This is a genomic window from Spirulina subsalsa FACHB-351 (genome assembly GCF_026130165.1).
Classification (GTDB): Bacteria; Cyanobacteriota; Cyanobacteriia; order Cyanobacteriales; family Spirulinaceae; genus Spirulina_A; species Spirulina_A subsalsa_A.
In genome coordinates this window covers 57,672-109,389 of record NZ_JAIHOM010000001.1, presented here as the reverse complement: position 1 = coordinate 109,389, position 51,718 = coordinate 57,672, and the positions used below count along the sequence as shown (strand labels likewise).

The window sequence follows — 51,718 nt, the reverse complement described above, 5'->3', positions numbered from 1 at the left end:
ATATCCAATTTTCAAGGTGCTAATATCGAATAGCCTTGGTTTTCGCTTTTCGATATTTCCAATATTACCAGAAAAATACAAAGCCGTCCTTAAAGGACGGGGTTTCAGACCCAGGAGGTTTTGATGACAAATTGGTTAAACCCTGCCCCAAACCTCGTGAGTATAAGGCTAGTGGGGTTTCTTGTTGGCGATATCAATTATCAATAAAAAAAGATGAAACCTTAAACGGTAAGTAAAGATGAAGTTAATTGAACAATTACTCAATCGGGTCTGTGATGGGTATGATTTAACCCCAGAGGAAGGGGTGCTGTTATTACAGCAAACGGATCCCGTCGTGGTGGAGAAGATTCGGGAAACGAGCGATCGCCTCCGTCAAGAACAAGTGGGGGAAACCGTGACCTATGTAGTGAATCGCAACATTAACTATACGAATATCTGCGAACAACATTGTAATTTTTGTGCCTTCCGTCGGGATGAGGGGGAGGAGGGGGCTTATTGGTTGGGGTGGGAGCAAATCCGGGCTAAAGCGGAGGAAGCGGTGAGAGGGGGAGCGAGTGAGATTTGTATGCAGGGGGGGTTAAATCCGGCCGCGAAACTCAATGGTTCTAGTTTGGCTTATTATCTGCGCTTAGTGGAAACGATTAAACAAGATTTTCCCCAGCTTCATATTCATGCTTTTTCTCCCCAAGAGGTGCAGTTTATCGCTCGGGAGGATGGTTTATCCCTACGAGAGGTGATTGTAGCCCTGCGGGGGGGTGGAGTGGGATCTTTACCCGGCACGGCCGCGGAGGTGTTGGATGATCGGGTGCGTCGGGTGATTTGTCCCGAAAAAATTGATACGGCCACCTGGTTGGACGTGGTGGAAACGGCACTAGAAGAGGGTTTACCCACCACTAGTACGTTAATGTGTGGTCATATTGAAACCCCCATGGAGCAGATTCACCACTTGGAATTACTGCGACAGTTACAAGAAAAGGCGATCGCCCATCATTACCCGGCCCGCATTACGGAGTTTATCCTGCTGCCCTTTGTGGGACAATTTGCCCCGGTTCCCCTCCGTCGCAGAGTGGGACGAGATCAACCTGTGTTAGAGGAGGTATTACGCTTAACGGCCGTTGCTCGCATCTATCTGGGACGCTGGATTGTCAATCATCAACCCAGTTGGGTGAAGCTGGGTTTAAAGGGGGCCACAGAGGCCTTGAAATGGGGCTGTAACGACTTGGGAGGGACCTTAATGGAAGAACATATCACCAGTATGGCCGGGGCGCAGGGTGGCACGTCTTTGACGGTAGAGGAGTTACGGAATGCGATCGCCTCCCTCCACCGTCCGGCCTTAGAACGTACCACCCTTTATCAATCTCGACCCCTCTTAACAGCGCATTATCTGGGACAGAGCAATCACGATGGAATCAACGGAATTGACCAAGTTAGCCCCCGATTGTGAGGGATTATTCACCAAAATACTAAAGACCAACATCCCATATTCGGGATGCTCAATATAACCCGATAAAGCCCGCACTCCGGTTAACGTTCCTGTTTTGGCGTAGACTCGACCTTGAGCGCGGGTATTATGAAAACGACGACTCAGGGTGCCACTTTTTCCGGCCACAGGTAAGGAGCGAATAAACACATCCCGTTTATCGTTAAAATACATCGCCCGCAAAGTTTCCACTAGGGATTGTGCTGTGGCTAAATTATTGCGCGATAGACCCGACCCATCCACTTGACGAAATCCCCCATTCACCCCCAACTGGGTTAGACTTTGCCGTGCCGCTTGCACTCCCCCAAGGGTACTTAATAGCACATCCGCATAGCTGTTATTACTCCTTAAGTTAGTGGTATTAATCCAACTGACTAGGGATTGAGAACGAATAGAACTTTGTAAGTTAAGTCGTTGTAAGGCGGCCGCTGTGGTGAACAGTTTAATATTGGAGGCAGGAATTAACTGGGTATTCGCGTTATAAGTGTAGAGGGTGCGACCATCCAAAGTTTGCACTAAAACCCCCCAACGCCCACCACGACGTTGAATAATATCCGTAATGCTGGGTTCTACAAACTCCTCACAAATGCCCGGTGTATGGCGTTCCGGGGGGGGAACATAGATGGGAATACTATCTGCTTGTGCCACCGTTGGAGGGACTTCCGGGGTGATTTCTGGGTTGACTTGTAAGGTCAATTCTGGGGTAAAATCAGAGGGGTCTGCTAAGGCAGGAGTAGTGAGGAACAAACTTTCCGAGGCGATGGCCGCCGTTGTCACGACCAAGGCTGATTTAAACCAAGTAGCTATTTTTTTCATAGGAAAATAATCACGGCAATTGAATTAGGGTGAGGCAGATGGAGCAAACACTCGGCCCCTTTTCAGATAAAACTGGATTGAGACTATCATTTCTCAGCCAATTTAACAATCAATCAGCCAATTTAACAATCAAAGTGAGAGGACATTGTTAGTGTGAACCATCCTGACCTACTGGCAGGGCGAGGCCGGGCTGTCTTGTGCTACTCTTAGACTACAGATCAAACTAAACTGGTCTAGGAATAGGTAATAGGTAATAGGTAATAGGTAATGGGTAATAGGTAATGGGTAATAGGTAATGGGTAATGGGTAATGGGTAATGGGTAATAGATGATTTTTAATTGTTAATTGTTCCCTGTTCCCTAGCGCTACGAGTAGAGTTATTCAGCAAGCCTTATATAGAATTAGGGTAAAATTGGTCAAAATTTTATGAAAATTACCGTTGCCCAGATTAAGTTAATTCATACGATTATTTTTTGGATTCTGAGCCTATGTGTACTTTACTCCTTATTTAGTGCAGTTTCGGGGAAAATTACCTCGTGGACTTGGGTTGCTGTCGGCTTGGTATTGATTGAAAGTGTTGTTTTAATGGTGTCAGGGTGGACTTGTCCTCTGACTCTATTAGTGGAGCGCCTTGGTCACGAAAAAGGCTCCGTGGCAGATATCTTTCTACCCCTGTGGTTTGCTAACCGCATTTTCCCGATTTGTGGGACAATATTTAGTTGTTCTCTTGTTATCCTTTTGATCCGGGTTCTTTTTCTTACGGAGTGACCCCGATTAAAACGGGTCGAATTAGGGTTTGATGAAAAACCAAACGCTAGACTCAATAAGGTAATAGGTAATAGGAAATAATTCCCCAACTCCTGACTAGATTGCTTCGTACCTCCCAATGACATTACCCCCGACCCGATTCCCGACTCCCTGAGTGATTCAGCAAACCATAATTATCTTAAGAGCTTCCGAATTAACGCCTACACAATGCACGATTATCTCTCTTTAACTGTTGCCGAAAAAGCGACCCGTTTAGACCGTTGGTTAGCGGCCGAACTTCCAGAATTAACTCGTTCTCGCTTACAGAAATTAATAGAAGGGGGACAAGTTCAAGTTAATGGTCAACTGTGCCGTAAAAAGCAAATGGTGGTACAAATTGGGGATCAAATTACTCTCGAAATTCCCCCCACAGAATCCCTCGCACTTGAACCGGAAAACCTCCCCCTTGATATTCTCTACGAAGATGAAAGTCTGATTATTATTAATAAAGCCGCGGGGATGGTGGTTCATCCGGCACCGGGCCACAGTGGGGGAACGTTGGTTAATGCGTTACTCTACCACTGTCAGGATTTAGCGGGGATTGGGGGGGTGGAACGGCCGGGAATTGTCCATCGTTTGGATAAGGATACCACGGGGGCGATAGTGGTGGCGAAGACGGATCAGGCTCACCAACACCTGCAAAAGCAGATTCAGACCAAAACAGCCCAACGGGAGTATTTAGGGGTGGTCTATGGCGCGCCAAGGGCTTCTGAGGGGACGATTGATGCGCCGATAGGTCGCCATCCTGTGGATCGGAAAAAACAGGGGATTGTGCCGGAGTCCCAGGGGGGGCGAGAGGCTGTAACTCATTGGCGGGTGAGGGAACGGTTGGGCAATTTCACGCTGTTGGAGTTTAAGCTAGAAACGGGACGCACTCATCAAATTCGGGTTCATAGTAGCTCGATGGGTCATCCGATTGTAGGGGATGTTGTCTATGGGGTGGGGCGCTCGGTGGGGGTGAACTTGACGGGGCAAGCGCTCCATGCCTATCGTTTAAGTTTAGAGCATCCTGTGTCTGGGGAAATGATTGAGGCGATCGCACCCCCTCCCCCAGAGTTTCTCACTTTGTTAGAAGTCCTCCGCAAACGTTAATTCATTTTTGGGGTTTGAAATGTATGGATACTACAGTGTTTCATCAGTTTTTTGACCATTGTGTAGGCAATTGGCAAACGGAACGGACTTATCATTATTTGACGAAACAGGAAGTAGAGCGATCGCACACAGATTTCCAAATTGCCCCCCTTTCCCCGGCACTCAAGCTCAAAGTCCTTACCGATAACCTCTACCCCACGATGCCCGATGTAGACCCCTTGCCGGGCTTTTCCTTGGGCTTTCAGACGGTTTCTGAACATGGGGACAAGGTATCTCAAACCCTCAATTTGCTCTTTGTGCCGCAGGAGCAACGGGGAGAGATATTAACGGGGGATTATTTACGCGATCGCGCCTATGAAGAGTCTCGGCCGATTATTTCTCAGTTTAGCTTTAATAACAGCACCCGAGAACTGTTAATGACCACCCAATACACTCGCGTTGTGTCGGTGGACTCCATCACCCTGATTAATCCTACCCTCCGCATTCGCCGCATTTACAACTACCAACGACCGGAAGCGGGACAACCGTTAGATACCCTGTTATTAGTAGGCTTTGGGGTGGAACAAAAGGAGCAATCGTGAAACAATAGGGAAAACCTCTCACACCCAAGGAGCAAGTCATTTAGACATGGACGGTTTAACATTTTTTGAGAAAAGCGCAGGCACTTGGCGATCGCAACGCACCACCCATCATCTCCCCTTCCGACGGGCTGAAACTGGAGGATCGGAAATTACCGTTACAATGTTACCCGCCGATGATCCCCGCATCATTGAAATTTGCCAGATGCACGATGCCGATCCCAGTTTAACCGTCGGCGGCGCCCTCGTGAGTTGGGAAGGTTCAATGGCTTGGGACAAAGAAGGGGAGGAACACAAAGGAAAAAGCGTCTTTGCTCTGATTCCTGATGGTGAAAACCCCAAAAAAGGGAAACTGTTACGAGAACGGGGTTATGCTGAAATTGTCCCCGTGGCTGGGGAGTACGAAGTGGACGAAGAAGAAGCTCTCAATCTCGTCACCGAATACGAAACCATGAGCGTCATTGAGCGTTTTTGGTTTCCCAGTCCTGACATTCGTCTGCGCATGAGTACCGTTAAACGCTTTGGCGGTTTTAATACAGCTACCTTTTGCGCGGAAGTGCGGGTAAATCCCACCCTTGAGGAAGAATCCGCCCCCGTGTCATCTTCCCCCGCTCTTTATGCCGTCAGTGGTTGGTAATCTTTAATAACTAGGGCTTGCTGAATAACTCTACTCGTGGGGCTAGGGAATAGGGAATTGATAATTGATAATTGATAATTGCTCCCCTGCAAAGAGAGAAGTGAGAATAGAGAAGTGAGAATAGAGAATTATTACGGACTCCTGACTCTCCCTCTGTCCTCTCTCCTCTCTCCTCTCCCCTGCTCTCCAAGTTATTCAGCAACCCCTACCTATTCCTTATAAAAAAGCCAATTCGTAGGTTGGGTGGAACGAAGTGCAACCCAACATTTCCCTATAAAAAAGCCAATTCGTAGGTTGGGTGAGATGAGGGGAGAGCCTCCAGTTTCGGAGTTTCAATACCTCATAGGCATTATACGTTATTTCAAGGTGTAGCGCTGTTAGCTTGCTGCGATCGCCTGCTGTCCACGTTTCAATACCTCATAGGCATTATACGTTATTTCAAGCGAGGGTACTTGGTTTTTAACGACACCAAACCAACAAGAGTTTCAATACCTCATAGGCATTATACGTTATTTCAAGTTTCAAGAATGTGACACCCAACTTCCAGAATAAGTTTTTTACGTTTCAATACCTCATAGGCATTATACGTTATTTCAAGGGCGCGTGGGGAGCATTCCAGATGATTCAGGTGGTTTCAATACCTCATAGGCATTATACGTTATTTCAAGGTGTGTTCAGAAGAGTTAATGGCGTTATACGGGAGTGTTTCAATACCTCATAGGCATTATACGTTATTTCAAGTCTAACTATCGAAGGGAGGGTGATTCCAGCCCTATATGTTTCAATACCTCATAGGCATTATACGTTATTTCAAGTTCAGTCAGCAGTCTCAATGTGTTACTCAAAGTAATATCATTGGTTTCAATACCTCATAGGCATTATACGTTATTTCAAGGACAGATTCAATATCGTCTAGGCTGGGGAGTTCCTGTTTCAATACCTCATAGGCATTATACGTTATTTCAAGGATAAGGGTTTAGTGATTTGCATCCCGAGCGACGTTTCAATACCTCATAGGCATTATACGTTATTTCAAGCTCCACCCAAGCCGGGGATGTGTGGGCGATCGCCTCGGGTTCTGTTTCAATACCTCATAGGCATTATACGTTATTTCAAGTCGGGGACTTATCCCACTACAACCGGGGGGAGCCACTGGCACGTTTCAATACCTCATAGGCATTATACGTTATTTCAAGCAATCAGCACAATTAATATGCTCAAATTATAATGGGTTTCAATACCTCATAGGCATTATACGTTATTTCAAGCCGAAAATCCGATTTTGCGGTGGGTGACTGGATACTGGTTTCAATACCTCATAGGCATTATACGTTATTTCAAGCGGGGGCAAGGGGGATGATTCTCCACGGATTATTCATGTTTCAATACCTCATAGGCATTATACGTTATTTCAAGAGAAGTCACCCACGGGCATACTGCAAGCACTGGAGTTTCAATACCTCATAGGCATTATACGTTATTTCAAGTCGGCATATTCTTTGTATGCTGTATCCCCTCCTGTTTCAATACCTCATAGGCATTATACGTTATTTCAAGCCAAGGCAGTCAGCGCGAGGCGATCGCCATTGGCTGTTTCAATACCTCATAGGCATTATACGTTATTTCAAGGGGTACACTATCCGGCAAGGGAGGGGGGGGGACTCTGAGTTTCAATACCTCATAGGCATTATACGTTATTTCAAGAAGCAGCTAATCGCTGTGATGCCCAAAAATACGATATTCCGGTTTCAATACCTCATAGGCATTATACGTTATTTCAAGGTAATGCTGTACCTATTGCATCAATCCAACGATGCTTGAGTTTCAATACCTCATAGGCATTATACGTTATTTCAAGAAAAAGCCGCTCTCTCTGCGTTTCAGCGTTAAAACTATCGTTTCAATACCTCATAGGCATTATACGTTATTTCAAGACTCTCAAAATTAAAGATACTCGAAGGCAAGCCGTTTCAATACCTCATAGGCATTATACGTTATTTCAAGACTAGGGCGATTAGTGCAATTTTGATTATCGTCGAGTTTCAATACCTCATAGGCATTATACGTTATTTCAAGCCTCTCCTGTTCCATCTCCTGATAGCAGTCCTGTGCTTAGTTTCAATACCTCATAGGCATTATACGTTATTTCAAGTTTGATTGAAAAAGAAATAAATGAAAGACTGTCAGTTTCAATACCTCATAGGCATTATACGTTATTTCAAGCCCTGATAGCAGTCCAACATTTAAACCATCCCCATTCTTTGTTTCAATACCTCATAGGCATTATACGTTATTTCAAGGATTGAGGTTGTTGGGTCGGGTGAGTGATTTATTCGTTTCAATACCTCATAGGCATTATACGTTATTTCAAGAATTTTTCGCGTAACTAACCTGTCCACAGATGAGTAGTTTCAATACCTCATAGGCATTATACGTTATTTCAAGTTTTCGATGGTTTGCATTAAACATTTTTGGATTTTTAGTTTCAATACCTCATAGGCATTATACGTTATTTCAAGATAGCGATCGCGATTACTGGGTTCAACGCCGAGGTTTCAATACCTCATAGGCATTATACGTTATTTCAAGAGCGGCATCCTGAAAGCATTACTCTGCCCGGTTTTCCTGCCCCACTTGCGCGACACCCACCCCAAAACTATAACACAGCCCTCGGGAAAAGACAAGAAACGGCTGAAACCCTTGCTTTGTAAGGTGCGCGACACCTTCCACACAGCGACACAGAGCAAACCTAAAGCCAGCTTGAGTTTCAGCCATTTAGAAAGATCCCCGAAAAAAAACACCTACCCCGTCGCGCAAAAATGGGGCTAAAGTTGCGAGATCACCAACTGACTCAACTGTTGGGCTGCCCCCCCTTCACCTCGCACTTGGGCTAACTCCCCCTTCATCGCTTCCAAACGCTCAGGATGCTCCAAATAGTCAATCATCAATTTCCCGATTTGTTCCGGGGTGAGGGCTCCGACTAATTCCGGCACGATTTCCCGTTTTGCCCAGAGATTGGGCCAAGCATAAAGGCGTTTGGTTTTTAGGGTATATTGCATCATCACCCAGTTAATCAACAGGGCGAATCCTTTGCCGAAGAGGGGTAAGTTGGCCAGTAAACCGGGTAAACCATCCCAAGCGCGCATCGCGTCCAGTTGTTGGGTAGACATCCCGACAATCATCGGCACTCCTAGGGCGGCCAGTTGGGCGGTGTTGGCTCCAATGGTGGTGAAACAAATACGGCATTGGGTGAGGATGTCGTAGGCGGGGAAGTCTGGCCAGAGGAGGATTTTCACGCCTTGGGGAGTGAGGAGATAGGGGCGCTCTTCGCCGTCTGGATGGATGAGGGTTGCTCCTACATTGCCCATGCGGGAGAGGATGGGGTTATAGTCGGGGTTGGCAAATTGAGCGAGGGTGTCAATGTCTAAGGTGGGGGCAACGGGGATGACAAAGCGGGTTTGGGGGCGCTGTTGGTGGATATATTCGACTAAGGCACAGCAGAAGGGAACCCCTTGGGCGAGTTTCATGGCTTTGGAACCGGGTAGGAGTCCAATCCATTCTTCCTCGGGGTTTTGTGGGGGAGTAAATTGACCCACATCGGTCATGAGGTCGCCGACGATGGTTAGTTTGGTGCGATATTTGGGGGGTGCTTTGGCGATCGCTTTTTCATTCATCACACCCACGCGCTGCACATGGTTCAACCAACGCGCCTCCCACTCAACATAGGTGATAATGGGATAGCCTAAGCGTTTACCCAATAACACCGCAAAGGCCTGATCTCCCCCCAAAAATAAGACCAAGCCCCGTTTGTGCCAGTCCCAGTTTTCGGCGGTTTTCCCCCAGAGGAGAAAGTTCCAAAAGTGGGGCGCATCTTGTACGCGGTCAATTTGGGGGTAGGAACGGGCGATCGCACCTTCTTTTCCCGTAGCATGGGTACAAGGGGAGAGAACTAGAGAAATCCGCACTCGGGAGCGCTCTTCCCCCAGTTGTTGCGCTAAACATTCCACCACCGGACGCACCCAAGTCGTGACTTCGCCGGGGCCGTTGGATAAAATCAGAAGGTCTACGGGCTGATTCATGCCATCCTTGTGCTGTTCAATCTTTTAAAAAAGCGAGGGTGATTGTCTCCCCATTGCGACGACGACTAAGGGCTAATAGACCTTCCATCACTTCACCATCCCCAATGGTATAGACTTGAAACTCTTGGGCTTCAGGACTATTAAAACCAGCCGCCAGAACCTTGGGTTCGTAAAAATTACCCTCTGAATCATAGTCGTATTGCAGCACATTGGCTATGCGATCCTCATAATCCAGACCCGCAACCCAGGTCGCCGCGTCTAACTCTACTCGAATATTCGGTTCACAGTCGGGGGTGCGTTCATAAATCAGTTTCCATTGGGGCCGCCAAATCATGAAATCTCGGGTACTACCCCCCACAAAATATTCATACTGAGCGAGTGCCACAGCTTCTAACTCAGCATCCGACGGAATCTGTTCATAAAAAATGACAGTTCCCCAAGCCCCTTGGTGGGGTGGACTGTAAAAGTTCATTAAGTCTTGGGCATAGGGGGGAATTTTCGCTGATAAAGACATAGTTACTGGAATTGTGTTAACAAAATGTTGCGGAATTCCCCTTCCTCGCTTGCAGGGAGGGAATGAAGCCTTGCGGATCTTGTCGTTGGGAACCAGCGATACTGCCTGGGGAGGGAGTGTAAGACAACCTGGCAAAACATCGGTTTTGTTAGATGCAGTTCCCGTTGAATCAGGAAGCCCCATCCTCGCCAACGGCAGGGTGGGGTAGTTCACCTGAAGATAAGCTGACTCATCCTAGAAACGAGGTTTCTGGGAGGGGAAGGCTAATCATCCCAAAGTGCGAGAGTGAGTATCTCCCCATTGCGGCGGCGACTAATCCCTAATAAGCCTTGAATCTCTTCATCTTCGCCGATGCTATACACTCGAAACTCTTCCGCTTCGGGACAGTTAAAACCTGCATTGAGGACGGTGTAAGCTTGAACATAGTCATCGGAATTAATCCTGAGTAACTTTAAGACCCATTTCTGATCATGCCTGCCAACGAGAACGGTGGCAGCAGTCATTTCCCCGACAAAATTCGCTTTAACATCCCGGGTGCGCTGATACACTCGTTTCCAAGGGCGCATCCAAGATTCAGATCGTTGCTCCCACTTCTGACCAAGAAAAGTTTGATACTGATGTAGGGCAACTTGTTCTAAATCTACTCCGGGGGGAGTCACTTGGTAAAAAATGGCGACTCCGGCACCCTCTGACTGGGGGTAAAACTCGATCAGGTCTTGAAAATATTGGGGGACTTTAGCAGAGGAGGACATCAGCACAGATATTGATTTTTTGATCAATATTTTAACCAGTGGCTAGGAGGGTTTGTCAAGACTAGCGTTTTTTACTATAACTTGACACATTTTGCAATACTGCTAATTATTTTTTTTTGTCAATCTTTTTTTATAAATTTTTATTGCGAATAATTTGAGTAAACACTCATCAAATTTGTCAAGTTTTGTAAAAAAATATTTTATTTTTTTTATCGAATTGTATCGAATAGGGGCGAGAACCCACATTCTATAAGCGTTTTCTGGTAAAACCACAGAAAGGTATTGCTAGGGTTGAGGGGTATTTGTACCCCTCATGGGTTTGGGTTGCAGTTCATCAGTTGCCATTGCGATGTTTCTTAACAAAGCGCGATAATTTGAAACTGATGCTTTCTCACAGTTCAAGGCTTGGGGAGGGTTTTTAAGCGCCCTCCTGGCTGAAACCAGACACCTGATTTTAGTTATCGCATTTTAATCAAGGAGACACACATTTATGTTCACTCACGTCAAGTCCACCAATCGACGCATCACACCAGAAAACCTCAACGGTCGATCCGTTATGAAGGTGGTCTATGTCGTGTTAGAGCCTCAGTACCAAAGCACCCTATCGGCGGCGGTACAGTCGATTAACAAAAATAATCCCCATGTCGCCATTGATCTAAGTGGCTATTTAATTGAAGAACTGCGAGACGCAGGGAATTATGAAGACTTTAAGCAGGATGTCGCCCAGGCGAATATATTTATTGCCTCGTTGATCTTTATTGAAGAGTTAGCGGAGAAGGTGGTGGCAGCCGTTGCCCCCCACCGCGATCGCCTAGATGTGTCTGTAGTGTTCCCCTCAATGCCCCAAGTCATGCGCTTGAATAAGATGGGCAGTTTCTCGATGGAGAACTTAGGGCAAAGTAAAAGTGCGATCGCCCAATTTATGAAAAGTCGGAAAAAGAACTCCGGCTCTTCCTTCCAAGATAGTATGTTAAAGCTCCTGCGCACCCTGCCCAAGGTGCTGAAATACCTGCCCATGGATCGCGCTCAGGATGCCCGTCATTTTATGCTCAGTTTCCAATATTGGCTAGGCGGTTCCTCCGACAACTTAGAGAACTTCCTGCTCATGTTGGCCGATAAATACGTTTTCAAAGACCAAAAAAACCACGGGGTAATCTACTCAGAACCCGTAGTTTATCCCGATATGGGCGTATGGCATCCCCTCGCCCCCAAAATGTTTGAAGACGTGAACGAATATTGGGACTGGTTTAACCAACGAGATGATATTTCTGAAGACCTACGGGACCCCCTCGCCCCCTGTGTGGGATTAGTCCTCCAACGAACCCACCTCGTCACCGGGGATGATGCCCATTATGTGGCGATGGTACAGGAATTGGAGGCGATGGGCGCTCGGGTGGTGGCCGTCTTCTCCGGGGGCTTAGACTTCTCCAAACCCGTGGATGAGTATTTCTGGGATAAACGAGTGAAAGGGGTTGAATCCACCCCCTTTGTGGATGTGGTCGTGTCCCTCACCGGGTTTGCCCTAGTCGGAGGTCCAGCCCGCCAAGACCATCCCAAAGCCATTGACTCCCTCAAACGCCTCAACCGTCCCTATATGGTGGCCTTACCCTTGGTCTTCCAAACTACCGAGGAATGGGAAAGCAGCGAGTTAGGCTTACACCCCATCCAAGTGGCCTTACAAATTGCCATCCCTGAACTAGATGGAGCCATTGAACCGATTATTGTATCCGGTCGTGATGGCGCAACGGGGCGGGCTATTGCGCTCCAAGACCGGGTAGAGGCGATCGCACAACGGGCCTTCAAATGGGCAAACCTGCGCAAAAAACCCAAAGTCGAGAAAAAAGTAGCCATTACCGTCTTTAGTTTCCCCCCCGATAAAGGCAACGTGGGAACCGCCGCCTATTTGGATGTCTTCGGCTCCATTTACGAAGTGATGAAAGCCCTCCAAAGCAATGGTTACGACATCCAAGACCTACCCGAAAGCCCTCAAGCCCTCATGGAAGCCGTCATCCACGATGCCCAAGCCCAATATCAAAGTCCAGAACTCAATGTAGCCTATCGGATGTCAGTGATGGAATACGAACGCCTCACGCCCTACTATGAGCGTCTCAAGGAGAATTGGGGCGATCCTCCCGGACATTTAAACAGCGACGGGGAAAACCTGCTGATCTACGGGAAACAGTTCGGCAACCTGTTCATCGGCGTTCAGCCCACCTTCGGTTACGAAGGCGACCCCATGCGCCTATTATTCTCCCGTTCCGCCTCCCCCCATCACGGTTTCGCCGCCTACTACACCTATTTAGAACGAGTCTGGCAAGCCGACGCAGTGTTACACTTTGGCACCCACGGCTCCCTAGAATTTATGCCGGGGAAACAAATGGGCATGAGTGGGGAATGCTATCCCGACAGTTTAATTGGCAATATCCCCAACCTCTATTACTACGCCGCCAATAACCCCAGCGAGGCCACCATTGCCAAGCGTCGGAGTTATGCCGAAACCATTAGTTATCTCACCCCTCCTGCTGAAAATGCCGGGTTATACAAAGGCCTGCAAGAACTCAGTGAGTTAATTGGCTCCTACCAAACCCTGAAAGATAGCGGCCGGGGCGTGCAGATTGTCGATACGATCATGGATAAATGTCGCATGGTGAACCTAGACCAAGACATTCAACTCCCGGCCACCGATGCTAAAGATATGACCCCCGAAGAGCGGGATAATATCGTGGGCATTGTGTATCGGAAGTTAATGGAAATTGAGTCCCGCCTACTGCCCTGTGGCTTGCACGTGATTGGGAAACCCCCCTCGGCGGAAGAAGCGATCGCCACCCTCGTGAACATTGCCAGTTTAGACCGGGAAGAAGACAACCTCAAGAGTCTCCCCCGCATCATTGCCGAGAGTTTGGGACGCAGGATCGAGGAAATTTACGGAAATAGCGATCGCGGCATCCTCACCGACGTAGACCTCCTACAAAACATCACCCTCGCCACCCGCGAAGCCGTCGCCGCCCTCGTCCACGCCCAAACCGACGCCGATGGTCGCGTATCCAAAGTCTCCGGCCTCAACCTCTTCCAGAAATTCAAGAAAACCCCCTGGGTCGAATCCCTGCAAAACTCCGGCTATCCCAACGTCAACACAGACGAACTCAAACCCCTCTTTGAGTACCTGGAATTCTGCCTAGAACAAGTCTGTGCCGACCAAGAACTGGGCGGCCTCCTCCAAGCCCTCGAAGGCGAATACGTCCTCCCCGGCCCAGGCGGCGACCCCATCCGTAACCCCCTTGTCCTCCCCACCGGGAAAAACATCCACGCCCTCGACCCCCAATCCATCCCCACCCTCGCCGCCGTCAAATCCGCCAAAATCGTCGTAGACCGCCTCTTAGAACGGCAACGACTCGACAACGGCGGCCACTATCCCGAAACCATCGCCACCGTCCTCTGGGGCACCGACAACATCAAAACCTACGGCGAATCCCTCGCCCAAATCCTCTGGATGGTCGGAGCCCGTCCCCTCCCCGATGCCTTGGGACGAGTCAACAAACTCGAACTCATCCCCCTCGAAGAACTCGGACGGCCCCGGATTGATGTCGTAGTCAACTGTTCCGGCGTATTCCGCGACCTCTTCATCAACCAGATGAACCTCCTCGACCAAGCCGTAAAAATGGCCGCCGAAGCCGACGAACCCCTAGACATGAACTTCGTCCGCAAACACGCCCTAGAACAGGCTGAAGAAATGGGCATCGGCATCCGTCAAGCCGCCACCCGCATCTTCTCCAACGCCTCCGGGTCCTACTCCTCCAACGTCAACCTCGCCGTAGAAAACAGCACCTGGGAAGAAGAGTCCGAACTACAGGATATGTACCTCAACCGTAAATCCTTCGCCTTCAACTCCGACAACCCCGGAGTCATGGACGAACGCCGCGACATTTTCGAGGCCTCCTTGAAAACCGCCGAGGTCACATTCCAAAACCTCGACTCCTCCGAAATCAGTCTCACCGACGTTTCCCACTACTTCGACTCCGACCCCACCAAAGTCGTGGCCAATCTCCGCAAAGACGGCAAAAAACCCGCCGCCTACATTGCCGACACCACCACCGCCAACGCCCAAGTCCGTACCCTCTCGGAAACCGTTCGTCTCGATGCCCGGACCAAAATGTTAAACCCCAAATGGTACGAAGGGATGCTCAGTCACGGTTACGAAGGCGTGCGCGAACTCTCCAAGCGTTTGGTCAACACAATGGGCTGGTCTGCCACAGCCGACGCGGTGGATAATTGGGTCTATGAAGATGTGAACACTACCTTCATCCAAGACCCCGAAATGTGCAAACGTCTGATGAACTTAAACCCCAATTCTTTCCGCAAGATGGTCGGCACTTTATTAGAAGTCAACGGCCGAGGTTACTGGGAAACTTCCGAAGAGAATTTAGACCGTCTCCGGGAGTTATACCAAGAAGTAGAAGACCGTATCGAAGGCGTTGAGTAGGGTTTCACTTGTAGTTTAACGAATCTTGTAGAATAGAAAGGAGTGTCTAACCAGCACTCCTTTTTTCAATCTGAAAAAATAGTTCTATCCTTTATCAGGTTAAACAAGTTCGAGGAGTTATTCTTAAGTATAATTTAGGAGGTATAGATGACACTGCACTATAATATTCTTCTGTATTGGAGTGAACAAGACCAAGCTTTTATTGCAGAAGTGCCAGAACTTGCCGGATGTGCTGCTGATGGGAAAACCTACCAAGAAGCATTGCAAAATGTAGAGATTGTGATGCAGGAATGGATAGAAACGGCACAAGAGTTAGGACGCAATATTCCTAAGCCTCAAGGACGCTTAATCAATGTTTAAAGCTCACAATTAAGATTTAAACCCTCTTGGTAACTTGGCAAAATAAGACAGAAGTTATCAAGGAATCCTAAAAGTCAAATTGTATCTTTCTTCTGTCACTGTGGGAGAGGTAAAATAACCCTCTTCTATCACTCTGGAAGATTTTAACGAATCTTCGCCATCACAGCCAACGAGAGAATCAGGGTTTGAACCTGATCTGACAGAAGAGATATATGAGAAAAGATTAGCGAAGCGAAAAACATTAAGACAACGTAGAGCTAGTCGTAAAAAGCATGGTTCGAATAATCAAAAAATTGCTTATAGAAAAGTAGCGAGATTAGAGCAAAAAATAGACACAAGGAAAGTTTCTTGTGTCTAAATTGCAACACCCCTATAGATGGGGATACTAATGCTGGTATCGTACTAGGTAAAAGGGGTTGTCAAATACTTGGTATCAGTTTCGATACTCTACTGGGAGTTACCCAGAAAGTTACGGGTACGCCTGAAACAACAGGTGCGAGCAATCGGGACACATCAGAAGCGTTAGCCTCTGAGCCTACCAACCCTCTCCAACTTTCGTTGTTTGAGTGGATGAATGGTCGAGCAATCGGCTGTTAGAATCCCCACCTTCTACGCAGTAAGGTGGGGAGCTTCAATGATTGATACCAGCCGCTAGGGATGCAAGGGGATCTGGAATAGTATCGGAGGGGGCTTGAAATTCGCCTTTTGACACATACTCTAAACGTAGCTTGAGCCAGGTGATAAATTGGGGGTTGGTGGAAATAACGGCGATCGCAGGCCGGGGACATTTTTCCTTGAGTTCCGCTAATTCCGGGGCTTCCAGAAAAGCAGGTTCTTCCACTAACCAGAAATCAATCTCTTTATTGTGTTCTTGATAATAGCGTGTCCGTTCCCGTAACACTTCCTCAAACGGCTCTTTTTCCATTAAGAACGTTTTACTCGCTACCACATAATAATAATTTTGCATTGTCACTCTAAATCCCAATCAATGATTATCGTCGATCCACCATTGTCCCCTATTCTCTGCCCCTTCTCTAGGCGTTGACGAAATTTGTTCAAAAAACTACACCTTCCCGAACATCGCCTGTTTCATTTCCCGCACGGCTCGTTCCAGCCCCACCAACACCGCCCGACTAATAATCGTATGGCCAATGTTTAACTCTTCCATCCCCTCAATACAGGCCACAGGGTACACATTCCAATAGGTCAGCCCATGTCCTGCATTCACCCGCAGCCCTAAATCCAAGGCTTGGGCTGTTCCCTGTTTTAAAATCTCTAATTCCTCCTGCTGTTCCCTTTCTCCGTGGGCTTCAGCATATTTCCCGGTGTGCAACTCAATAAACTTGGCCTCAGTTGCGGCGGCTGCCCTAATTTGCTCTGTATCGGCATCAATAAACCAACTGACGGGAATTCCAGCCCCTTGTAACTGTTCTACTACCCCACAATAGCGGTCAAAGTCTCCCAGTAGGTTTAGGCCGCCCTCGGTGGTCACTTCTTCTCGTCGTTCAGGAACTAAGGTGACATAATCGGGCTTAATCTCTAGGGCAATTCCTACCATTTCCTCAGTGGGAGCCATTTCTAGGTTTAAGTGAGTCCGCACGGTTTGGCGTAAGAGTCGCACGTCCCGATCTTGAATATGGCGGCGATCTTCGCGTAAATGAACGGTAATCCCATCGGCTCCGCCCAATTCGGCTAAAACGGCGGCGGCTACGGGATCCGGTTCTACGGTACGCCGGGCCTGACGAATGGTTGCAGTATGGTCAATATTTACGCCAAGGGTTAACACGGTTAGGTAATAGGTAATGGGTAATAGGTAATCTTGACAAGTTAAGACCCAAAGTTAGAATTCAAGAGCATTCCTAGGTCACGCTGCGCGAACGGGAGTCGGTGGTCACTGAGCGCAGTTGAAGTGGAGTCGGGAATAGTTTCGGCTCTTCACGACTCACTATTCACGACTCACTATTCACGACTCACTGGTGAACTACCCCACCCTGCTCCCTGCAAGGGAGGAAGGGGAATTCCGCAACATTTTGTTAAAGGGCTTGAGCGCGTAACCAGGCCACGGGGAGATAGAGGAATTTCTCGAAGGCTGGGACATAAGCCCGTTGACGGAAGACATCATATTTGTTCCGTTCAATGACGTTGAGAATGCCTTGATAAAGCATCAGGGCAGACCAAACGGGCCAGCGAGCATCGGGATTTAGGGCGCTGATGCCTTTGGCGGCTGATTGGTAGAACTGGCGCGCTCGTTCGATTTCAAAGCGCATTAAGTTCTGCCAACGCTCATCTACAATGCCGTTCATGAGATCTTCTTCGCTGTAGTTAAAGCGGGCGAGGTCTTCGAGGGGGAGATAAATTCTCCCCCGTTGGGCATCTTCTCCTACGTCGCGTAGGATGTTGGTGAGTTGGTTGGCTATACCAAGGGCGATCGCCTCTTCTGTGGCTTCTTTGGGGTTCGGTTCGTACCAAGGGGCAGAAAGTTGGGTTTGTTCAAACCCTAAAACGGGGCTAGTCATCAGGCCGACGGTTCCGGCGACGCGATAGCAATAGAGTTCTAATTCTTGAAAGGTTTCGTAGCGACTGCGGTACAGGTCCATCCGTTGCCCGGCGATCATGTCCCGAAAGGGCTGGATCTCAATGGGGAAACGTTGGATGGTGTCCACAAGGGCTACATCCGGGTCTTCAAGGGGTTCTCCAGCAAAAACCGACTCTAGATGACGTTCCCATTGATCAAGTGTCTCAGGGGTCGTAAAACAGGCTTTGGGGCCATCGACTAACTCATCAGTCCGCCGACACCACTCGTAAATAGCCCAGATGGCCTGACGTTTTTCAGGTGGCATTAACAGGGTGCCAAGGTAAAACGTTTTGGAGTAGGTTGCTGTAACTTGGCGGCAATATTCGTAGGCCTCTGCTGGGGAGGCAAGGGGTCTCATTCTTTGTGGTTTAGGCAGTTGCAGCATTCATCGCAGGCTGAGAAGTTGTTCATGATTCAGTGGTCTACTCAGTGCTACGGGAAACAAGACCGCAGATTCTAAGAGCAAGACCGAGGGGTGATCCCTGAGTTGCTGAATCCATTAGCCAATAGAATTGTCGCATTGAGTTGTCCAATCTGAACAGCAAAATTGAGAAATTTTGGCTAATTTTTGCCGGAGAGAGGCTGGATCATGTCACTCTCTGCGGCGAGGTTCTAAACACTTCCCACTAGAGAGGGGGAGGTCGGGGCAGAACGGGGGGCTTGGTCGGCGATCGCCCGGGCGGTTAATTTACCCGAGAGAACTGCGCCTTCCATACTGCCCAGATATTGCTGCATGGTGTAATCCCCCGTCAGATAGAAATTACGAATGGGGGTGTTTTGGGAGGGGCGGCAAGCTTGACGGCCGGGGGTGGCTTTGTACACGGAACGGGGTGTTTTCACCACATGGAACTTGAGCAGTTTAGCGGGGTTGTCTCCCGTAAAGTGTTGGGGGAAGAGTTGTTTCAGTTCCTCTAGGGTGGCGGCAATGATTTCCTCGTCGGATTTACTAATCCAATCGGCGGCCGGGGCGAGGACTAACTCTAACATGGAGCGGTCGGGGTTGGCGTATTCCCGGCAGGTGTTGCTCATGTCGGCGTAAACGCTCAACAGGGGCGATCGCGAAAAGAGCAGATGATCAATCTCTGTGAGTTTCCGGTCAAACCACAGATGGAGGTTAATCACTGGCACTCCTTCGAGGCCGTCGAGTTGTTTAAAGTAGTCCATAGCTTTCCAAGGTTCAGGGAGCAGGACTTTTAAGGGGTCTACGGGCATGGCAGAGACGTAGAGATCGGCTTGACATTCCCAGTCTTCGGCTCCGTCTAAGCCTCGCATTACAAAGCTTTTCACGGACCCGTCCTCGTTGAGTTGAATGGCTTTGAGGGGGGCATTTAAACGCACTTCTCCCCCTCGTTGGGTGATGTAGTCCACAATGGGCTGACAGAGGCGCTCGGTGGGTGACCCGTCTAAGAAGGCCATTTTGGAGCCGTTTTTCTCCTGTAGGAAACGATTTAAGGCGGTTAGGAGAATGGTGGCGGAAATTTCATCGGGATTGATGAAGTTTAAGGCCTTGGACATGGCGATAAACACTTCTTTCTCCACCCGAGGGGGGATGTTTTGCTTGGCCATCCACTCGGACCAAGTATATTGATCCATTTCCTCTACATAGGACTGTCCGCGCAACATGGCGGGAATTAAGCCAATGCCAAAGCGGATTTTTTCTGCCCAAGTTAACAGGTCATTATTGCGGAGAATGGCCATCACCCCGTTAATGGGGGCGGGGAGGTCAGGGAAATCAAAACGGGAGTAGGTGCCGGGTTTTTCCGGTTGGTTAAAGATCATCGTGTGTTCTTTCCACTGAAGACGATCTTCTATGCCTAACTCTTTGAATAACTGCAACATATTGGGATAGGCCCCGAAAAAGATATGCAGTCCTGTTTCATACCAGTCTCCGTCTTCGTCCTTCCAGGCGGCCACTTTCCCCCCGAGAACATCACGACGTTCTAGCACTATGGGGGTGTGTCCTGCATCTGTTAGGTATTTCGCGCAGGATAGACCTGCTAAACCTGCTCCGGCGATCGCAACTCGCATTAGAAATCCTAAATTCTTAAAATTTGTTTACGTTTTGAATTCATTATAGAACAAGGGTGTCCAACCCAAGCGTTCTGGATGGGGGAGATCAAGGTTTATAACCAACCACAACGAGAAACTAGGGGAATTTGCCGACAGCCCCGACTACAACAGGATTGACGTTCCCGATACATCTCCCGACGAGTCCTTTGGCGGAATTGGCCTTTTTTCCATTCCCGGTAACTCCGCTCGTCATCCTTCACGGAACCGCCGTAGATCATTAGGACTTCGGCTTGTTCGCAATCCTGAAAACGTTGCTCAATCAAGGGTAGGGCGGCAATCAATCCGTGGGAGGCGATCGCCTTTTTCACATATTCCGAGCAAGACTCCCCCCCGTGCTCGCTACGATAGGCACAGGAAAACCCCTTATGGGGCGACAGATACCGTTGATATCCGCGAATACTTAATAAGGCGATCGCATCAACCGCCCCAGACAAAGGGCGCAAATTGCGAGAACTGGGGAGATCATTAACCATACAAGTGTTCAAAGAGGGGCTGGGCAAGAAAAACATTGATAATTGATAATTAATACATCGAGAGAAGCTAATGGATTAACGGCTTACCATCGACAACTGTTTGCTAAAGAACCCCTTCAGCAACGACTCCGTAATTTGTGAACCCGTTAACCCTAAATCTGCAAAAGATTCATTAGGTTTCGCATGATCCACCAACTGATCCGGCACTCCAAACCGTTTCACCGGAACCATCACATCCTGATCTTGTAACGCCTCCAGCACCGCAGAGCCGAAACCCCCCATTAAACAGCCCTCTTCTAACGTCGCCACCTTGCCAATTTGTTGTGCCAGAGGAACAATTAACTCCGTATCCAAAGGCTTGACAAAACGGGCATTAACCACCGTCGCCTCAACCCCATGTTCGCTCAACATCTGGGCCACCTGCATCGAAGTATTCACCATCGAACCATAGGCCACCAACAGCAGATCATCTCCATTGCGCAGAATCTCACCCTTACCAATGGGTAACGGTTCCCAACCATCCTCCATCAACGGCACACCAACACCACTGCCCCGAGGATAGCGCATCGCAATGGGTCCATCGGTGTATTCAATCCCCGTCACCAGCATCTGCTGTAACTCTGCCTCATCCTTCGGTGCCATCATCACCAAATTGGGCAAACAGCGCATATAAGCGATATCATACATCCCCTGGTGAGTTGGTCCATCAGCCCCCACAATTCCCGCTCGGTCTAAACAGAAGAACACAGGTAAATTCTGAATACAGACATCATGCACCACCTGGTCATAAGCTCGTTGGAGGAACGTCGAATAAATAGCCACCAATGGACGCATCCCCTCACAAGCCAAACCCGCCGCCAACGTGACAGCGTGCTGTTCCGCAATGCCCACATCAATATACTGTTTGGGCAGTTTTGCCTGTAACTTGTCTAAACCCGTTCCCGTTGCCATTGCCGCCGTAATCCCCACAATCTTAGGATTATTCGCCGCCAACGTGGTCAGAGTGTGAGCAAACACTTTAGAATAGCTCGGCGGTGTGGGTTTTTTGGGCGGATAGGCCTTACCTGTAGCGAGGTCAAAGGGACTTTGAGCATGGTAGCCCACTTGATCTTTTTCCGCCAATTCGTAGCCTTTCCCCTTCACCGTCGCCACATGAACCAAAACCGGCCCGTGCATTTGGTGCGCTTGTTGGAAGGTCGCGATCAGTTCTTCTAAATTATGACCATCAATGGGTCCAAAATATTTAAAGCCTAACTCTTCAATCACCGCCCCCACTTTCGACACGGCCAAGCGTTTCATACTTTCTTTGAGGCGTTCCATATCCGGGGATAAGGTATTCCCTAAGAATGGTAAATGCTTAAATTGTTCTTCGAGGTTATCCGTCAAGAACTGCATCGGGGGAGATAGACGGACTTTATTTAAGTAACGAGAAATCGCCCCAACGTTGGGGGAAATCGACATTTCATTATCGTTGAGAACCACCATTAAGTTAGTGTGGGGCAAATGTCCGGCGTGGTTAATCGCCTCTAGTGCCATTCCTCCGGTTAAGGCTCCATCCCCAATCACAGCAACCACTTTGTAATCATCGCGCTGCATATCCCGGGCTAAAGCCATCCCCAAGGCGGCGGAAATGCTCGTAGAGGCGTGTCCCGCCCCAAAATGGTCAAATTTGCTCTCACAGCGTTTTAAATAGCCTGCAATGCCATCTTTTTGACGCAAGGTGTGAAAGTCGTTGTAGCGTCCCGTTAACATTTTGTGGGGATAAGCTTGGTGTCCCACATCCCAGACCACTTTATCCCGATCCAGATCCAAAGTCTGGTAGAGTGCAATGGTCAGTTCTACTACGCCTAATCCTGGGCCGAGGTGTCCCCCACTGCGGGCAATGGTTTCTAGGTGTTTTTCTCGCACCTGACGGGCAATATTTTCCAGTTGGCGGATAGAGAGTCCATGCAGTTGGTTGGGATGAGTGAGTTCACTTAGGTGCATAAGATACTATTTTTGATTTTCTTAAGGTTTACTTTGCCTACATCACACTTTAAAGGATCTAGCAAGAGCTAGCGCAGAATTGCTACGATCTTTCATTTTTTGCCCAAAAATCCGGGTCATTAAGGTGCTAGAATCAATATAGAAGTACCATCTTTAAGAAACAGTGGGGTCGCCAGTGTTCAGGTGCTTGCCAAGACATTATCTTAAATGTCGGGGTGAAGACCCCCGTTACCCCAATGTTAACGGTAGGCTGAAACCCCCACCAACAAAAAAGGCGTAGCATCCAGAAAAGGCGTAGCATCCATATTTTTTTTGTCAAAGCAGAAAACTGTGTGCTAAACTACGTTTAGGCTAGTGAGGTTAGCACAAATGTTAGTCTTAGAGTTTAAAATTAGGGCTAAAAAACATCAATTAAAGACTTAAGAATTAAAAACTTAAGAATTAAAAACTTAGTGAAAAATCATTGTCTAGCTAAATCAATTAACGATGCTGCCTGGTATCAATTCCGTCTTTGGCTGGAGTATTTAGGGAAAAAGCACGGCAAAATAACTATTGCTGTCCCCCCTCAATTGACTAGCCAAAACTGTTCTAATTGTGGAGAAAAGGTTAAAAAATCCCTGTCCACAAGAACCCATGTTTGTGCTTGTGGGTGTCAGTTAGACAGAGACGAAAACGCCGCAGGCAACATCTTAAAACTGGGATTAAGTACCGCAGGGCATTCGGGAACTTGGCTACAAGATAGCCTAAACGCTTTGGGAGAGGATACCTCTACTTTTTCAGGAGAAATTCTGTCTAAGCAAGTCACCTCGGTGAACAAAGAATCCCCCGTTATAGCGACGAGAGGAGCTTAACGGTGGGAGTAGTCAAGAAACGTATAGTTACAATTACCCTACTATTGGGACTGTTAAGCGCCTGTGGTAACGAAGGAGGTTCTAATGGTGTGGGACAATTACCGGCGGGGACAAGAAATGACGGGAATTGTCCAGCGCCTCCCTCGTCTCCGGTGGAATTAACACCTGTTGAAAACGTGGAATTTTATGCCGATCGCTTCAATTTTCAGATTCGAGATATTCAACAGGAGGACAAAATTCTACGGTTTCAAGCCTCGAATTATGATTTTGTTTACTGTGATGGGACTTGGAGCGTTCATCGGGGAACTTATCAAGCCCCACCTCCTAAAACATGGGAAGAACAACAAGCGGAACTCGAAGATCCAACCTATCAATCCTTTGAGGTTAACGGACAGCTTTATTATTATCGCGCTTATTTAGATCCGAGTCCTCTGGCTAATCCTAATCAACTTTCCCAGAGGGTGATTTTTGAGATTGTTCCCCCGGGTCAAGATGAACCCATTGTAACCACCCTCTACACTGTGCAGCAGTTAAGAAGCGCTAATCTCGGAGCAGAATTATCCGATCCCCGAGAGATTCATGGGATTGTTTATCGCGATCGCCCCCTTTGGGTTGTTTCTGCCTACAAAGGAGAAGGATTTAGCGGAATCGCCACTTTTGTCACCTACGATCCCCAACAGGAAACTGTCATTCTCAGTCAGCCCCCAGAAATTGCCGGTCAAGTGATCACCGATCTTAAAGTGGGCCCCGATGACACCCTCTGGATGACGACTCAACTCTCTGGGGAAGGCAATCCCTTCTATCCGGGGATGGGATTAGTCTCCTATCAACCCCCTGCCAACAGTCTCCAAGGGGGACAAGTGCAATCCTTCCATCTGCGCAATAGTCCCCTCGTTGGGGCCATTCCCACCCGTCTCCAGATGGATGGCAATACCCTCTGGGTCGGTACCGGAAACGGTATCTGTCAAGTGAATACCCAACAGGTACAAACCGCTACCGGATGGACTTGTTGGCGCTTTGCCTTAATGGTAGATGACAATAATAGAACTATTGCACTCCATAGCCATTCCCAAAGTGAAACCCCCAGCGTTGAAATGACCCTGAATGACCCCCTAGAGGTGTTATGGTGGGTACCTAGGAGTGACTCTACCTCCGACCCCGGACGGTATGAAGTGCGCTATGAACCCGGATTTGAAGCTACTTTGCCGGAAGGTCGGAGATTTTGGGGTTTCGACCCGGAGGATTTCCCCCCGGATTATCTGTATCCCCTATATTGGTCTGGGTCGGAATGGCATTGGAACGGCGATCGCTTTATCCGGGGATTTGATGCGGTGGCCTTAAACTTCTTCGGAGGAGGGCCGCCAGCTATCCGCCAAGATCCTGACAATTACGATTTTCCGCCGGATTTACGCGCTGTACGAGGAGACTTAACTATTCTAGATATCCAAGAGGAAACCATGACCATTCGCCATCATTCCGCTTGGGTAGATGAAGAACAATTATCTCCTTACTTAACCCTGTTACCTGTCCAACGGGTCGAAAATCCTCAAGGGGATCCACTTCTCCCTTAATCTTCCCCTCGTCACATCTGCCCCAAGCGATAAGAGCGAGGAAAGAGTTGGCGGTTGCCTGCTATAATGAACTACTCGGCCGTACAGACGGACGGGGTTTCAGTAACCTGAATTTTATGGCGATCGCGATTGACTTCGGAACCAGTAACACGGTGATTAGCCGTTGGAATGCCGTCACCCAGCAAGGGGAAACCTTAAAATTGCCCCCGTTTTCCCAACAGTTGGCTCTTAACCCCCCGTTGATCCCCAGTTTGTTGTATTGGCAGGATGTGACGGAGGGTAAGGTGTTGCTGGGGCAACAAGTGCGCGATCGCGGTTTAGATTTGAAGAACGATCCCCGCTTTTTCCGCGACTTTAAACGGGGTATTGGTTCGAGCATTCAGGGGTTTTTACCGGAATTAGACGGCAAAACCATCACCTTTGAACAGGTGGGCGAACAGTTTTTAAATACCCTGATTGCAGAATTACAACAAGAGCAACCTATTGATTCTTTAGTGTTAACGGTTCCGGTCGATAGTTTTGAACTCTATCGTCATTGGTTAACGGGAGTATGTAGTCGGTGGGATATTGAGCAGATTCGCCTTTTAGATGAACCCACGGCCGCGGCTTTGGGCTACGGCACCACGGACGGAGATGTTTTATTGGTGGTAGATTTTGGTGGGGGAACGGTAGATTTTTCCCTGGTTCAGTTGAATCTCTCAGGGGAAGGACAGGATAAAAAACCGATGGGGTTTATCTTAAAGTGGGGAGAGAAACTGTTAGGAGAAAGTTCAGGACAAAAGGTTAAAACGGCGCGAGTTTTAGCGAAAGCGGGCTTAAATTTAGGGGGTTCGGATATTGATCACTGGTTGGCAGATTATTTTGCTCAACAGCAAGGGTTAGAAAAGTCTAGTTTAATTACTCGTTTGGCGGAACGGTTAAAGGTCAAGCTTTCCAGTCAATCCCAAGCCACTGAGGTTTATTTTAATGATGAGACGTTAGAAAGTTATGAGTTGAGTTTAGATCGGGCAATGTTGCGGGATATTTTAACCCAGCAACAGTTTTTTGATCAACTGGATGATTTGATGATTCAAGTATTACAACGGGGGCGTTTACAAGGAATAGAAACCCGCGATATTGATGGGGTGTTATTGGTGGGGGGAACGACCCAAATTCCGGCCGTACAGGAGTGGGTTCAGGGCTATTTTGAGCAGGATAAGATTAAGTCTGAACAGCCTTTTGAGGCGATCGCATGGGGCGCCCTCCAACTGGCGCAAGGTTTTGAAATTAAGGATTTCCTCTATCACAGTTATGGGGTGCGTTACTGGAATCGACGCAATAAATGCCACAGTTGGCATCCCATTATTAAAGCGGGGCAAGGATACCCTACGAATCAGCCCATTGAGTTACTGTTAGGGGCATCCGTGGAAAATCAGCCCAGTATTGAGTTGATTATTGGGGAGTTAGGGGCCGAAAATAGTAGCACAGAGGTCTATTTTGATGGCGATCGCCTGATTACCCGGACGGTGAGTAGTGGAGAGACGGCTGTGCAGCCTTTAAATGATAGCGAGGGAGGGCGCACTATTGCCCAACTGTCGCCCCTAGGGAATCCGGGGAGCGATCGCATTAAAGTTCAATTCCGAGTCGATGAGCAATGTTCTCTGCGCATCACCGTTGAAGACTTATTAACCCAAGAAACCCTATTAGAAGATCGTCCCGTCGTGCAGTTAAGTTAACTCCCCATCCCCCCCATACAACCTCTTCGCTGTCCCCACCCTCTTCCTCGTCCTCCCCGATGCCCTTGGGAGGTTTCCCGTGCCGCACAGCGTTGAAAAGCCCGCAGGTGATTGTTTTGGGATGCCCATTGCAAGTTCACAAAGACTCGTTTTATCTAGGGTCTGCTGAAAAAGTCCAACGCTAGACTCAACAAGGGATGGATCTTAACTTGTCAAGATTGGTCAGCCTTGCACCCTACCCCCTATTCATCAAAGAGATAAAGATCGTTAAAGATAACCAACCACTAGCAAAGAGGAGGAGGGGAACGCACCAGAGGGCCACTTGTTCCGGGAGATGGGAGAGTTGGCGGTTAGCGGTGTAGAGGTTAAAGATCACAATAGTGGCACTGAGGAGAGTTAACAAGCTCATTAGAGTGGGGCCTAGGAGGGTGGAAAAACCACTACAGAGAGCGAGAAAACCGACGGGAAGGGTGGTAGCCCCTGCGAGGAGGAAATCCCCTCCCCAATGACCTTGGCTGGGGAAGATGAGCCGGAGCAGGGCGCTGAGGAGGACTAAACTGGTGAAAGGGATCAGTCCGATCACGATTAATTGAGGCCAGGAAAAACGACCTAGGGTATTGTCCCAGCCTAGGATTACCCCAAGGAGAAAGGCCGCGTGGGCGATCGCACCGTAGATTAAACCCATGACCATTGCGCCCCTAGGATGGAGATGGGGGAAGACTTCACCGAGTCCCCCTTGCGGTTGTAAAAAGAGGCGAACCAACACCCGCCAGAGATTACGGGAAAATTGCTGTAAACTATCCCAATGGAGGAGGAGGGGTTTAAGTTGTCGTCGAGTCTCATTGGCGAGACGATAACCGCTAAAGTCCCCTTGTTCTTGGAAATATAGCGCGGCCTGTTGTAAATCTTGGGCGGCGTGGGAGTCCATTCCTAAATCATGGTAAGCGACCGCCCGATGGTAGTAAGCAAGGGCATAATCGGGAACTAGGGCGATCACCTGATGATAGGCTTCTAGGGCGGATTGGGTATATCCTAACCGATAGCGCGATCGCCCTAAGTAAAAATAAATCTCCCCACATCCCTCCTCAAACTGCAAGACCTGACGACAATTTTCCAATACCTTTTGATCTTGACCCAGCTTATAGTACAACTCCCCCCGTTTTAGGTAAGCCTCCACAAAACTGGGATTGAGTTTAATCGCTTCGCTGTAACACTCAATCGCGGCAGGGTAATTCTGTTGAAACGCTTTTTCTATTCCCTGAATGTACAAGTCCCGATAGGTGTGGGTCGTTTGAGAGGGACTACTTTCTGCCTTGTGGAGTCCTAGCTGTTGGTCATACAAACTACGCTGCACCGAATCCGATAACACCTGATAGGCCTCTGATATCTCCTGAAACTTCTGCTGTGCCTCTTGGTGCGGATTAACATCCGGATGATATTGCCGCGCTAACTGTCGAAAGGATGATCTGATCTCATCAAGACTAGCATCCGGTGAAATATTGAGAATTTGGTAGTAGGTGCGCGAGTTAGACATAACTGAGAGGGAAAGGGTTGGGACTTAAAAATTGAGCGTTGACCACTAATCATTATTCCTGTTTTACCCCAGTTTTCAGCTTTGACGCACCCTATTCTGTGTCTCTACTAGATTCTTCGCTCGTCCCTAATTAGAGTCTGCTGAATAGGGTGCGTCGGAGATCATTCCTGTCTAACCGCAGTTATGATCTCTGACCTACCCTAGCACTATGACTGTTTACTCATATAACCAAGGTTTTTGGGTGGGACCCCAATTGACCAACTCACTATCAGTAAACCAGAGAGCAATTTCACGTTGGGCGGTTTCAATAGCATCGGAACCGTGGATTAAATTGCGACCGACATCCATCCCGTAATCTCCGCGTAGAGTACCCGGTTCAGCGTTGAGGGGGTTGGTTGCCCCGATAATTTTCCGCGCCGAAGCGACTACACCCTCTCCTTCCCAAACCATCGCCACTACAGGACTAGACGTAATAAATTCAACTAAACCTTGGAAAAAGGGGCGTTCTTTATGAACATCATAATGTTGTTCTGCGAGTTCCTTAGAAACGGCCATGAACTTTAGTCCCACAAGGGTGAAGCCTTTGGCTTCAAAACGCTTGATAATTTCTCCGACTAATCCCCGTTGTACACCATCTGGTTTAATCATTAAAAATGTCCGTTCCACGCTAACCTCCTGCTGTTCGCTGATCAATGAATTGACACAGAAGACAGATTAGCTCAGAACGGGTACGGGAGGATAGGGGAAGGCGTAGAATTTGTAACCCACAGGTAGTCCCATTTCCTCAACCTTTCCAGTGCGTCTTAATGCCTCCCCTAGAGATACCGCTTGATCGTATCGTACCGATCATCTAGGGGGGTTTCCTCAAATTTCTTGAGGTGTTTTCGCCACTTATTCAACCAGTCCGCTAGGTGTTCACCACCGGACTGGTGCTGGGCGATCGCATCCTGAAACTGAGGATAGAAAGCTGCAAACCTTACATAGTCATCAATATCCGCGCCCGTTAGATTAAAGCCCCAAGCTTGGGCGATGTTTGCCACACCATCGCGATTCGCTGGACAAGGGGGTTTTAATTGGTCTTGCAGAGTGGGGTCATCACAGACTTTTTGAAAAAAGCCGATTATATCTTCTCGCTGAGACATTACGCCATCATTTGAATCTACCATACTTTATTGTACTGGAAGGGAATGACTGTTCTGGAAAAACTCAGACCTTGCTTTTACAAAACTTATCCCTCAAGGGGTTGTAATCCTGATCCGACTGGAGCGATAGAATTTAAGATTAACTTGGGATGGTCGGCTAAAACCTGATGCAGATTCCATTCATTGCGGAACAACAGGACGGGGCGATTCCAACTGTCTTTAACGGTAATAGTATTAAATAACCGTCCCACTTTTTCTAGGGCTTCCCAACCTCCCTCAACCCAACGGGCGACACTGTAGGATAAGGGTTCTAACTGGGTTTCTACTCCGTATTCGTTCAACATCCGGAACTGGACTACCTCAAACTGCAATTGTCCCACGGCCGCGAGAATGGGATCTCGTCGGAAATCATCGGTGGAGTACATAATTTGTACGGCGCCCTCTTCCCGTAACTGGGTAATGCCTTTATGGAATTGCTTAAATTTAGAGGGGTTGGGGTTTTTCAGGTAAGCGAACATTTCGGGAGAAAAACAGGGAATCCCTTCATACTCTAGGGCTTGGCCGTTATAAATGGTGTCCCCAATGGCAAAGACTCCAGGGTTATTTAAGCCAATCACATCCCCCGGATAGGCTTCTTCGAGGGATTCACGACCTTGAGCAAAGAGTTTTTGCGGTCGAGAGAGACGGACGGTTTTTCCGGTGCGGGCATGACTGACGGTCATATCTTTTTCAAATTTCCCTGTGCAGACCCGAATAAAGGCCACTCGGTCGCGGTGTTTGGGGTCCATATTGGCTTGTAATTTGAAGACAAACCCGGTGAAGTCGGGATAGGTGGGGGGGATATCTCCGAGGGAGGAATGGCGGGATTCGGGCTTTAAGGCGTGCTGGAGGAAGGATTTTAAGAAGAGTTCCACGCCAAAGTTGGTCATAGCACTGCCAAAATAGATGGGGGTCATTTTTCCGGCGTGAACTTGTGCTAAATCGAAATCGTGGGCGATTTCGTCAAGGATTTCTAATTCTTCTTTGAGTTGATAGTAGAGGTCTTGGTCTAATAAGTCCTCAAGGCGAGGATCTCCGAGTTTTATTGTGGTATCGAGGGCGGTTTTGCTGCCATGAGAACGCCGCTCAAACAGGTGAATTTGTTGGCCTGCACGGTCATAGACTCCTTGAAAGCGATCGCCCATGCCGATGGGGTAATTCATGGCGTAGGTTTTTAGGCCGAGTTCCTGTTCAATTTCGTCCAATAATTCTAAGGGTTCTCGCCCGGGACGGTCTAACTTGTTGATGAAGGTGAAAATGGGGAGCGATCGCATTTTACACACTTCAAACAGCTTGCGCGTTTGCGGTTCCAACCCTTTAGCCGCATCAATCAGCATCACCGCATTATCCGCCGCCGCTAACGTGCGGTAAGTATCCTCACTAAAATCTTGGTGTCCGGGAGTATCGAGCAAATTAATCTGATACCCGTCATACTCAAACTGAAGCACCGTCGAAGTAATGGAAATCCCCCGTTGTTGTTCCATTGCCATCCAGTCCGAGGTCGCTTTTCGTTGATCTCGTCGGGATTTCACCGCTCCAGCTTCATGAATGGCTCCACCGTACAACAAGAGTTTCTCGGTGAGGGTGGTTTTCCCGGCGTCAGGGTGGGAAATAATGGCAAAATTGCGGCGAATATTGACCGCTTGTTCTAATTCCGGTAACAATTCTCTGGACATGAATCCTAGGCAATGGAAAGGCTTTTTTCTATTCTAAGGGATTTAGGTTAGGGAATTGATGGGTTGACTTTCCCCGCTCTTGCCTAGTCGGGGATTCACAAGCCGCCCAAAAATGATCCCCCAAATGCCTCATCTTCTTGACCGACCCACCATTCACCTAGGTTCATCAAATCTTGGTGAATATCGGCTAAACGAGCCTCATACTCCTCCGCAGAAAGTTGATCTTGTATCTCCTGCAATTTTCTCAAGCGCAATTGCACCAACAACCAAGGCCTAAACTGGCTGTTGGTCTTTTCTAGGTATTGTGCTAATTCCTCACTGTTCACGGTGGTCTTTCCTCCTAGAATCCAGTGTCTATCATTTTACGGCCTCTTAATGAATGGGCGGAATCGATGAAAGACCTAAGTATAATGAAGTGCGGTGATATTTTGTGCTTCACCCAGATTGCAGTGTTCAGAGGAGGAAGGAACATGGAAACGTTAGCCTACAATCATAGCTATGCTGTCCATGAGGCCATGACCAATCTCGACTATGATTTTTCGAGTTTTCATGAAGACTGGCGCACAATGAAAACCCTCTCATCGGTTGCTTGGTTAGGTGGGATGGGGGTGATTCTCTTAAGTGGTCTGCTCAGTGTCACGTCTCCGGTTTATGCTCAATTGTTGAAACGGGGGATGCAAGGGGAAGCGGTAGCCGAGGTGCAAACGTTACTGAGAAACCGAGGCTATTCTATTATGTATGGGGTTAATGGGGCAGGACGGGGGCAATTTGGACCCCAAACAGAACAGGCTGTGCGCCAGTTTCAAGGGAGTGTGGGGTTGCCTGTGGATGGCATTGTTGGCCCCAATACCCTAACGGCGCTCCGCAGTGGCACGGGGGGCAGCACTCCCCAAGCGGAACCTTCTGCTAATTCGGGCCTATTGGTCTTGGGGTCTCGAGGGGACAGGGTGGCCGAGGTGCAAACTTTGCTCAGAAATTGGGGATATGACATTCCCTATGGGGTGACAGGGGAAATGCGGGGAGTCTTTACCCAAGAGACTTTACAGGCGGTTCGTCAGTTTCAATCTCGTATGGGGCTAATGGTGGATGGTATTGTTGGACCCCAAACTATGGCAGCTTTACGGGGGGGACAGGCTAGTTCTTCTGCGGGGGATAAAACGGGGACAACGGATCAAGGGAATTATATTGTGGTGACGAATGGGAATCGTTTAAATGTGCGTAGTGGTCCGGGGATGAATTATCCTGTTGTGCGATCGCTCCCCGATGGAACCCCCCTTATGGTAGCGAGTCTCTCTAACCCCAATTGGGCCGAAATTGCCCCCGGACAATTCGTTTCAACGGGCTTTATTCGCCAGCGATAAATCACCCGGACTTGAGAATGGATAGGGCTACAGAAACCCGGTTTCTAGTCATACTGTGGCAAAATGTGCCATCTTCCCCCAGAAACTGGGTTTCTTCACATGATCCGTGAGTTGCTTTTTAAATACTCATGTATTAAAGTACAAAAAACCCACTTAATCGATCATGAAATCCCTATCCCGACCCTCTCACCCCTCAAATTCCCGCCATCTGGTTTGTTTAGCCGGGGGAAATCCTTTGTCTCCTTCTGATTCTACCTCAGTTGCTAATGCACCTGTTCCTAACACCCTCTTAAAAAAGACCCTCACCCCATCAGAGGAGTTTGAAGTCACAGTCAAACAGTTAGAAATACAGGGTCAACGGATTAATAGTTTAGCGGAGCAGTTGGCTATGGCCTTGCTGGACTTTAAGGAGTTAGCTACCCAAGTCAATCAAACAAACGCCACGCTTCGACAATCGCCAAATCCGGTGAATTTGCCTCATCCCATCTGCCAGTTTGAAATGGTTACAGTTCCCCGTGTGTACCCTACCCCTCAAGGGGGCTTACGGCTAACCTCTCGTCCCTTGGATTTACTGGAAGCAGAACGAGAAGCGCACTTTTTGGCGATCGCACTCCGTCAGCGCCGTAATCGTTTGTCTCCTCATCCCTAAGTATTAATTCTCAGAACGGTAGAACAAGTTACAGAATCTCTCCCCAAGCTGAAGCATACTAACTTTCATTCATCAACATTAGGGCATAATCAATGCCTAGCTTTTTAACAGATTTGCCATTTGCTCGATTTTATTAAAATTTGATTTTGTGAGGATGTTGCGCCAAAGAATTCAGCCTAAAGAATAGTATCTATAAAATTTTGTTCTTGGGAAATATTGTCTATGGAAACTCACTTACTGCAAGGATTAGCACCCATCAGACGACAGTTAAAATTAATTGCCTGTTTGATGCTTTCTGTCGTGTTTGTTTGGGTCGCAGTCTTACTCAATTTCCTACCTAACCACTCCGTCACCACTTTTGAAGAATTGCCTTTTGTCGTCTCTGTAGAACCCTCTTGAGAAATGGGAAATCGGCAACCTTAACCAGTTAAGCTTGTGTGTATTCACAGTGAACAGGAAGATGTGGGAATTAAGTATTGATAATTGATAATTGATCTAGCTAGTCCTAATGAGGCGTGAACTTTGGTCTATTGTCCTAGTTGCATTGCAGGCGAGCCTTTTTTGCACGACTCAGATAGGTTGGCTATAATTGATAATTGTTCCCTATTCCCTACTCCCTTCCAATGGATGACTTAATCGTTGCCAGCCCAAAAATAGCGCAACAATTGTGCCGGAAACACAAATTTCCCCGGATTCAATCTGCTTAAATGTGTCAGCGAAAGGAATTAAAACTACTTCTAATTCTTCATTATCATCTAAATGTTGTGTTCCTTCTAAAACGGCATTTTCAGCTAAAAAAATATGCACTTGGTTAGTGTCTTGAACTGGACTATCATGAACGGTGGCTAACTTCGACCATTGGCAGGAAATATAGCCCGTTTCTTCTTCTAATTCCCGTTGTGCGGCGGCTAAACTCTCCTCTTCGGCGGGGTCAAATTTTCCCGCCGGGAGTTCCAGTAAAATCTTTTCTACTCCATGACGATATTGGCGCACAAAAACCACATCTTGCTGAGGTGTAACAGGTAGAACTAGGGCGACATCAGGCCGCACATTGATAAAATAATCATCAAGGATCTTGCCACTCGCTAACTGAACGCTGTCTTGGCGAATGGTACACCATTCATTTTGGATAATCCATTTTGAATCGAGTTTTTGCCATTTACGGATTGATGTCATGTCTTTTTGTTATCTGCGCGGGTGAATACTGCTCAAAATTCTATGCAAATTCAGGTTCAACAGTTTACGGTGCATAAAAATGTCCCCCTGACGATTAGTCGCGGTACTCAAGGGGAAAATACTAATCTCTGGCTTCAAATTGAACAGGAGGGGATTACAGGGTGGGGTGAATCTACGCCCTTTTCCGTAGCTGTGGGGGATAAAATGACGGCGGAAAGGCTGGCTGAACAGGTGGAGGCGTTAAAGCCCCATTTAAGCCCTTTTGCCCCTTGGGAATGGCAACAGATTGAGGGGGTTTTCCGGGCGTTTAAGCCCCATCCGGCGGTACAAGCGGGGATTGATGTGGCTTGTCATGATTGGCTGGGAAAACGGGCGAATTTGCCCCTCTGGCAAATGTGGGGGGCGGATTTAAGCCGCATTGTGCCTACCTCGGTGACGGTGGGCATTAGTTCTCCTGAACTAGCACGGCAACGGGTGCGCCAGTGGCGGGAGGTGACGGAAACGCGGGCGATTAAGATCAAGTTGGGGAGTCCAGAGGGGATTGAGGCCGATAGGGCGATGTTACAAGGGGTGCGGGAGGAAGCGCCGGAAGCGGAATTAACAGTAGATGCCAATGGGGGATGGACTCTAGGGGAGGCGCTGGAGATGATGCCTCAGTTGGTGGCGTTGGGGGTGCGTCATTTGGAACAACCGTTAGGGGTGGAGGATGAGGGGGATTATGGGGCGTTGTATGAACGGGCGTTGCTCCCGATTTTTGTGGATGAAAGCTGTTTTAATAGTGGGGATGTGGCGCGGTTGGCGGGGGTGGTGCATGGGATTAATATTAAGTTGATGAAGTCGGGGGGGTTAAGGGAGGCTTGGCGGATGATTCACATGGCGCGTGGACTGGGGTTACAGGTGATGTATGGTTGTTATTCGGATAGTTGTTTGGCCAATAGTGCGATCGCCCAGTTAGGAGCCTTTGCCGATTATTTAGACTTAGATAGTCACTTAAATTTAAAGGATGATCCCTTTACAGGGGCAGTATTACAAGCAGGGCGACTCATTCCCACCCCTCAACCCGGTTTAGGAGTAACGTTAAAATGCAATTAACCACAAAACATCGCGTCGCCGTTTTACTCCATCAAGGAATTCACGATGGCACAGGGAAAACCGGGTTATCTTTTATTCGCTACGGTATGGCCCCGGTGGTGGCGGTGATTGATGCAGATTGTGCAGGGGAATCTTTAGCCACAGTGACGGGGATTGAACAGGATATCCCCATTGTGGCATCGGTGGCAGAAGCGTTAACCTATGAACCGGATGTGCTGCTGATTGGTTTAGCCCCCTCGGGGGGGATTTTACCTGATGATTGGTGGCAGGAGGTTAAACAGGGGGTGCTAGCAGGGTTATCCGTAGTGAATGGCTTACATACCCCGATGGCCCAGCTAGTGGAAGAGTTGCCGAGTCAAACCTTGGCCCAAGGTCAATGGATTTGGGATATTCGTCAAGAACCAGAAGGCTTAGGCATTGGTGGGGGGCGGGCCCGTGCTTTAACTTGTCAACGCATCCTGACGGTGGGAACAGATATGGCGGTGGGGAAAATGTCCACCAGTTTGGAGTTGTGGAAAGCGGCTCAACGAAAGGGGATTAGAACCGGATTTGTGGCCACTGGACAGGCCGGGTTAATGATTGCGGGAACAGGGATTCCCTTGGATGCGATTCGGGTGGATTTTGCGGCGGGTGCGGTGGAACAGGCCCTGTTAGCCGTGGGGAGGGATTGTGATTTGGTCTTCATTGAAGGTCAAGGCTCCCTACTCCATCCGGGATCCACGGCCACCTTACCCTTAATTCGGGGCAGTCAACCCACGGGTTTAATTTTAGTCCACCGGGCGGGGCAAAAAACGATCAATCGTTGCCCAGAAGTGTCGATTCCTCCCTTGCCAGAGGTAGTACGTTTATATGAGATGGTCGGACGAGCGGGGGGGGCTTTTGGGGAAACTCCGGTGCGGGGAATTGCTTTGAATACGTTCCATTGGGGAGAACAGGCGGCCAAGGAGGCGATCGCACAAGTCACCGCCGAAACAGGTCTACCCTGTACCGACGTAGTGCGATTCGGGGCAGACATTCTCTTAGAAGCCACCCATTAGCCCCTTTAGAAGTGTTGAATCCTGTCATTGCGAGGGGAGGGGAAACGTTAAACTTGAAGATAGACCAGAAAAGTCCCCCGAAGCAATCCCTTCTCTACTCAAAGTTTGAGGTCAGAAACCGGGTTTTTCACAGCAGACCCTACCAAGGCGTACCAATCAACGTAAACGTACTCCAATAATAAGGGTGACTAAAATCTAAATCCCCCAACCCCGCCAACTCCTCCGTCAACCTTACCCGCTCATTAGGCGTAATTAACTCCCCTCCCTCCGTCCTCACATTACCCCGCAACATATCCAACTGCGCACGCCGCAACGCCTCCGACTTAATCGGCGCCTCCCGCAACTGTTGATAGAAATTCGTCATCATCCCCAACGTTCCCGCATCACTAATTTTCCACAAACTCCCCATCGCCGACTTCACCCCAGCCAACACCGCAAACCCTGCAAACCCTAACTCCGCCTCCGTATCCCCCAGCGCCGTCTCACAAGCACTCAACACAATCAACTCCACCGGAGGGTCATGTAACCCCAACGTTCTCAACTCATCCAACCCCAACTTATTCGACCCCCCTAGACTAATATAAGAATCACTAGGACTCCCCGACTGAAAATTCCCGTGGGTGGCAAAATGCAGCATCCGAAACGGCGTTTCACGACGAGCTTGAATCAAACGCTCCGTCGTAAAGTCATTATTCATATAAGACTCCCCATTCCAGACCTGATTCGTTAAAACATCCAACTCCACCGACACCGCAGGTAAAGGTTGTTCATCTGGGAACTCCTCCGCCCCCATCGCCAACAGAGGGAAATCCTGCACATTCACATAGGTTAAATCCGTCAACGCCAGACTGGGCATTAAACTGAGGCTATAGCGCTCAATTAAAAAACCCTCCCCATCATGGAGCGCCGCCAAAGGCACAGAACGCAATCCACTATCCACAATAAACGTTAAATGCCCAATCCCTCGGGCTTGTAACTCCTCCTCCATCGGGGCAATTAACCACTCATAGAGCTTTTGCCCCGATTCTAAATAAGCATGACGGCGAGAATTGGTGACACCCATTCGGAAGCGAGCCGCCGTAGACATAACCAATTCCCGAGTCATCCCCACACGCTTGGCAAGGGTACTATCTGCTGTCACCAGCATGACATAGAGTTGGTCTAAATCATTAGGAGGTTGAGGCTCTGTGGTTTGACCGAGGGCAGGAACAAACAGAGCGTACATAATAGCGGGTTGAATACCTGTTTGACCCGCCACATTGCGTAAACTGCTCTGAGTGGTGGCAATATTAATTACGCCCCCATCATCATCATCATCACTACTGCTGGAATTACTCCCACTTTCGCTCTCAGTCTCAGAAGTCTCTCCCTCCTGAGAGTTACTAGCATAATCATCTGAGTTAGATGTGCTGTCTCCTTCGTTAGAGTTATTAGAACGACTCTCGGAGTTAGATTGGGTTTCACCATTTCCCGATTCACCGGAGTTAACATTAGATGAGCCAGTCTTTGATGAACTAATATCTATATTGCTTTGGGCGAAATAGTTTCCAAATGCTTCAGTCATCGATGTATCAGCCACCTCCATTGAAACAAACTGCATCGCTTCGGACTGTTGATTGCTGCTCGCCCAACTGCCAAAATCAGATACAGACTTCTCGCTCGCTTGCGCACCCATCTCAGGGCTGACTGTAACCAAGAAATCAGTCATGGTGGGAGGAAGCACCAGATTCGTCACAGTGGGGGGGGTTAGAACAGTGGGGGGGGTTAGATTGGTTAAACTAAACCAATTATTCACCGTTCCCACTATGGCACTCACTTGATAGCTTCCCCCTAAATTATTGGCTGTAAATAAGGTTTGAGCTATGCCGTTGCCATCGGTCTGAATGCTGGACTGGCTGGCTAATCCCCCCGCACCCCCGCCTAAAACCGAGAAGTTAACCCAAGCGTTGGGAATCACATTGCCATATTGGTCTTTAACTTGCACCTGTAGCAGTTGAGTAAAAGCCGTGTTGATGTTGGCGCTTTGGTTATCCCCTCCCAAAATGAAGACTTGAGCGGGTGCGTCAGGATTGTTAGTCAGGTTAAATTGACGGTTGGCGGCTCCGGCGGCGGCGGTGACTTGATAGGTTCCAGCGATAATGTTGGCGGTGAAGGGGGTTTGAGCGCGTCCGTTCACATCAGTGGTGACGCTGGCTTGGGTGGCGGTGCCACTGGCTCCTGTACCCGGTACGGCAAAGTCAACGGTGGCGTTGGGAATCAGGTTGTTAAATTGGTCGCGTACTTCCACCTGTAAAGAATCAGCAAAGGCTGTGTTCACCGTGGTTTGTTGGTTATTGCCCCCCATGATATTGAGATTGGCGGGTGCGTCGGGATTGTTGGTGAGGTTGAATTGTTGGCTTAATGCTCCTAATTCTGCGGTGACTTGATAAGTCCCAGCAACAGTATTGGCCGTTGCATTTAAGGCCGCGACTCCACTCCCATTAGTGGTCATCGTTTGACTAGCATTATTTAAACTACTGCCTGTACTGGGGGCAGTGAATGTAATATTGGCACCAGAAAGACCTGTGTTGGTTTCTATATTGATGACTTGAACTTGAAGAGGATTAGCAAAGGCGGTGTTTACGGTGCTGCTTTGATTGTCACCATTGAGGATGTTGAGGGCAAAACCTCGAAACTCAAAAGCTCCCATATCCACTGTTCCCTCGGAGACTCGGTTAAATCCCCGTTGGTCTGTAGTGAGGCTGGTTGTTCCCCCACCATTAATCGCAGGGCTATTATAGGCTAGAGCATGGGTTTGGATGTTGCCACCATAGTCTCCGAGGGGGAGGAGTAGGGGGTCTACACCCACCAGATTTCCATTAACTCCGTGTGTTGGAACCCCACTGCCACTCATGCCATCCGTACTAAAGATTAGGCTATGGCTGATATTGAATGTGGGACTATTCGCTGTGTAGATATCAGGTCCGTTGGGAGAACTGTTATGGGCAATGATGCTATTGGTAATTGTGTGAGTGTCACTATGCTCAAGGTGAATCCCGCCGCCCCAGTTAGCACTGTTCCCAGAGATGGTACTATTGGTTACGTTGACTGTACCGCCAGAAATCCCGCCGCCGCTATCGTTAGCACTGTTCCCAGAGATGGTACTATTGGTTACGTTGACTGTACCGCCAGAAATCCCGCCGCCGCTATCGTTAGCACTGTTCCCAGAGATGGTGCTATTGGTGATGTTGACTGTACCATAGCTATGAATCCCACCGCCGAACTCCTGATTTGCTGTATTTCCGGAGATGGCACTATTGAAAATGTTCACTACATTACCCCGAATTCCACCACCGTGATGGCTCACACTGTTTTCAGAGATGGTGCTATTCATTACATTGAGAGTCGCATCGCTCCAAATTCCAGCACCCCAAACTCCAGTATTTCCACGGATTGTACTATTTTCTACAGTTAATGTTCCTGTTCCTTTATGGAGAACTCCCCCACCTTCATCCAACCCATTGGCATAGCCATTCTGAATTCTCAAATTGCGTAGGGTGGCGTTCGCCGCATCAATATTGAAAATGCGGTTTGTTCCTCCACCATCTAGGATGATACTCTGCCCATTCCCATCAATGGTTAAATCATTCGTTAACCAACCAATCTCACTGGCTAAGTTAATCGTCCCAGAAAGACTTAAAATAATACTATCCCCTGCTGCTGCTGCCCCAATTTGCCCACGCAGTGACCCCGCTACACTATTATCCGGATCATCATCCAGATTCGTAACCGTTAAGGTGGCTAATTTCCCATCCCAATGGGCTAATACCCCACTCTGAAAGGGATTCAACGCCTCAATCGACCCTGTGCTATATTCTAACTCCCAATTCCCCCCATACCCCTCACTGCCAATGGCCGTTAATGACCCCGCTACATCGGCCCCTGTGGCGCTGGCTATCTGATTTAATAAACTCTCCCCGGCAACGCCTAACGCTGTATAACAAGCATAAATTAAGATATCTGCGGTTTGACTCAAAGCACTCCGCCATCCTTGCATCTGCCCTTCATACTGCCCAATACTCTCTGAGTTTATCCAACTGTTCCCTAACCAAAAGTTCCCCTTGTGACCTTCCGCTACGATGTTTAAGGCTTCTAAACTTCCCCCCTGTTGGCTGAAGTTCTGCAATTTTTCACTAATCACAACCATCCCATCTCTATCACGGGGGACTATCTCACTGATGGTTCCTCGATTCCCCCCATATAACAGGTCTTGGTTGTTGTCTACTCGACTATCGATGAAGGTATAGGCTAAGGGGTCGGTTAAATTCTGAGGAAATAAGACTACGGTGGGGTTAGTCTGTACTAAGTCATAATCTAAGGGTTTGACTTGTCCGGCGGCCATTAAGGTGATGCTTTGCCCCTGAATTCCCCCAGCAATCACGGTGTCTCCGGTTTGAATGGAGGTGCTTTGTCCGCCAGAGATTAAGCGGGCTGTGCCGTCTGGGTTTTCTTCCAGACTTTCTGCTACGCCGAGGTTAGAGTTCCCGGTGAGGTAACGGGGAATATCCACAGCCCGGATTCCGGTGACTCCTTGGGGTAGGGTGACTCCATCTTCTAAGGGGACGGCATCAAGCACTAAGTTGAGTAGCATTCCCTCCTGAGAGATTTTGATTTGGCGTTCTCCGGGGACGGCGCTGATGGTGACGTTGCCGTTGGGGGTTTCAATGGTTCCGGTGTTAACAATTCCCCCACCAATTAACCAGAGGTTTTGACCATTTTCTAGGGCTAATTTTCCTTCGTTAATAATAAAACTAGGGGTCTTTTGGTCGAAGATAAAACTTGAGGGATTGCCGCTTAAATCGCGATAAGTATTTTTGCCATAGGCCTTAAAATAGCCACCTGTAAAACCGATACGGGTGGCGGTGGTGGCGAAGAAGTCGCCGGGGACATTTAATTGACTATTGGGACCGAAAATAATTCCGGCTGGGTTCATTAAGTAGAGGTTAGCGTTGCTGCCTGTGAGTTGGACTAAACCGTTGATGACAGAAGGATCTCCGCCTACAACACGACCTAAAACGTTGCGGAGGTTAGGGGTGGTGAGGAAATGGGCGATTTGGTCGGAATTTAGCCCAAATTGGGCGAAACTGTGGAATAAGTTCTGTTGGTCGGGGGAGAGGGTGCCGCCGGAAATGTTGATGGTTGTGCCGTCGGAGTTAATGAGGGTGCCGGTGCCATCATGGGCGGGGGTGATTTGAGCTAGGGCAGGAAGGGGGGAGAATCCTAAGACCAATAAGCTGAGGAGAACATCAGAGGGAATATTCATAATGTGCATTGCTTTTGAGCAGTTAAAGTCCAGGTTCTTTAAACTATTATAAAGAAGGTTGCTCAGGATTTATAAGGTTTTTGGATTAAATCGCTATTGTGGGATGTAAAGATTTCATGAAGTTTATTTTTGTTCATAATGAACTTGGGCTTTGATGTAGACATCAATCTTTAATTAGGGCTTACTGAATAACTCTACTCGTGGGGCTAGGGAACAGGGGGAGTCGAAAAAAGGCAGGCCTTTTTGATTATTTATCTCTAAAACCTTGCAGTTTCTCGCTCTTAAAATGCTCCAAAGCCCTATTAACATTGATTAGAGGGATATTCAGCAGACCCTAATTAAAGATGGCTTAATATAACTTCAAATTACCTTGTTGCCTCTAGCATCCGGTTTTATTCAGTAAGCCCTAATTCTTCCTCCCCCCACTCTCCCCAGCAATTTCAGTGAGAAAATAAGAACATGGACTTAGAAGACGCTTAAGGATTGCCACCTGTTATGAAAACCCTCAAAACCACCGCCACAGTCACCGCCGATGGGATGTTAATTGCCAAAACGCCTAATGTGTCTCCGGGCGGTTATCAGGCTGTGATTGCTCTGGATAGCCCCAGTAGTGCGCCGCTTTTCCCGGATATCCAAGGCCATTGGGCGCAACCGTTTATTGAAGCGCTGGCCAGACAAGGGATTATCACTGGGTTTCCTGATGGTACGTTTCGCCCGAATCAAGCGGTGAATCGGGCGCAGTTTGCGGCTTTGATTCAAGCGGCGTTAAGGCGGCCGGCGGTGCGGCCAGGGATTCAATTTAGGGATGTGGCGGGGACGTTTTGGGCGGCTCAAGCGATTAATAATGCTTACACGATGGGTTTTATTTCGGGTTTCCCGAATCAAGAGTTTCGCCCCCATCTGGAAATCCCGAAAGTGCAGGCTTTGGTGGCGTTGGCTAATGGTTTAAGGATTGAACTCCCCCACATCCCGGATGTGAATTTGGCAGATTATTATCTCGATGCGGCGACTATTCCGGCCTATGCTATTGAACCGATTAAAAATGCGACTCGGGCGAGTTTGGTGGTGAATCATCCTAATGTTAAGCAGTTAAACCCGAATCAGCCTGCGACAAGGGGGGAAGTGGCGGCGATGATTTATCAGGCTATGGTTTACTCGGGGCAGGTGGGGGATATTTTCTCTAATTTTATTGTTAGTCCGCCCCAACCTGCGACGGTGGCGGTGAGTCATCAACGGGAGTTTCGGGGGGTGTGGGTGCCGGTGATTTGGAATCGGACGTTTCCCTCAAAACGGGGGATGTCTACGGCGGAACAACAGGCGGAAATTCGTAAAATTACGGATGCGATTCGGGATTTGAAGTTAAATGCGGTTTGTGTGCAGATTCGCCCGGAGGGGGATACGCTTTATGCGTCGGGGCGGGAACCTTGGACGGCTTGGTTGTCGGGGGTGCAGGGACAACCGCCCCATCCGTTCTATGATCCGTTGGAGATGTGGATTCAAGAATGCCATGCTCGCAATATTGAGTTTCACGCTTGGTTTAATCCTTACCGGGCGAGGAGTGCTAATCAGACCTATACGACGGTTCCTCCTCATATTGGGGTGGTTCATCCGGGATCTGTCGTACGCTATGGCAATGACGAATGGATGGATCCGGGTCAGCAGGTGGTGATTGACCGCACTTGTGAGGTGATTCTAGATGTGGTGCGTCGTTATGATGTGGATGGAATCCAGATTGATGATTATTTCTATCCTTACCCGATTCAGGGGGTGTCGTTTCCGGATCAGGAGACCTATCAGGCTTATCAGCAGCAGGGGGGGACGTTATCCTTGGCCAATTGGCGGAGGGATAATGTAAATCGTGTGGTGGAACGTTTGGCGCGGGAGATTCGGCAGGCGAAAGCTCATGTGAAGTTTGGGATTAGTCCCTTTGGGATTTATCGACCGGGGGAACCGGAGGGGATTCGGGGGTTGAGTCAGTTTGATGATCTCTATGCGGATCCGAAGAAGTGGTTGGCGGAGGGCTGGGTGGATTATATTGCTCCTCAGTTGTACTGGAAGATTGACCCTCCGGCGCAAAGTTATCCGGTGCTGTTGAAGTGGTGGACGGATAATAATCCGAGGGGGGCGCATATTTATGTGGGGAATAATGTGGCGCGTTTGTCTAGTAATACTTGGGATGTGAATGAGTTTGAACGACAGGTGGAGATTACGCGGGGGATGGCGGGTCAACGGGCACTGGGCAATATTTTCTATTATATGAATCCCTTTCTGGAGAATTGGCAGGGATTGACGGAGGCGTTTAAGAGCCGGGTTTATGTGAAACCTGCGTTGGTGCCGTTGATGGCGGGGAAACCGAGTCAACGGCCGATGATTCCGGCTCGGGTGCGGGTGGTGAATGGTCAGTTGGCTTGGGATGCGACGAATGTGGGGGAGGTGCGGGCTTGGTCGTTGTATCAACAGGTTTCGGGTCGTTGGGAGTTACGGGATATTTTGCCGTCTGGAACGCGCCGGGTGACGGTGCCGGCTGGGACTTATGGGGTGGCTACGGTGAATCGTTTGGGGGTGGAAAGTGAGGCGGTGGTGGTGACGGTGCGTTGAGGGTGGTTTTTCTGGGTCGGGGTGGGTTGGGTTTTGCCCCGACTGTCCATTGATGGGAGGTTGTGATGCGTTTATTCTATGGTTTGGCTCTGGTGTTAGGTTTGACGGGATGGGGGGGGGCTGTGTTGGCGCAGTCTTGGCCGACGGGGTTACATTGTGAGTCGGTGGAGATGCCGTCGGAGGTTGAGGAGCCGATGGATGGGGTGAGGGTGGGGGATTTTCGCTTTTGTGGGGGGGATGTGGCGGGGGCGATTGCGGCTTATGAGGGGGTGTTGGGGCAATTGTTGCCGGAACAGGAGATGGAGCGGGTTTATGTGCAGTTACGGTTAGCCCGGGCGTTGGTGGTGGTGGGTGAGTTGGAGGGGGCTTGGGGGATGTATCGGGAGGCGATCGCACAAGATCCGTTGTATGGTCGGATTTTGGATGATCGTCAGTACAGTCCTTTGGGGGAACCGGTGACGGATGGGGGGGTGGAGGGGGAGGCGAATAAGGCTCCGGTGTTTGTTGATGGTCCGGTGAGTGCGATCGCCTATTTTGAATTAGGTTGGGCTTTAGAGCAAGGAGAACGCTGGACTGAGGCGGTGGAGGCTTATCAAAAAGCCATTGAAATTAACCCCCAGTTGGCTTTTGCTCACAGTCGTCTCGGATATACCCTATTTCGTTTAGAAGACTATGATCAAGCCCAAGTCGCCTTAGAACGAGCGCTCGATCTCAACCCAGAATTAGTCTGGGCTTATTATGATTTGGGCTATCTCTTCACTTGGATTCATCAAGCCAATTTAGCCTTTCCCCTGTTTCGTCAGGTGATAGAGTTCCACACGGCCTTACAACCTTTTGGCGAGGATGATAAGGATGCAATCGTTTATCAGATGATTGGGGATGTTTTCATGGAACAAGGAACCTTTGCCCCAGCTGCCCAAGCTTATGAACAGGCTATTTTTTTAGCTCCCCAACAAAGTTGGGTCTATTTCCGTTTGGGAGTGGCTTTAGTGAACGTAGGGCAGGAATCTAAGGCCAGAGAGGCGTTCCGTGAGGCCGTATCCCGCTTGCCCAATGATGCTATCCCTTATAACAATACGATGGCCTTAGATTTAGCCCAAGCGTTAATCCTTGAACAGCAATGGGCAAGAGCAAAAGCGGTGATTGAGGAGGTGTTAAATCGATCCCCCCATTCTATTCGAGGTCAGCAACTGTTAGAACAAGTTGAGCGTCAGCGTTGAGCGATCTTGTGAACTCCAGTTATCAAAAATTCCGGCTTATCATAAGAAGGTCGCTTTTATTGGCAGCCATGAAAGTTCTTTGCAAATTCAATTGTTATTACTTCATCCTGATCTTTACGATCCTACCGGGGCAAAAACGTTTTATTTGGAAAAATGGGACACCTCCCTACGATATGAAATCACTTGTGATAGTCCTCTGAGTCATCAAGAATTAGTAGAGGGAGCTAAACATTTAACAGGTTGGATACAAAATAAAATTCGTCGTAGTGATCGATTTAGGAGGCGTAAATGAATTATTCAGAAATCAAAGACAAAATTGAACAAAATATGTCAGAGGCTCATGTAAAAATTCAAGATTTACGCATTCAACCGGATCAATATATGGGGTGGCATATTGTAGTTATTTCTTCAGATTTTGCTGGAAAAGCTCAATCAGAACGGCAAAAAATAGTCCTAGATGGACTAGAATCCCTAACCATTCAATGGTTAGATTTACTCACCCCTCAAGAACAAGAATGGGCAGGTTCTCTTCCCCTTGATGCCCCCCTAGACTTGCCTCTATGGCCCGAAGCATTAGCACGCCCCAGTCATGATGAAGTTGAACGTTATAAAGTACCAGACTTATACTTATCCGGCATTGGAATGACGAGGAAAGGTCAAGCGGAATAGTATCTTAAAAACCTAACTCTCCAATTCCTCACTCTGTACCTCTTCCACTAAGTCCTGTAAGGCTTGGTGACGGGAACGACGGGAACGACGGCGGTATTTTTTACTCTCTAAGCGGGGTTCATAAACCCGTTCCCCGGAGCCCTTAATTTTCAACTTGAGGGCTTCTTCTTCGTCGGGGCGCTGTTGGCGTAATTCTTGACGGGCGATCGCCTCTTCCAGAAATTTGAGATAATGGTCATATCGTTCCCAGTCCCCCCGGACTTGACAGTTCGGCTCATCCCGATGCAAACAGTCACTAAACTGACAAGCCCCTTGTCCCAAAGCCTCTCGCGCCTCTGGGAAAGCATAGACTAACTCCGTAGGATCACAATCTAAATCCGGTTTATTAAATCCCGGACTATCGGCCAGTAATCCCCCCATCGGTAACTCGAATAACTCGACATGGCGCGTAGTGTGGCGGCCCCGTTGTAGTTTCCCGGACACTTCCCCCACCCGTAAGGTAGCATCGGGAATTAGTTGATTAATTAAACTCGATTTCCCCACCCCAGAAGGCCCCGCAATGACCGTAATTTTGCCCGCTAATTGCCCTAAAACCCGGTCTAACCCCTTCCGTTGCTCAACACTAATCAAAAGGGGGTTATAGCCCCATTGTTGTAGCCTTTCCTGCCAGGCGGCTTGTTCCGAAGGGCTGACTAAATCCAACTTATTCAAACATAAACAGGGGCTGAGTTCTGTTAACTCAGCCTTAATTAAAAAACGGCTTAATTGCCAAGGGTCGAGGGGAGGTTCTGCGAGGGAAAAAACTAATAAAATTTGCTCGGCATTGGCTACGGGAGGGCGTTCTAAAAGGGTTTGACGGGGGAGGATTTCGGCGATCGCACCCCGTCGGTCTACCTCATCGATTTCCTCCACCATCACGCGATCGCCCACCATGACCTTCTGACCCAATTTCTTCAAACGCGATCGCCGGGTACACAACACACTTTCCCCACCCCCCAACAAACGCACCTGATAAAAATTCGCCTGTACCGCCACCACCGTCCCTTGGGGTACATCCTCCCCCCCTTCCCCCCTCCCCGGTATCATACCGACTCAGGACGACAGACCTGCAAGGCGAAAAACTCCCCTCGGTCCTCAATGGCCGCCAAGTGATACCCCTCCATCACCAAACTATCCGGCACCTGTTCAATCGGTTCCCCCCCATCTAACCACACCTCCAACCATTCCCCCCTCGGCATCTGCTCCAAACGCAACTTAGTCCGCACAAAATTAATCGGACAGGGCGTTCCCCGCAAATCCAACTTTGTAGCAATCTCTTCGGTAATTTTCGCTCCAATTGACTCGTTCATCATCCCCGGAACATCTTCCCTAGAAACCCTTCCAATCCGCCCTTTCCGGTACTTTCACCCTTCAAGTGCGCCAACTGCTCCAATAACTCCCGCTCCTCTTGAGTGATTCGCGTGGGAATATCCACCTTCACCGTAATCAAATGATCCCCCCGACTCACCGCATTCCCCAAACGAGGTACTCCCCGATCTTCCAACTTAATCACCGTATTCGGTTGGGTCCCCGCCGGAATCGTCATTTCCACATCACCATCCACCGTATTCACCAACAACTTACAGCCTAAAATTGCCTGTAAATAACTCACCGTAATTTCCGAGAGGATATTCACCCCATCCCGTTGGAATTCCGCATCCTCTTCCACAAATAAATACACATACAAATCTCCCGCCGCACCGCCCCGGGACCCGGCATCCCCTTCCCGAGCGACCCGTAAGCGCGTCCCATTGTCCACACCGGGGGGAATAGTAATCTTTAACTTCTTCGTTTCCTGCTTACGACCCGCCCCACCACAGGCCTCACATTTCTCCTCAATGACTTGTCCTTCCCCGTTACAAGTCGGACAAACAGACACCTGAGCAAAACTCCCAAAGGGTGTGCGCGTTGCCCGTCTCACCTGACCCGTCCCGTTACAAGTCGGACAAGTCCGCGCCCCCGTCCCCGGTTTTGCCCCCGTGCCGTTACAAACATTACAAGTCTCTAAATGGGGAATGCGGATTTCCTTCTCACCGCCAAAAATGGCCTCGCGAAACTCCAATTTCAAATCAAGGCGTAGGTCATCCCCTCGCACGGGTCCACTGCGGCGGCGGGTGCTAGTGGTGCCGCCCATACCCCCAAACCCACTAAAAATTGTCTCGAAAATATCAGCGAAACCGCCCATGTCGCCGAAGTCTGACCCATACCCTGCACCCGCGCCAGAAGCCACTCCCGCTTCTCCAAAGCGATCATATCTCGCCCGCATTTCCGGATCCGAGAGAACCTCATGGGCGCGATTGACCTCCTTAAAACGGTCTTCCGCCCCCGGTTCTTTATTGACATCGGGGTGGTATTTGCGAGCTAAACGGCGATAAGCCCGTTTAATTTCATCTTGTGAGGCATCACGCGAGATACCGAGAGTTTCGTAGTAGTCGCCTGCCATAGAGCGGTGATAGTTTGGGTAAATAGTCCTTACCCAGTGTATCAAAAATCGGGTCAGGATTGGTTGAGTCTCAGGACAGAGAAACCCACAGCAACTCAAAGGGTTATGCTATGGGTTTTTCAGATACTTTATGCTGAGGCTTTTTTGAGCCGGGGACAGGAATTTCTGGGAGCAACTCCCAGAAGCTTAATCAACAGGTTCATAATCCACAGCAACGGTTTCGTCCTCATCATCAAAATCAAAACTAAACTCGTCTTCTTCCTCCTCGGGTTCCGATTCCGGGTCAACCGTTGTCGCTTGTTCCGAGAAGGGGGGCGGATTATCTGCTACTGCCTCAAACTCCTCACTAACCCCTTGATTAGCGCGGTTATATAGATCCGTCCCCACCGCTAACACGGCCTGTTTAAATTCTTCTAAACAAACTTTAACGGTTTCTACGGTGGCTTTGGGATCCGCAAAGGCCACATCTAAGGCCTTACGTTTTCGTTCCGCTTGAACTTTCAAATCTTCCCGAATTAGGGCTGCATTGTCCTTCAGGGTGGAGTCATGGGTATAAGCGATACTATCGGCTTGGTTGCGCAGTTCCACCAGTTCCATTCGCCGACGGTCTTGTTCTGCATACTGTTCTGCTTCTTGGCGCATCCGCTCCACTTCTGTAGAACTTAATCCTCCGGTGTTGGTAATGCGGATGCTTTGTTCTTTTCCGGTGGCCTTATCTTGGGCTGAAACCCGGAGAATCCCGTTCACATCAATCTCAAAGCTCACCTCAATTTGCGGCACCCCCCGAGGGGCGGGTAAAATCCCAGTTAGCAGGAATTTCCCCAGGCTTTTGTTATCCCGTGCCATTGCCCGTTCCCCTTGGAGAACGTGGATTTCTACGGAGGTTTGGCCGTCAATGGCGGTGGAGAAGATTTGAGATTTGCTGGTGGGAATGGTGGTGTTCCGTTCAATAATTTTGGTGAACACTTCCCCTAGGGTTTCAATCCCCAAGGAGAGGGGAGTCACATCCAATAACAGCAGGTCTTCTACTTCACCGCCCAAGATACCCCCTTGAATGGCAGCACCCAAAGCTACCGCTTCATCAGGGTTAACAGAACGGTCGGGTTCTTTACCTTTGAAGAATTTCTTGATGGCATTGGCGACGGCTGGAATGCGGGTAGATCCCCCGACTAACAAAATCCGGTCAATGTCATCAACGGTGAGATCACAATCTTTTAAGGATTGATTAACCGGGAGAACTGTGCCTTCAATGAGGTGGGTCGCTAATTCCTCGAATTTAGAACGGGTGAGTTCGGTTTCGAGGTGTTTGGGGCCGGTTTCGTCGGCGGTGATGAAGGGCAGGTTAATGGAGGTTGTCCCCATGCTGGAGAGTTCGATTTTGGCTTTTTCGGCGGCTTCCCGTAGCCGTTGTAAGGCCATTTTATCGCTGGCTAAATCTACGCCTTCCTGTTCTTTGAAGTTTTCGATCATCCAACGGACAATCACGTTGTCGAAGTCGTCGCCCCCCAGGTGGTTGTTGCCGGAGGTAGATTTAACTTCAAATACACCGTCGCCGAGTTGTAGGACGGATACATCAAAGGTTCCACCGCCTAAGTCGAAGACCAGAATATGCTGATCTTGGTCTTGTTTGTCTAACCCGTAGGCGAGGGCGGCGGCGGTGGGTTCGTTGATAATGCGTAGCACTTCTAATCCCGCGATGGTTCCCCCGTCTTTGGTGGCTTGGCGCTGGGCATCGGTGAAGTAGGCGGGAACGGTGATCACCGCTTGGGTCACGGGTTCTCCCAGAAATTTTTCCGCGTCGGCTTTTAATTTCTGGAGAATCATGGCGGAGATTTCTTGGGGGGTGAAGTTTTTACCCCGGATGGCTACATCCACGGTATCATCCCGACCGCGCACACAGTTGTAGGGGACTCGCGATCGCTCTTCTACGGTGTCGTCCCAACGCCGACCAATAAAGCGCTTGATACTATAGACGGTGTTTTCCGCATTGGTGACAGCCTGACGTTTAGCTAATTGCCCAACTAAGCGTTCTCCTGATTTGCCAAAGCCCACCATACTGGGGGTTGTCCGCCCACCTTCTGTATTTTGAATAACGAGCGGCTTTCCACCTTCTAAGACAGCAACGCAACTATTGGTTGTCCCAAGGTCAATACCGATGACTTTTCCCATAGCACTTCGGCTCTAAATATTTGTGCAGTAGACTGATAAAAATGGGGAATAAAGCGATGAAATATTAAGTTCACTCAAAGACTGATCAAGTCAAGGAATGAGTAAACTGTTGATGACTAGACATTTCACAGAGTTTGTTATCTAGAGTGTAAGGGGTTAGACTTTTTTTCACCTTGTTCTCAATGAATTTTTCCTTCACTTACTTCTCTAGATTGGTTTTGAGCCTTCACGGATTTTTATTCCCCAATATTCGGGCTAACAGCAGAGGCTGTGAACCCTATTCGCTATTGACATACCTCCTCGTCCTGAAGGAGCGAGGATTCCTTGACGCTTCACAGCAATGTGCTACCGAAGTAGTCTTACCCTCGCTCTGCGTCCGTTTAGAGTCTCCCCATGCCCTGTGGCGACTATGTTTCATTGTACTCAAGCTAAAAGCTTGTTGTCTTCAGAGATATTGAGTGGTTTCAAGATCCCTAGGATTTTAACACAAGCCCTAGAAGGCTTCCTAGAAAATGCCCTAGAATCTGGATGTTACTCCGAGGGGGGAATTGATTTATTCCCCTTCCCCTTCTTCTGGGGGGGCTTCTTCTTCTGAAACCATCGGGGGTTCTGGGGCGGCGGCGACTTTAACCATCGCGTGCCGCAAAACCCTATCATGGAGAAGATACCCACGAACTAGCTGCTCCATAACAGCCCCTTCTGGATATTCTTCCGTGGGTTGTCGTAACATGGCCTC

40 protein-coding genes, 1 pseudogene and 1 CRISPR repeat array (1 of these 42 running past the window's edge) are annotated in these 51,718 nt (G+C 48.8%); of the genes and pseudogenes, 19 read left to right on the top strand and 22 right to left on the bottom strand.

What is annotated here, in order from left to right:
• Positions 1 to 238: 238 nt before the first annotated feature.
• The gene (cofH, locus tag K4A83_RS00445; RefSeq protein ID WP_265262398.1) at positions 239 to 1,444 is read left to right on the top strand and encodes a 7,8-didemethyl-8-hydroxy-5-deazariboflavin synthase subunit CofH; all 1,206 of its coding nucleotides are present in this window, start codon (positions 239 to 241) and stop codon (positions 1,442 to 1,444) included.
• Here the strand turns inward: cofH and K4A83_RS00440 are convergent.
• Positions 1,370 to 2,296 carry a D-alanyl-D-alanine carboxypeptidase gene (locus K4A83_RS00440; RefSeq protein WP_265262397.1) on the bottom strand — a complete coding sequence of 309 codons (927 nt, stop codon included), beginning with the start codon at positions 2,294 to 2,296 and terminating at the stop codon, positions 1,370 to 1,372. The two genes, cofH and K4A83_RS00440, sit on opposite strands and share 75 nt — an antisense overlap.
• Positions 2,297 to 2,722: 426 nt before the next feature.
• Here K4A83_RS00440 and K4A83_RS00435 point away from each other — a divergent pair, with 426 nt between their 5' ends.
• From K4A83_RS00435 to K4A83_RS00420, 4 genes are all read left to right on the top strand, one after another.
• A complete protein-coding gene (locus K4A83_RS00435; protein WP_265262396.1) occupies positions 2,723 to 3,064 on the top strand; it encodes a hypothetical protein in 342 nt (113 codons plus the stop codon).
• A 207-nt stretch (positions 3,065 to 3,271) separates the two neighbouring features.
• Positions 3,272 to 4,195 (top strand): RluA family pseudouridine synthase, encoded by a 924-nt coding sequence (locus K4A83_RS00430; protein WP_265262395.1) that lies wholly within the window; start codon positions 3,272 to 3,274, stop codon positions 4,193 to 4,195.
• A gap of 23 nt (positions 4,196 to 4,218) precedes the next feature.
• Entirely contained in the window at positions 4,219 to 4,776 is a 558-nt protein-coding gene (locus tag K4A83_RS00425; RefSeq protein WP_265262394.1) for a phycobiliprotein lyase, read from the top strand.
• A gap of 46 nt (positions 4,777 to 4,822) precedes the next feature.
• The gene (locus K4A83_RS00420; RefSeq protein ID WP_265262393.1) at positions 4,823 to 5,410 is read left to right on the top strand and encodes a phycobiliprotein lyase; all 588 of its coding nucleotides are present in this window, start codon (positions 4,823 to 4,825) and stop codon (positions 5,408 to 5,410) included.
• Positions 5,411 to 5,739: 329 nt separating this feature from the next.
• Positions 5,740 to 7,999: a CRISPR direct-repeat array (repeat unit 37 nt; unit sequence GTTTCAATACCTCATAGGCATTATACGTTATTTCAAG).
• Positions 8,000 to 8,235: 236 nt separating this feature from the next.
• Here the strand turns inward: K4A83_RS00420 and K4A83_RS00415 are convergent.
• The 3 genes from K4A83_RS00415 to K4A83_RS00405 form a co-directional block, all read right to left on the bottom strand.
• On the bottom strand, positions 8,236 to 9,489 hold the full coding sequence (locus tag K4A83_RS00415) for a glycosyltransferase family protein (protein ID WP_265262392.1): 1,254 nt from the start codon (positions 9,487 to 9,489) through the stop codon (positions 8,236 to 8,238).
• 16 nt (positions 9,490 to 9,505) lie between these two features.
• Positions 9,506 to 10,003: a hypothetical protein gene (locus tag K4A83_RS00410; protein ID WP_265262391.1), complete on the bottom strand. Its 498-nt coding sequence runs from the start codon at positions 10,001 to 10,003 to the stop codon at positions 9,506 to 9,508.
• 263 nt (positions 10,004 to 10,266) lie between these two features.
• The gene (locus K4A83_RS00405; protein WP_265262390.1) at positions 10,267 to 10,761 is read right to left on the bottom strand and encodes a hypothetical protein; all 495 of its coding nucleotides are present in this window, start codon (positions 10,759 to 10,761) and stop codon (positions 10,267 to 10,269) included.
• Positions 10,762 to 11,245: 484 nt separating this feature from the next.
• Between K4A83_RS00405 and K4A83_RS00400 the strand changes: the two genes are divergently transcribed.
• Both K4A83_RS00400 and K4A83_RS00395 read left to right on the top strand, forming a co-directional pair.
• Positions 11,246 to 15,235 (top strand): magnesium chelatase subunit H, encoded by a 3,990-nt coding sequence (locus K4A83_RS00400; protein WP_265262389.1) that lies wholly within the window; start codon positions 11,246 to 11,248, stop codon positions 15,233 to 15,235.
• Positions 15,236 to 15,382: 147 nt separating this feature from the next.
• Positions 15,383 to 15,595, top strand: a complete 213-nt coding sequence (locus K4A83_RS00395) for a type II toxin-antitoxin system HicB family antitoxin (protein WP_265262388.1) — start codon at positions 15,383 to 15,385, stop codon at positions 15,593 to 15,595.
• Positions 15,596 to 16,226: 631 nt separating this feature from the next.
• On the opposite strand, the gene K4A83_RS00390 is transcribed toward K4A83_RS00395, so the two are convergent.
• The 6 genes from K4A83_RS00390 to dxs all read right to left on the bottom strand — a co-directional run bounded on the left by K4A83_RS00390 (position 16,227) and on the right by dxs (position 22,699).
• Complete coding sequence (locus tag K4A83_RS00390; protein ID WP_265262387.1) at positions 16,227 to 16,562, bottom strand: MgPME-cyclase complex family protein; 336 nt, start codon at positions 16,560 to 16,562, stop codon at positions 16,227 to 16,229.
• Between the two features lie 96 nt (positions 16,563 to 16,658).
• Complete coding sequence (locus tag K4A83_RS00385; protein ID WP_265262386.1) at positions 16,659 to 17,381, bottom strand: pyridoxine 5'-phosphate synthase; 723 nt, start codon at positions 17,379 to 17,381, stop codon at positions 16,659 to 16,661.
• 247 nt (positions 17,382 to 17,628) lie between these two features.
• Complete coding sequence (gene crtB, locus K4A83_RS00380; protein WP_407809762.1) at positions 17,629 to 18,555, bottom strand: 15-cis-phytoene synthase CrtB; 927 nt, start codon at positions 18,553 to 18,555, stop codon at positions 17,629 to 17,631.
• Positions 18,556 to 18,782: 227 nt separating this feature from the next.
• Positions 18,783 to 20,198, bottom strand: coding sequence for a 15-cis-phytoene desaturase (gene pds, locus K4A83_RS00375; RefSeq protein ID WP_265262384.1), 1,416 nt, complete (start codon positions 20,196 to 20,198; stop codon positions 18,783 to 18,785).
• A gap of 95 nt (positions 20,199 to 20,293) precedes the next feature.
• Positions 20,294 to 20,713 carry a membrane protein insertion efficiency factor YidD gene (gene yidD, locus K4A83_RS00370; RefSeq protein ID WP_265262383.1) on the bottom strand — a complete coding sequence of 140 codons (420 nt, stop codon included), beginning with the start codon at positions 20,711 to 20,713 and terminating at the stop codon, positions 20,294 to 20,296.
• A 75-nt stretch (positions 20,714 to 20,788) separates the two neighbouring features.
• Positions 20,789 to 22,699, bottom strand: coding sequence for a 1-deoxy-D-xylulose-5-phosphate synthase (gene dxs / locus K4A83_RS00365; protein WP_265262382.1), 1,911 nt, complete (start codon positions 22,697 to 22,699; stop codon positions 20,789 to 20,791).
• Between the two features lie 428 nt (positions 22,700 to 23,127).
• Between dxs and K4A83_RS00360 the strand changes: the two are divergent.
• From K4A83_RS00360 to K4A83_RS00350, 3 genes and pseudogenes are all read left to right on the top strand, one after another.
• Positions 23,128 to 23,550, top strand: a pseudogene (locus K4A83_RS00360) (RNA-guided endonuclease InsQ/TnpB family protein); the annotation flags it as partial.
• 2 nt (positions 23,551 to 23,552) lie between these two features.
• Positions 23,553 to 25,121 (top strand): hypothetical protein, encoded by a 1,569-nt coding sequence (locus K4A83_RS00355; protein WP_265262380.1) that lies wholly within the window; start codon positions 23,553 to 23,555, stop codon positions 25,119 to 25,121.
• 116 nt (positions 25,122 to 25,237) lie between these two features.
• Positions 25,238 to 26,836, top strand: a complete 1,599-nt coding sequence (locus tag K4A83_RS00350; protein ID WP_407809765.1) for an Hsp70 family protein — start codon at positions 25,238 to 25,240, stop codon at positions 26,834 to 26,836.
• A gap of 235 nt (positions 26,837 to 27,071) precedes the next feature.
• Here the strand turns inward: K4A83_RS00350 and K4A83_RS00345 are convergent, their stop codons facing one another.
• The 5 genes from K4A83_RS00345 to K4A83_RS00325 all read right to left on the bottom strand — a co-directional run bounded on the left by K4A83_RS00345 (position 27,072) and on the right by K4A83_RS00325 (position 31,553).
• Positions 27,072 to 28,370 carry a J domain-containing protein gene (locus tag K4A83_RS00345; RefSeq protein ID WP_265262378.1) on the bottom strand — a complete coding sequence of 433 codons (1,299 nt, stop codon included), beginning with the start codon at positions 28,368 to 28,370 and terminating at the stop codon, positions 27,072 to 27,074.
• 216 nt (positions 28,371 to 28,586) lie between these two features.
• Positions 28,587 to 29,036 (bottom strand): nucleoside-diphosphate kinase, encoded by a 450-nt coding sequence (ndk, locus tag K4A83_RS00340; protein ID WP_265262377.1) that lies wholly within the window; start codon positions 29,034 to 29,036, stop codon positions 28,587 to 28,589.
• A 149-nt stretch (positions 29,037 to 29,185) separates the two neighbouring features.
• Positions 29,186 to 29,536 carry a Nif11-like leader peptide family natural product precursor gene (locus K4A83_RS00335; protein ID WP_265262376.1) on the bottom strand — a complete coding sequence of 117 codons (351 nt, stop codon included), beginning with the start codon at positions 29,534 to 29,536 and terminating at the stop codon, positions 29,186 to 29,188.
• A 62-nt stretch (positions 29,537 to 29,598) separates the two neighbouring features.
• Positions 29,599 to 31,227, bottom strand: coding sequence for a peptide chain release factor 3 (prfC, locus tag K4A83_RS00330; RefSeq protein ID WP_265262375.1), 1,629 nt, complete (start codon positions 31,225 to 31,227; stop codon positions 29,599 to 29,601).
• 95 nt (positions 31,228 to 31,322) lie between these two features.
• On the bottom strand, positions 31,323 to 31,553 hold the full coding sequence (locus tag K4A83_RS00325) for a hypothetical protein (RefSeq protein WP_265262374.1): 231 nt from the start codon (positions 31,551 to 31,553) through the stop codon (positions 31,323 to 31,325).
• Between the two features lie 144 nt (positions 31,554 to 31,697).
• Here K4A83_RS00325 and K4A83_RS00320 point away from each other — a divergent pair, with 144 nt between their 5' ends.
• From K4A83_RS00320 to K4A83_RS00310, 3 genes are all read left to right on the top strand, one after another.
• Positions 31,698 to 32,588: a peptidoglycan-binding protein gene (locus tag K4A83_RS00320; protein WP_265262373.1), complete on the top strand. Its 891-nt coding sequence runs from the start codon at positions 31,698 to 31,700 to the stop codon at positions 32,586 to 32,588.
• Positions 32,589 to 32,751: 163 nt separating this feature from the next.
• Positions 32,752 to 33,237 carry a hypothetical protein gene (locus K4A83_RS00315; protein WP_265262372.1) on the top strand — a complete coding sequence of 162 codons (486 nt, stop codon included), beginning with the start codon at positions 32,752 to 32,754 and terminating at the stop codon, positions 33,235 to 33,237.
• A 222-nt stretch (positions 33,238 to 33,459) separates the two neighbouring features.
• Complete coding sequence (locus K4A83_RS00310) at positions 33,460 to 33,636, top strand: hypothetical protein (RefSeq protein WP_265262371.1); 177 nt, start codon at positions 33,460 to 33,462, stop codon at positions 33,634 to 33,636.
• Between the two features lie 204 nt (positions 33,637 to 33,840).
• Here the strand turns inward: K4A83_RS00310 and K4A83_RS00305 are convergent, their stop codons facing one another.
• Positions 33,841 to 34,413 carry an NUDIX hydrolase gene (locus tag K4A83_RS00305; RefSeq protein ID WP_265262370.1) on the bottom strand — a complete coding sequence of 191 codons (573 nt, stop codon included), beginning with the start codon at positions 34,411 to 34,413 and terminating at the stop codon, positions 33,841 to 33,843.
• A gap of 42 nt (positions 34,414 to 34,455) precedes the next feature.
• Between K4A83_RS00305 and K4A83_RS00300 the strand changes: the two genes are divergently transcribed.
• Complete coding sequence (locus K4A83_RS00300; RefSeq protein ID WP_265262369.1) at positions 34,456 to 35,505, top strand: dipeptide epimerase; 1,050 nt, start codon at positions 34,456 to 34,458, stop codon at positions 35,503 to 35,505.
• Entirely contained in the window at positions 35,496 to 36,542 is a 1,047-nt protein-coding gene (locus K4A83_RS00295; protein ID WP_265262368.1) for a DUF1611 domain-containing protein, read from the top strand. Before K4A83_RS00300 ends, K4A83_RS00295 begins: the two co-directional genes overlap by 10 nt.
• A 139-nt stretch (positions 36,543 to 36,681) precedes the next feature.
• Here K4A83_RS00295 and K4A83_RS00290 read toward each other — a convergent pair whose 3' ends face one another.
• Positions 36,682 to 41,853: a CHAT domain-containing protein gene (locus tag K4A83_RS00290; protein ID WP_265262367.1), complete on the bottom strand. Its 5,172-nt coding sequence runs from the start codon at positions 41,851 to 41,853 to the stop codon at positions 36,682 to 36,684.
• A gap of 486 nt (positions 41,854 to 42,339) precedes the next feature.
• Between K4A83_RS00290 and K4A83_RS00285 the strand changes: the two genes are divergently transcribed.
• From K4A83_RS00285 to K4A83_RS00270, 4 genes are all read left to right on the top strand, one after another.
• The gene (locus tag K4A83_RS00285; protein ID WP_265262366.1) at positions 42,340 to 44,442 is read left to right on the top strand and encodes a glycoside hydrolase family 10 protein; all 2,103 of its coding nucleotides are present in this window, start codon (positions 42,340 to 42,342) and stop codon (positions 44,440 to 44,442) included.
• A gap of 65 nt (positions 44,443 to 44,507) precedes the next feature.
• On the top strand, positions 44,508 to 45,662 hold the full coding sequence (locus K4A83_RS00280; protein ID WP_265262365.1) for a tetratricopeptide repeat protein: 1,155 nt from the start codon (positions 44,508 to 44,510) through the stop codon (positions 45,660 to 45,662).
• On the top strand, positions 45,646 to 45,954 hold the full coding sequence (locus tag K4A83_RS00275; protein ID WP_265262364.1) for a hypothetical protein: 309 nt from the start codon (positions 45,646 to 45,648) through the stop codon (positions 45,952 to 45,954). The genes K4A83_RS00280 and K4A83_RS00275 overlap by 17 nt, the downstream gene beginning before the upstream one ends.
• Positions 45,951 to 46,331: a BolA family protein gene (locus K4A83_RS00270; protein ID WP_265262363.1), complete on the top strand. Its 381-nt coding sequence runs from the start codon at positions 45,951 to 45,953 to the stop codon at positions 46,329 to 46,331. The genes K4A83_RS00275 and K4A83_RS00270 overlap by 4 nt, the downstream gene beginning before the upstream one ends.
• 12 nt (positions 46,332 to 46,343) lie before the next feature.
• Here the strand turns inward: K4A83_RS00270 and rsgA are convergent, their stop codons facing one another.
• The 5 genes from rsgA to grpE all read right to left on the bottom strand — a co-directional run.
• On the bottom strand, positions 46,344 to 47,417 hold the full coding sequence (rsgA, locus tag K4A83_RS00265; protein ID WP_265262362.1) for a small ribosomal subunit biogenesis GTPase RsgA: 1,074 nt from the start codon (positions 47,415 to 47,417) through the stop codon (positions 46,344 to 46,346).
• The gene (locus K4A83_RS00260) at positions 47,414 to 47,680 is read right to left on the bottom strand and encodes a sulfurtransferase TusA family protein (RefSeq protein WP_407809764.1); all 267 of its coding nucleotides are present in this window, start codon (positions 47,678 to 47,680) and stop codon (positions 47,414 to 47,416) included. The genes rsgA and K4A83_RS00260 overlap by 4 nt, the downstream gene beginning before the upstream one ends.
• On the bottom strand, positions 47,680 to 48,813 hold the full coding sequence (dnaJ, locus tag K4A83_RS00255; RefSeq protein WP_265262360.1) for a molecular chaperone DnaJ: 1,134 nt from the start codon (positions 48,811 to 48,813) through the stop codon (positions 47,680 to 47,682). The genes K4A83_RS00260 and dnaJ overlap by 1 nt, the downstream gene beginning before the upstream one ends.
• Positions 48,814 to 48,999: 186 nt before the next feature.
• Entirely contained in the window at positions 49,000 to 50,982 is a 1,983-nt protein-coding gene (gene dnaK / locus K4A83_RS00250) for a molecular chaperone DnaK (RefSeq protein ID WP_265262359.1), read from the bottom strand.
• Positions 50,983 to 51,535: 553 nt separating this feature from the next.
• Positions 51,536 to 51,718 carry the 3' end of a nucleotide exchange factor GrpE gene (gene grpE / locus K4A83_RS00245; RefSeq protein ID WP_265262358.1) on the bottom strand. The gene runs 582 nt beyond the window's last position, so only the last 183 of its 765 coding nucleotides appear in the window; its start codon lies beyond the right edge, outside the window; the stop codon is at positions 51,536 to 51,538.

Excerpts from the sequence above, each read along its gene's own strand:
- K4A83_RS00415 (WP_265262392.1), bottom strand. The coding sequence starts at position 9,489 with ATGAATCAGCCCGTAGACCTTCTGATTTTATCCAACGGCCCCGGCGAA.
- prfC (WP_265262375.1), bottom strand. The coding sequence starts at position 31,227 with ATGTCCAGAGAATTGTTACCGGAATTAGAACAAGCGGTCAATATTCGC.
- K4A83_RS00425 (WP_265262394.1), top strand. The coding sequence starts at position 4,219 with ATGGATACTACAGTGTTTCATCAGTTTTTTGACCATTGTGTAGGCAAT.
- K4A83_RS00290 (WP_265262367.1), bottom strand. The coding sequence starts at position 41,853 with ATGCACATTATGAATATTCCCTCTGATGTTCTCCTCAGCTTATTGGTC.
- K4A83_RS00270 (WP_265262363.1), top strand. The coding sequence starts at position 45,951 with ATGAATTATTCAGAAATCAAAGACAAAATTGAACAAAATATGTCAGAG.
- yidD (WP_265262383.1), bottom strand. The coding sequence starts at position 20,713 with ATGGTTAATGATCTCCCCAGTTCTCGCAATTTGCGCCCTTTGTCTGGG.
- K4A83_RS00390 (WP_265262387.1), bottom strand. The coding sequence starts at position 16,562 with ATGCAAAATTATTATTATGTGGTAGCGAGTAAAACGTTCTTAATGGAA.
- K4A83_RS00350 (WP_407809765.1), top strand. The coding sequence starts at position 25,238 with ATGGCGATCGCGATTGACTTCGGAACCAGTAACACGGTGATTAGCCGT.
- K4A83_RS00260 (WP_407809764.1), bottom strand. The coding sequence starts at position 47,680 with ATGAACGAGTCAATTGGAGCGAAAATTACCGAAGAGATTGCTACAAAG.
- dnaK (WP_265262359.1), bottom strand. The coding sequence starts at position 50,982 with ATGGGAAAAGTCATCGGTATTGACCTTGGGACAACCAATAGTTGCGTT.
- K4A83_RS00305 (WP_265262370.1), bottom strand. The coding sequence starts at position 34,413 with ATGACATCAATCCGTAAATGGCAAAAACTCGATTCAAAATGGATTATC.
- K4A83_RS00310 (WP_265262371.1), top strand. The coding sequence starts at position 33,460 with ATGGAAACTCACTTACTGCAAGGATTAGCACCCATCAGACGACAGTTA.
- K4A83_RS00420 (WP_265262393.1), top strand. The coding sequence starts at position 4,823 with ATGGACGGTTTAACATTTTTTGAGAAAAGCGCAGGCACTTGGCGATCG.
- cofH (WP_265262398.1), top strand. The coding sequence starts at position 239 with ATGAAGTTAATTGAACAATTACTCAATCGGGTCTGTGATGGGTATGAT.
- K4A83_RS00280 (WP_265262365.1), top strand. The coding sequence starts at position 44,508 with ATGCGTTTATTCTATGGTTTGGCTCTGGTGTTAGGTTTGACGGGATGG.
- dnaJ (WP_265262360.1), bottom strand. The coding sequence starts at position 48,813 with ATGGCAGGCGACTACTACGAAACTCTCGGTATCTCGCGTGATGCCTCA.
- pds (WP_265262384.1), bottom strand. The coding sequence starts at position 20,198 with ATGCGAGTTGCGATCGCCGGAGCAGGTTTAGCAGGTCTATCCTGCGCG.
- K4A83_RS00430 (WP_265262395.1), top strand. The coding sequence starts at position 3,272 with ATGCACGATTATCTCTCTTTAACTGTTGCCGAAAAAGCGACCCGTTTA.
- K4A83_RS00395 (WP_265262388.1), top strand. The coding sequence starts at position 15,383 with ATGACACTGCACTATAATATTCTTCTGTATTGGAGTGAACAAGACCAA.
- dxs (WP_265262382.1), bottom strand. The coding sequence starts at position 22,699 with ATGCACCTAAGTGAACTCACTCATCCCAACCAACTGCATGGACTCTCT.
- K4A83_RS00295 (WP_265262368.1), top strand. The coding sequence starts at position 35,496 with ATGCAATTAACCACAAAACATCGCGTCGCCGTTTTACTCCATCAAGGA.
- K4A83_RS00335 (WP_265262376.1), bottom strand. The coding sequence starts at position 29,536 with ATGGTAGATTCAAATGATGGCGTAATGTCTCAGCGAGAAGATATAATC.
- K4A83_RS00435 (WP_265262396.1), top strand. The coding sequence starts at position 2,723 with ATGAAAATTACCGTTGCCCAGATTAAGTTAATTCATACGATTATTTTT.
- rsgA (WP_265262362.1), bottom strand. The coding sequence starts at position 47,417 with ATGATACCGGGGAGGGGGGAAGGGGGGGAGGATGTACCCCAAGGGACG.
- K4A83_RS00320 (WP_265262373.1), top strand. The coding sequence starts at position 31,698 with ATGGAAACGTTAGCCTACAATCATAGCTATGCTGTCCATGAGGCCATG.
- crtB (WP_407809762.1), bottom strand. The coding sequence starts at position 18,555 with ATGCTGCAACTGCCTAAACCACAAAGAATGAGACCCCTTGCCTCCCCA.
- K4A83_RS00315 (WP_265262372.1), top strand. The coding sequence starts at position 32,752 with ATGAAATCCCTATCCCGACCCTCTCACCCCTCAAATTCCCGCCATCTG.
- K4A83_RS00410 (WP_265262391.1), bottom strand. The coding sequence starts at position 10,003 with ATGTCTTTATCAGCGAAAATTCCCCCCTATGCCCAAGACTTAATGAAC.
- K4A83_RS00300 (WP_265262369.1), top strand. The coding sequence starts at position 34,456 with ATGCAAATTCAGGTTCAACAGTTTACGGTGCATAAAAATGTCCCCCTG.
- K4A83_RS00285 (WP_265262366.1), top strand. The coding sequence starts at position 42,340 with ATGAAAACCCTCAAAACCACCGCCACAGTCACCGCCGATGGGATGTTA.
- K4A83_RS00345 (WP_265262378.1), bottom strand. The coding sequence starts at position 28,370 with ATGTCTAACTCGCGCACCTACTACCAAATTCTCAATATTTCACCGGAT.
- K4A83_RS00440 (WP_265262397.1), bottom strand. The coding sequence starts at position 2,296 with ATGAAAAAAATAGCTACTTGGTTTAAATCAGCCTTGGTCGTGACAACG.
- K4A83_RS00400 (WP_265262389.1), top strand. The coding sequence starts at position 11,246 with ATGTTCACTCACGTCAAGTCCACCAATCGACGCATCACACCAGAAAAC.